The 57,671-nt window shown below is 73.0% G+C and carries 43 protein-coding genes, 2 pseudogenes and 1 riboswitch (1 of these 46 running past the window's edge); of the genes and pseudogenes, 18 read left to right on the plus strand and 27 right to left on the minus strand.

All coding sequences use genetic code 11. The features are described from left to right. Positions 1-328 precede the first annotated feature (328 nt). The 3 genes from KM933_RS29445 to KM933_RS29455 are packed head-to-tail and all read right to left on the minus strand — an operon-like array spanning position 329 to position 15,127. On the minus strand, positions 329-7,570 hold the full coding sequence (locus KM933_RS29445) for a non-ribosomal peptide synthetase (RefSeq protein WP_221357778.1): 7,242 nt from the start codon (positions 7,568-7,570) through the stop codon (positions 329-331). Continuing rightward, positions 7,567-14,109: a non-ribosomal peptide synthetase gene (locus KM933_RS29450; protein WP_221357780.1), complete on the minus strand. Its 6,543-nt coding sequence runs from the start codon at positions 14,107-14,109 to the stop codon at positions 7,567-7,569. The genes KM933_RS29445 and KM933_RS29450 overlap by 4 nt, the downstream gene beginning before the upstream one ends. Further along, positions 14,096-15,127 carry a TauD/TfdA family dioxygenase gene (locus KM933_RS29455; RefSeq protein ID WP_221357792.1) on the minus strand — a complete coding sequence of 344 codons (1,032 nt, stop codon included), beginning with the start codon at positions 15,125-15,127 and terminating at the stop codon, positions 14,096-14,098. The genes KM933_RS29450 and KM933_RS29455 overlap by 14 nt, the downstream gene beginning before the upstream one ends. A 191-nt stretch (positions 15,128-15,318) precedes the next feature. On the opposite strand from KM933_RS29455, the gene KM933_RS29460 reads away from it, so the two are divergent. From KM933_RS29460 to sbnB, 4 genes are all read left to right on the plus strand, one after another. Beyond that, entirely contained in the window at positions 15,319-15,537 is a 219-nt protein-coding gene (locus tag KM933_RS29460) for an MbtH family protein (RefSeq protein WP_221357793.1), read from the plus strand. A 33-nt stretch (positions 15,538-15,570) separates the two neighbouring features. Then, entirely contained in the window at positions 15,571-16,839 is a 1,269-nt protein-coding gene (locus KM933_RS29465; protein WP_221357795.1) for an MFS transporter, read from the plus strand. A gap of 155 nt (positions 16,840-16,994) precedes the next feature. Beyond that, positions 16,995-18,026 (plus strand): 2,3-diaminopropionate biosynthesis protein SbnA, encoded by a 1,032-nt coding sequence (sbnA, locus tag KM933_RS29470; protein ID WP_308013580.1) that lies wholly within the window; start codon positions 16,995-16,997, stop codon positions 18,024-18,026. Beyond that, on the plus strand, positions 18,020-19,033 hold the full coding sequence (sbnB, locus tag KM933_RS29475; protein WP_221357797.1) for a 2,3-diaminopropionate biosynthesis protein SbnB: 1,014 nt from the start codon (positions 18,020-18,022) through the stop codon (positions 19,031-19,033). Before sbnA ends, sbnB begins: the two co-directional genes overlap by 7 nt. Positions 19,034-19,202: 169 nt before the next feature. On the opposite strand, the gene KM933_RS29480 is transcribed toward sbnB, so the two are convergent. From KM933_RS29480 to KM933_RS40505, 12 genes and pseudogenes are all read right to left on the minus strand, one after another. Then, on the minus strand, positions 19,203-19,826 hold the full coding sequence (locus tag KM933_RS29480) for a TetR/AcrR family transcriptional regulator (protein ID WP_221357799.1): 624 nt from the start codon (positions 19,824-19,826) through the stop codon (positions 19,203-19,205). Between the two features lie 28 nt (positions 19,827-19,854). Beyond that, a complete protein-coding gene (locus KM933_RS29485) occupies positions 19,855-20,313 on the minus strand; it encodes an RrF2 family transcriptional regulator (RefSeq protein WP_221357801.1) in 459 nt (152 codons plus the stop codon). A gap of 49 nt (positions 20,314-20,362) precedes the next feature. Beyond that, a complete protein-coding gene (locus KM933_RS29490; RefSeq protein ID WP_221357803.1) occupies positions 20,363-21,595 on the minus strand; it encodes an acyl-CoA dehydrogenase family protein in 1,233 nt (410 codons plus the stop codon). Between the two features lie 312 nt (positions 21,596-21,907). Continuing rightward, the gene (locus KM933_RS29495; protein ID WP_221357813.1) at positions 21,908-23,068 is read right to left on the minus strand and encodes an LLM class flavin-dependent oxidoreductase; all 1,161 of its coding nucleotides are present in this window, start codon (positions 23,066-23,068) and stop codon (positions 21,908-21,910) included. Positions 23,069-23,123: 55 nt separating this feature from the next. Then, positions 23,124-23,720 (minus strand): annotated as a pseudogene (locus KM933_RS29500) (acyl-CoA dehydrogenase family protein); the annotation flags it as partial. Between the two features lie 152 nt (positions 23,721-23,872). Continuing rightward, positions 23,873-25,021: an LLM class flavin-dependent oxidoreductase gene (locus tag KM933_RS29505; protein WP_221357814.1), complete on the minus strand. Its 1,149-nt coding sequence runs from the start codon at positions 25,019-25,021 to the stop codon at positions 23,873-23,875. A gap of 243 nt (positions 25,022-25,264) precedes the next feature. After that, positions 25,265-26,632, minus strand: coding sequence for an NtaA/DmoA family FMN-dependent monooxygenase (locus KM933_RS29510; protein ID WP_221357816.1), 1,368 nt, complete (start codon positions 26,630-26,632; stop codon positions 25,265-25,267). A gap of 25 nt (positions 26,633-26,657) precedes the next feature. Continuing rightward, entirely contained in the window at positions 26,658-27,869 is a 1,212-nt protein-coding gene (locus KM933_RS29515; protein ID WP_308013581.1) for an LLM class flavin-dependent oxidoreductase, read from the minus strand. Between the two features lie 177 nt (positions 27,870-28,046). Then, a pseudogene (locus KM933_RS40720) lies at positions 28,047-28,244 on the minus strand (GNAT family N-acetyltransferase); the annotation flags it as partial. 159 nt (positions 28,245-28,403) lie between these two features. Then, the gene (locus tag KM933_RS29520; RefSeq protein ID WP_221357820.1) at positions 28,404-28,553 is read right to left on the minus strand and encodes a hypothetical protein; all 150 of its coding nucleotides are present in this window, start codon (positions 28,551-28,553) and stop codon (positions 28,404-28,406) included. Between the two features lie 30 nt (positions 28,554-28,583). Beyond that, positions 28,584-28,694, minus strand: a riboswitch (SAM riboswitch). A gap of 65 nt (positions 28,695-28,759) precedes the next feature. After that, the gene (locus tag KM933_RS29525; RefSeq protein ID WP_221357821.1) at positions 28,760-29,623 is read right to left on the minus strand and encodes a glutathione S-transferase C-terminal domain-containing protein; all 864 of its coding nucleotides are present in this window, start codon (positions 29,621-29,623) and stop codon (positions 28,760-28,762) included. Between the two features lie 147 nt (positions 29,624-29,770). Continuing rightward, positions 29,771-29,851 carry a putative leader peptide gene (locus KM933_RS40505; RefSeq protein WP_347355174.1) on the minus strand — a complete coding sequence of 27 codons (81 nt, stop codon included), beginning with the start codon at positions 29,849-29,851 and terminating at the stop codon, positions 29,771-29,773. A 321-nt stretch (positions 29,852-30,172) separates the two neighbouring features. Here KM933_RS40505 and KM933_RS29530 point away from each other — a divergent pair, with 321 nt between their 5' ends. The 5 genes from KM933_RS29530 (at position 30,173) to KM933_RS29550 (ending at position 35,407) form a co-directional block, all read left to right on the plus strand. After that, entirely contained in the window at positions 30,173-30,457 is a 285-nt protein-coding gene (locus KM933_RS29530) for a putative quinol monooxygenase (RefSeq protein ID WP_221357822.1), read from the plus strand. Between the two features lie 316 nt (positions 30,458-30,773). Next, positions 30,774-30,863, plus strand: coding sequence for a K(+)-transporting ATPase subunit F (gene kdpF, locus KM933_RS29535; RefSeq protein WP_221357823.1), 90 nt, complete (start codon positions 30,774-30,776; stop codon positions 30,861-30,863). Positions 30,864-30,895: 32 nt separating this feature from the next. After that, complete coding sequence (gene kdpA, locus KM933_RS29540; protein ID WP_221357876.1) at positions 30,896-32,560, plus strand: potassium-transporting ATPase subunit KdpA; 1,665 nt, start codon at positions 30,896-30,898, stop codon at positions 32,558-32,560. Next, positions 32,557-34,692: a potassium-transporting ATPase subunit KdpB gene (kdpB, locus tag KM933_RS29545; RefSeq protein WP_221357824.1), complete on the plus strand. Its 2,136-nt coding sequence runs from the start codon at positions 32,557-32,559 to the stop codon at positions 34,690-34,692. The genes kdpA and kdpB overlap by 4 nt, the downstream gene beginning before the upstream one ends. A gap of 4 nt (positions 34,693-34,696) precedes the next feature. Next, positions 34,697-35,407 carry a potassium-transporting ATPase subunit C gene (locus KM933_RS29550; protein WP_221357825.1) on the plus strand — a complete coding sequence of 237 codons (711 nt, stop codon included), beginning with the start codon at positions 34,697-34,699 and terminating at the stop codon, positions 35,405-35,407. A gap of 73 nt (positions 35,408-35,480) precedes the next feature. On the opposite strand, the gene aztD is transcribed toward KM933_RS29550, so the two are convergent. The 4 genes from aztD to aztB all read right to left on the minus strand — a co-directional run bounded on the left by aztD (position 35,481) and on the right by aztB (position 39,923). After that, positions 35,481-36,692 carry a zinc metallochaperone AztD gene (gene aztD / locus KM933_RS29555; protein ID WP_221357826.1) on the minus strand — a complete coding sequence of 404 codons (1,212 nt, stop codon included), beginning with the start codon at positions 36,690-36,692 and terminating at the stop codon, positions 35,481-35,483. An 87-nt stretch (positions 36,693-36,779) separates the two neighbouring features. After that, positions 36,780-37,757, minus strand: coding sequence for a zinc ABC transporter substrate-binding protein AztC (gene aztC / locus KM933_RS29560; RefSeq protein WP_221357827.1), 978 nt, complete (start codon positions 37,755-37,757; stop codon positions 36,780-36,782). After that, positions 37,754-39,022 (minus strand): hypothetical protein, encoded by a 1,269-nt coding sequence (locus KM933_RS29565; protein WP_221357834.1) that lies wholly within the window; start codon positions 39,020-39,022, stop codon positions 37,754-37,756. Before KM933_RS29565 ends, aztC begins: the two co-directional genes overlap by 4 nt. Before the next feature lie 37 nt (positions 39,023-39,059). After that, positions 39,060-39,923, minus strand: a complete 864-nt coding sequence (gene aztB / locus KM933_RS29570) for a zinc ABC transporter permease AztB (RefSeq protein ID WP_221357836.1) — start codon at positions 39,921-39,923, stop codon at positions 39,060-39,062. Positions 39,924-39,938: 15 nt separating this feature from the next. On the opposite strand from aztB, the gene aztA reads away from it, so the two are divergent. Together aztA and KM933_RS29580 are read left to right on the plus strand one after the other, a co-directional pair. Continuing rightward, positions 39,939-40,682 carry a zinc ABC transporter ATP-binding protein AztA gene (gene aztA, locus KM933_RS29575; protein WP_221357838.1) on the plus strand — a complete coding sequence of 248 codons (744 nt, stop codon included), beginning with the start codon at positions 39,939-39,941 and terminating at the stop codon, positions 40,680-40,682. A gap of 182 nt (positions 40,683-40,864) precedes the next feature. Continuing rightward, positions 40,865-41,416: a GNAT family N-acetyltransferase gene (locus tag KM933_RS29580; RefSeq protein WP_430727385.1), complete on the plus strand. Its 552-nt coding sequence runs from the start codon at positions 40,865-40,867 to the stop codon at positions 41,414-41,416. A gap of 41 nt (positions 41,417-41,457) precedes the next feature. On the opposite strand, the gene KM933_RS29585 is transcribed toward KM933_RS29580, so the two are convergent. From KM933_RS29585 to KM933_RS29600, 4 genes are all read right to left on the minus strand, one after another. Continuing rightward, a complete protein-coding gene (locus tag KM933_RS29585) occupies positions 41,458-42,225 on the minus strand; it encodes a class I SAM-dependent methyltransferase (RefSeq protein WP_221357842.1) in 768 nt (255 codons plus the stop codon). 79 nt (positions 42,226-42,304) lie between these two features. After that, the gene (locus KM933_RS29590; RefSeq protein WP_221357844.1) at positions 42,305-43,513 is read right to left on the minus strand and encodes an aminotransferase class V-fold PLP-dependent enzyme; all 1,209 of its coding nucleotides are present in this window, start codon (positions 43,511-43,513) and stop codon (positions 42,305-42,307) included. A gap of 3 nt (positions 43,514-43,516) precedes the next feature. Further along, positions 43,517-44,854, minus strand: a complete 1,338-nt coding sequence (locus KM933_RS29595; protein ID WP_221357846.1) for a pyridoxal-phosphate dependent enzyme — start codon at positions 44,852-44,854, stop codon at positions 43,517-43,519. Then, positions 44,851-46,323 (minus strand): Y4yA family PLP-dependent enzyme, encoded by a 1,473-nt coding sequence (locus KM933_RS29600; RefSeq protein WP_221357878.1) that lies wholly within the window; start codon positions 46,321-46,323, stop codon positions 44,851-44,853. The genes KM933_RS29595 and KM933_RS29600 overlap by 4 nt, the downstream gene beginning before the upstream one ends. Positions 46,324-46,854: 531 nt before the next feature. Between KM933_RS29600 and KM933_RS29605 the strand changes: the two genes are divergently transcribed. From KM933_RS29605 to KM933_RS29620, 4 genes are all read left to right on the plus strand, one after another. Beyond that, positions 46,855-48,837, plus strand: a complete 1,983-nt coding sequence (locus tag KM933_RS29605) for a heavy metal translocating P-type ATPase (protein ID WP_221357848.1) — start codon at positions 46,855-46,857, stop codon at positions 48,835-48,837. 80 nt (positions 48,838-48,917) lie between these two features. Further along, positions 48,918-49,259, plus strand: coding sequence for a (2Fe-2S) ferredoxin domain-containing protein (locus KM933_RS29610; RefSeq protein WP_221357884.1), 342 nt, complete (start codon positions 48,918-48,920; stop codon positions 49,257-49,259). Positions 49,260-49,554: 295 nt separating this feature from the next. Continuing rightward, entirely contained in the window at positions 49,555-49,983 is a 429-nt protein-coding gene (locus KM933_RS29615; RefSeq protein ID WP_221357850.1) for a hypothetical protein, read from the plus strand. 46 nt (positions 49,984-50,029) lie between these two features. Continuing rightward, a complete protein-coding gene (locus tag KM933_RS29620) occupies positions 50,030-50,548 on the plus strand; it encodes a hypothetical protein (protein WP_221357852.1) in 519 nt (172 codons plus the stop codon). A 97-nt stretch (positions 50,549-50,645) separates the two neighbouring features. On the opposite strand, the gene KM933_RS29625 is transcribed toward KM933_RS29620, so the two are convergent. The 4 genes from KM933_RS29625 to KM933_RS29640 all read right to left on the minus strand — a co-directional run bounded on the left by KM933_RS29625 (position 50,646) and on the right by KM933_RS29640 (position 55,680). After that, a complete protein-coding gene (locus KM933_RS29625) occupies positions 50,646-52,148 on the minus strand; it encodes an amidase (protein WP_221357854.1) in 1,503 nt (500 codons plus the stop codon). Next, complete coding sequence (locus KM933_RS29630) at positions 52,148-52,357, minus strand: hypothetical protein (RefSeq protein ID WP_221357856.1); 210 nt, start codon at positions 52,355-52,357, stop codon at positions 52,148-52,150. Before KM933_RS29630 ends, KM933_RS29625 begins: the two co-directional genes overlap by 1 nt. A gap of 230 nt (positions 52,358-52,587) precedes the next feature. Then, positions 52,588-54,438, minus strand: a complete 1,851-nt coding sequence (gene asnB, locus KM933_RS29635) for an asparagine synthase (glutamine-hydrolyzing) (RefSeq protein ID WP_221357859.1) — start codon at positions 54,436-54,438, stop codon at positions 52,588-52,590. A 111-nt stretch (positions 54,439-54,549) separates the two neighbouring features. After that, on the minus strand, positions 54,550-55,680 hold the full coding sequence (locus tag KM933_RS29640; RefSeq protein ID WP_308013582.1) for an MFS transporter: 1,131 nt from the start codon (positions 55,678-55,680) through the stop codon (positions 54,550-54,552). Between KM933_RS29640 and KM933_RS39780 the strand changes: the two genes are divergently transcribed. The 3 genes from KM933_RS39780 to KM933_RS29650 form a co-directional block, all read left to right on the plus strand. After that, positions 55,568-55,795, plus strand: coding sequence for a hypothetical protein (locus KM933_RS39780; protein WP_260334353.1), 228 nt, complete (start codon positions 55,568-55,570; stop codon positions 55,793-55,795). The two genes, KM933_RS29640 and KM933_RS39780, sit on opposite strands and share 113 nt — an antisense overlap. Before the next feature lie 299 nt (positions 55,796-56,094). After that, positions 56,095-57,048, plus strand: a complete 954-nt coding sequence (locus KM933_RS29645) for a GlxA family transcriptional regulator (RefSeq protein ID WP_221357862.1) — start codon at positions 56,095-56,097, stop codon at positions 57,046-57,048. Between the two features lie 128 nt (positions 57,049-57,176). Next, positions 57,177-57,671, plus strand: partial view of a thioesterase family protein gene (locus KM933_RS29650; RefSeq protein WP_221357864.1) — the 5' portion only. 318 nt of this gene lie beyond the right edge of the window; the window shows 495 of its 813 coding nt (coding positions 1-495); the start codon lies at positions 57,177-57,179; its stop codon lies beyond the right edge, outside the window.

A 57,671-nucleotide genomic window follows, 5' to 3' on the forward strand; every position in this document is an offset into this window, starting at 1 on the left:
CCCGGCCGGGCCGGGCTCCCTCACCGGGAGCCCGGCCCGGCCGCGTGCGCGCGCCGGGCGGGGCCGGAGCGGCGGTCCGGGCAGGGCCGGAACGGGGCCGGAGCGGCGGTCCGGGCGAGGCCGGAACGGGGCCGGGGCGCCCATGGCCCCCGGCGGTCCGGTGGACGCCGGGGGCCGTGCCGTGGGGACGGCGGCCCGCCCTGTCACCCACCGGGTCGTCGGCACGGGGCCGCCGCCCGGAGCCGGCCCCGCCGGGCCCGGCGCACACGACGGGAGGGCGGGGACGCCCGACGCGTCCCCGCCCTCCCGTCCGTCCGGCCCGCGGCGGTCAGCCGGCGCCCTCCGCTCCCCCGCGGTCGAGGATGCCGGTGAGGGTCTCGGCGAGCCGGCCGAGGTGGGGCGGCTTCAGCACGCCGAAGTGGTCACCGGGCATCCGGTGCAGCGTCACCTCCCCGGTCAGCTCGCGCCAGCGGGCGAGGTAGTCGGGGAACGGCTGCCCGGAGGCCACCTCGTGCCTGCCGTCCGCCAGCTCGTCGCTGGCGATCAGGTGCAGCCGGCCCGGGTAGGGGCGGTGCCGGTAGGTCAGGCACATCTCCATGACCTCCCGCCACATCTTCGCCGAGGGCAGCCAGACCTCGCCCGCGCCGTGCTCGGGCAGCGTGATCCCGACCTCCGGGTCGACGTCGTCCACCAGGTGTTCGAGCAGCGCCAGGGCCTCGGCCCGCAGCGCGGAGGTGTCCTGCCCGGGCGGCGCGGCGGCCAGCTCCGTCAGCTTCACCACGCAGCTCTCGATCAGCCCGTACTCCCGCCACAGCCCGATCCGCTCGTGGTTGTCCAGTCCCGGGTCGAGCAGGATGAACGTGACCTCCTCGCCCTCGGCCGTGAGCCGGTGCGCCATCTCACTGGCGATACCGCTGCCGCCGCACCAGCCGAACAGCCGGTACGGACCGTGCGGCACCTCGGCCCGCAGCTCGGCCAGATAGCGCTCCGCCATCTCCTGCGTCGAGGGGACGGGGCCGTGCTCGGCCTGCAGGCCGGGCCAGCCGAAGGCGGCGACCGGCTGGTCGGGGTCGAGGTACGGCACCAGCGGGCGGTACCAGTGGGCGCTGCCGCCCCCGGGGTGCACGCAGAACAGCGGCGGCCTGGTGCCCTCGCGCCGCAGCCACACCAGGGAGCGGGCCGCCGGTGCGCCGTCCCCGGCGGCCGCGGCGAGCCCGGCCACGGTGGGGTGCTCCAGGAACGAGCGGACGGTCAGCTCGATGCCGTGCCGCTCGCGCAGCAGGGCGACGATGCGCAGGACGGCCAGCGAGTGCCCGCCGAGGACGTGGAAGTCGTCGTCGGCACCGACCCGCTCCACACCGAGCACCTCGCCCCAGACCTCGGCCACGGCCCGCTCGGCGGGCGTGCGCGGGGCGGTGAAGGCCGATGCCGCGGCGGGCGCGGCGGGTGCGGGCAGCGCGGCCCGGTCGATCTTCCCGTTGGCGGTGAGCGGGAGGGCGCCCAGCTCCACCCAGGCGCCGGGCACCAGGTAGTCGGGCACCCGCCGCCGGAGCTGCGCGCGCAGCTCCGTGACGTCCAGCGGGCCCTGTCCGGGGTGAAGGACGACGTAGCCGGTCAGTCGCTTGTGGCCGTCCGGTCCCGGGTGCACGGCGGCGGCCGCCGCCCGGACGGCCGGCAGGTCGCCGAGCGCGCCCTCCACCTCGGCGAGCTCGACCCGGTGGCCGCGGATCTTCACCTGGCCGTCGCGCCGGCCGATGAAGGACAGCGTGCCGTCGGGGTCGCGGCGGGTGAGGTCGCCGGTGCGGTACAGGCGCGCCCCGGGGACGGTCCCGGACGGGTCGGGCACGAAGCGGTCCGCGGTCAGGTCGGGGCGGCCCAGGTAGCCGCGGGCGAGTCCGGGTCCGCCGACCAGGAGTTCGCCGGTCACCCCGGCCGGCACCGGGTCGAGGTCCTCGTCGACGACCAGGACCCGGGTGTCGGTGACCGGGGTGCCGATCGGCACGCCGCGGTCGGCGTCCGCGCCGGTCACCCCGCGCAGCGCGGTGCTGAAGGTGGTGCACTCCGTGGGGCCGTAGCCGTTGGTCAGCGCCACGCCGTGGGCCAGGGCGGTGCGTACGTGCGAGGGCGGGAGCACGTCGCCACCGGCGAGCACCTGCCGCACCTCGGCCAGCAGCTCCGGGCGGGTCTCCACCACGTGCTGGAACAGGCCCGCGGTGAGCCAGAGCAGCGTCACGCCGTGCCGGCGGACCACCTCGGCGAGTTCGTCGGCCGTGGTCGCCCCGGGCGGGCAGACGGCGAGCCGGGCGCCGTTGGCCAGCGCTCCCCACACCTCCAGGGTGGACGCGTCGAAGGCGAGCGGCGCGTGCAGCAGCAGCACCTGGTCCCGGTCGAGGTCGGCGTAGTTCGGGTCGTGCACCAGCCGGACGATCGCGCGGTGCGTGATCTGCACGCCCTTGGGCCGGCCGGTGGAGCCCGAGGTGTAGGTGACGTAGGCCAGGTTGTCGGGGACCGTGCCCGCCTCGACGGGGGTCGACGGCAGCGGGTCGAGGACGGCCGACTCCGCGTCCAGGGGGACGCTGCGCAGACCGGCGAAGGCGGCCAGGCGGGCGGTGTCCTGCGGGCGGCACAGGACCACCCGGGCACGGACGTCGTCCAGGACGTGGCCGAGGCGTGCGTCCGGGTGGCGGGGGTCGAGGGGCACGTAGTACCCGCCCGCCTTGAGGACGCCGAGCATGGCCACGACCGCCTCGATGCCGCGGTCCAGGCAGAGGGCGACCGGCTGCTCGGGACCGATGCCGAGTCCGCGCAGCAGATGGGCCAGCCGGTTGGTGCGGGCGTCCAGTTCGCGGTAGGTGAGCCGGCGTCGCCCGTCCTCCAGCGCGACGGCCCCGGGGCGGGCGCGGGCGGCGAGCAGGTCGGGCACGCAGACCTCGGGCAGCGGCCGGGTGGCGGCCGGTGTCCGGTCCGTCCGCTCCGTCCGGTCCAGGCCGGGGGCGCGGAAGGCGCGGGGGTCCGCGTCGGCGTCGTCGGCCATCGCGGTGAGGACGTCCAGGAAGGCGTCGCCGATCGCCGCCAGCCGCTCCTCGCCGGCCCAGCCGGGCCAGCAGGACATCCGCAGCTCGCCGGGGAAGGTCCACACGTCGAGGGTGAACTCGTTCGGGCTGTGGTCGTCGACCGTGCCGATGTCCGCGCGCTGCCCGTCGAGCACGTGGAAGTCCAGGTAGGCGAAGACCACCTCGACGAGCGGTTCGCCGCCGCCCCAGGCGCGCTGCATCGCGGGCAGCGGATAGCGCCGGTGCGGCCACAGGGCCAGTTCCTCGGCGAACACCGAGCGCACCAGCTCGCGCCAGCTCGGCGCCCGCAGGTCCACGGCGAACGGCACCGTGTTGAGGTACATGCCGCGCACCCGGTCGCCGCCCGGCAGTTCGGGCCGGCCGTTGGTGACGGCGCCGGCGAGGAACCGGTGCTGGCCGCTGATCAGGCCGAGCACCTTCAGGTGGGCGGTGTACAGGACGCTCTTGAGCGAGGTCCCGGTGTCGGCGGCCAGCCGGCGCAGCCGCGGCTCCAGGTGCGCCCAGGGCAGCCGCACCTCGGGGGCCGGCGCGTCCGCCGCGGCCGGGGCGCTGTCGGCGGGCAGCCGCAGCCGCTCGTGGCCGGTGATCCGCTCCCGCCAGAACTCCCGGTCCGCCGGTGAGGCCAGGGCCTGCTTCTCCAGCCGGACGAAGTCCGCGTAGCGGACCCGCGGCGCGGCCGCGGACGGGGCCGCGGTGCCCCGGGACAGCTCCCGGTAGGCGGCCCGCAGTTCGCCGATGACCGAGTGGTGGCTCCAGCCGTCCAGGACGGCATGGCACTCGACGTGCGTCAGCAGCCACTCCCGGTCGCCGATCAGGTGGGCGTGGTGGCGCAGCAGCGGGGCGCGGCCGACGTCGATCGGGGAGCGCCGGGCGGCGGCGCGGAAGTCCCGTACCCGGGCCCGCTGTTCCTCGGGCGGCAGGCCCCGCAGGTCGGTGACGCCGCACTCCACCTCCAGGCCGTCCGCGGGGTGCACGAGCTGGAGGGGTTCGGAGTGGCCGGTGAGGTCGAAGGAGGTGCGGAGGATCTCGTGCCGCCCGACCACCAGGCGGACCGCGCCGGTGAACGCCTCGGCGGAGAACGGGCCGTCGTCCAGGATCTGGAAGGTGCTGACGTTCTGGTAGGTGTTGCGCCCGGGGTCGGCGAGCATCTCGTAGACCATGCCCGCCTGGACCTGGCCCATGGGGTAGGCGTCGACCAGTCCTTCCGGGAGCCGCTCCCGGTCCTCCGGGGCCAGCAGTTCGAAGCGGCCGGTCAGGGTGGTCTCCTGCGGCTCCGCCGCGGGCCGGGCGGCCGCCAGCGGGGCCAGTTCGGCGACGGTCTGGCGGGTGAAGACGTCCTGCACGGTGAGGGCCAGTCCCCGCTCGCGCAGGGCCCCGACGGCCCGGATGGCGCGCATGGAGTCCCCGCCGAGCTGGAAGAAGCCGTCGTGCACCCCGACCCTGTCGACGCCGAGGGCCGCGGCGAAGGCGTCCGCGAGGGTCCGTTCGATCTCCGTGCCCGGGGCGGTGAACGCGCCGGCCAGGCCGGCGCGCGTGCGGTCGGGCGCGGGCAGCGCCGTGCGGTCGGTCTTGCCGCTGGGCGTCAGGGGCAGCTCCTCCAGCAGGGTCCAGTGCACGGGCCGCATGTGCTCCGGCAGGCGCTCGCGCAGGTGCTCGCGGGCCGCCTCGACGTCGGCCGAGGGCGGCACCAGGTATCCCACGAGCTGCTCGTCGTGCACGGCGACGGCCGCGGCCGTGACGCCGGGGACCCCGGCCAGGACCGCCTCGATCTCACCGGGCTCGACCCGCTGGCCGCGGATCTTCACCTGGTGGTCGAGCCGGCCGAGGTACTCGATCGTGCCGTCGGCGCGGTAGCGGGCCAGGTCGCCGGTACGGTACAGGCGCCCGCCGGGTTCGGCGGCGAAGGGGTCGGGCACGAAGCGGTCGGCGGTGAGCGCCGGGCGGTCCAGGTAGCCGCGGGCGAGCTGGACGCCGCCGAGCAGGAGTTCGCCCGGCACCCCGATCGGCACCGGCCGCAGGGAGGCGTCCAGGATGTAGGTGCGGGTGTTGGCGACCGGGCGGCCGATGGTGACGGGACGGCCGGGCTCGCACCGGATCGCGGTGACGTCCACGGCGGCCTCGGTCGGGCCGTACAGGTTGTGCAGTTCGCAGCCGATCCGCTCGTGCACGGCGGTGACCAGGTCGGCGGTCAGGGCCTCGCCGCTGCACACCATGCGGCGCAGCGAGGGCAGCCGGGGCAGCGGCTCGGCGAGGAAGGCCCGCAGCATCGACGGCACGAAGTGGACGGTGGTGATCGCCTCGGTGCCGATCAGGCCGGCCAGGTAGGCCGGGTCCCGGTGGCCGCCGGGGCGGGCGAGCACCAGCGTCGCGCCGGTGATCAGCGGCCAGAAGAACTCCCACACCGAGACGTCGAAGCCGTAGGGGGTCTTCTGCAGCACCCGGTCGTCCGCGCCGAGTCCGTGGGCCTCCTGCATCCAGTGCAGCCGGTTGACGACGGCCCGGTGCTCGACCAGGACGCCCTTGGGGCGGCCGGTGGAGCCCGATGTGTAGATCAGGTACGCCGGGTGCCCGGGGGCCGCCGCGGTGAGCGGCCCGGGGTCGGCGTCGCGGGGGATGTCGCCGGTGATGTCGACCAGGTGCGGCGCGCCGCCGTGCACCAGCGGGGCGAGCCCGGGGTCGGTGATCACGGCCCGGGCGCCGGAGTCCGCCAGCATGAAGGCGAGCCGGTCGGCCGGGTAGTCCGGGTCGAGCGGCAGGTAGGCGCCGCCGGCCTTGAGCACCGCCAGCAGCGCCACCACGAGGCCGGGGCCCCGGTGCAGGCACACGCCGGCCACGGACTCGGGTCCGACGCCGAGGGTGCGCAGGTGGCGGGCGAGCCGGTCGGCCCGGTCGGCCAGGTCGCGGTAGCTGAGGCCGGCGCCCTCGAAGCGCACCGCCTCGGCGTCGGGGGTGCGGGCGGCCTGGGCCTCGAACAGCTGCGGGAGGGTGCCGGCCGGGTAGGGCCGGGTGGTCGCGTTCCACTCGGTGAGCTGGCGTTCGCGCTCCGCCGCGGGCAGGATCTCCAGTTCGTCCACCGGGGTGCCGGGCGCGGCGGTCGCGCTCTCCAGCAGGCGGGCGAACTGGGCGGCGAAGCGCTCGGCCGTCGCCGGGTCGAACAGCGCGGAGGCGTAGTTGACGCCGCCGGACAGCGAGCCGTCCGGCTGCCGGGCGAGGCCCACGGTGAGGTCGAACTTGGCGGTGCTCTCGCCGACCGGCAGCCGCTCCACCGTCAGCGGGCCCATCGCCGCCGGCGCCGGAGCACCGGCCTCGTCCTGCCACAGCAGCATGGAGGAGAACAGCGGTGTGCGGGACGGGTCCCGCTCCGGTGCCAGTTCCTCGACCAGCCGCTCGAAGGGCAGCTCCTGGTGGGCGTAGGCGTCGAGGGCGCGTTCGCGGACCTGCCGCACCAGGTCCGCGAACGACGGCTCCCCGGACAGGTCGACCCGTACCACCAGCGTGTTGAGGAAGAGACCGACCAGGTCCTCCAGCTGCGCGCGGTCGCGTCCTGCCACCGGGAAGCCCACGGCGACGTCGCGCCGGCCGCTCCAGCGGCCGAGCAGGACGGCGTGCGCGGCCAGCAGGACCATGAAGGGGGTGGCGCCGTGCTCGCGGGCGAGCGCCGTCAGCCGCCGGGCGGTGCCGGCCGGCACGGCGAGCGGCGCCAGTCCGCCCGCCGGGTCGCGTACGGCGGGACGGGGGCGGTCGGTGGGCAGCTCCAGGGGCGCCAGCCCGGCCAGCCGCTCGCGCCAGTGGTCCAGCGGGCGGCGCAGCGCGTCGCCGGAGAGCCGTTCGCGCTGCCACAGCGCGAAGTCGGCGTACTGGAGGGGCTCTTCCCGGAGGGGTTCTTCCGGCGAGCGGACCGGCCGTCCGGCGACCGCGTCCGCGTAGCGTCCGGTGAGCTCGCGGACCAGGACGTCCTCGGACCGCCCGTCGCAGGCGATGTGGTGGACGGTGAGCAGCAGGACGTGTTCCCGCGGTGCCCGCCGGGCCAGTACGGCGGAGAACACCGGCCCCTCGGCGAGGTCGACCGGCCGGCGCGCGCCGGTGGCCAGGGCGGCGATCCGGGCGTCCGCGGCCGCCCGGTCGAGCGCGCCGAGGTCTTCTTCGTCGAGGGGGACGCTCCCGGGTTCGTCGACGAGCTGCACGGGTTCGCCGTCGGCCACCGGGTAGCGGGTGCGCAGCACCTCGTGCCGGTGGAGGACGCCGTCCAGCGCGGTGCGCAGCGCGGCCCGGTCGAGCGGGCCGCGCAGCCCGAGCGCCACGGTCATCAGGTACTCGGTGCCGCCGGGCCGGAGCCGGTCGAGGATCCACAGGCGGCGCTGGGCGAAGGAGAGCGGCAGCGGGCCGCCGCGCGGCGCGCGGGCGATGCCCTGCGCCGGGGCGGGGGCGGTCCGTCCGGCGAGGCGGCGGCGCAGCAGCTCCTGCCTCAGTTCCGCGCGGTCCCTGGTGTCGGTCATCGCAGACCTTCCTCGGCGAGCAGACCCGCCACTTCTCGGTCGGAGAGGGCCGCGACGTCGGCCTCCACGGCCTCGGTCACCGCCTCGGAGAGCCGGGCCACGGTGGTGGCCTCGAACAGCAGGCGCAGGGGCAGTTCGACGGCGAACGTCTCGCGGAGCCCGGCGAGCACCCGGGTGGCCAGCAGCGAGTGCCCGCCCAGGGCGAAGAAGTCGTCGTGGACGCCGACCCGCTCCAGGCCCAGGACCTCGGACCAGATCGCGGCGACCGCCTCCTCGGCGGGGTCGCGCGGCGCGAGGTGTTCGCGGGCGCCGCCGGCCGGGGCGGCCGAGGCGTCCGGCAGGGCCTTGCGGTCGATCTTCTTGCTGGCCGTCAGCGGGAACGCGTCGAGCGGCACCCACACCGAGGGGATCATGTACTCGGGCAGGAGCGCGCCCAGGTGCCCGCGCAGCTCGGCCACGTCGGGCACCGTGCTGCCGGGACGTGCCACCAGGTAGGCGGCGAGGCGGCGTTCGCCGGGGGCCGTCGCCGGGGCGGTGACCACCGCCTCCTGGAGGGCGGGGTGCCGGGCGAGCGCCGCCTCGATCTCACCGAGTTCGATGCGCAGGCCGCGGATCTTGACCTGGTGGTCGATCCGGCCGAGGAACTCGATGGTGCCGTCCGGCCGGTGGCGGGTGAGGTCGCCGGTGCGGTACAGGCGCTCGCCCGGCCCGGTGGCGAAGGGGTCGGGCACGAAGCGGTCGGCGGTGAGCTCCGGCCGCCGATGGTAGCCGCGGGCCAGCCGGGCACCGCCGAGGTACAGCTCGCCGGGGACCCCGACGGGGACGGGCCGCAGGTCCGCGTCCAGGATGTGGGCGCGGGTGCCGGGGACGGGCCGGCCCAGGGGCAGGGCGCCGGCCGCGTCGCCTCGCGCGGGCGCCTCGGGGACGGGGTGCAGCAGGCAGGTGACGGTGGCCTCGGTCGGCCCGTAGTTGCACAGGAAGCGGGCGGGCAGGCCGGTTTCGGCCCAGCGCCGCGCGTCCAGGCCGGTGACGACGTCGCTGCCGACGTTCATCAGCTTCAGGGATTTCAGCAGGGGCAGGTCGGGCGACTCCAGGACGGCCCGGTAGTAGGAGGGGGTGATCTCCAGGACGGTGACGCCGTGCTCGGCGAGCCGGGCGGGCAGTTCGTCCGGGGTCCAGAACACCGGGTCGGCGACGACGACGGTGGCGCCGGCCACCAGGGTCGCCGCGATCTGGTCCATCGCCACGTCGAAGGTGAGGGCGGACAGCAGGGCCACCCGTTCGCCGGGGACGATCCCGTACGCGTCGGCGATCACCCGGCAGTGGTGGGCGTAGGAACGGTGCTCGATCATCACGCCCTTGGGGCGGCCGGTCGAGCCGGAGGTGTAGATGACGTAGGCGAGGTTGCGCGGCCGGACCGGGGCGGGCGCCGAACCCGCGGGTGCGGTGTCCGGTCCGGCCTGGGCGTCGGTGTCGGCTCCGTCGTGGGCATCGGTGGAGGCGTCGGCGTCGGCCAGGACCGTCCGGTGGGCGCCGGGCAGCCGGCCGGCGAAGGCGCGGGTGGTGACCACCAGCTCCGGGCCGGCGTCGGCGAGCATGAGGTCCAGCCGTTCGGCGGGGTGCCCGGGGTCGAACGGCACGTACACGCCGCCGGCCTTCAGTACGGCGAGCAGGACCACCACGGCCTCGACGCCGCGCTCCAGGCAGGAGCCGACGACCGTCTCGGCGGTGACCCCCAGGGAGCGCAGACGGGCGGCGAACCGGTCGGAGCGCGCGTCGAGTTCGGCGTAGCTGAGCTGCCGGTCGCCGAAGACCACGGCGATCGCGTCCGGGTCCCGCCGCACCTGCCGGGCGAACAGTTCCGGTACGCAGAGCCCGTGCTCCTCGGCCGGGTCGAGCAGGGCGGTCCGTCCGGACCCGGGGTCGGCCCAGGCAGTGAGGGCGCGGTGCCGCTCGTCCCCGGTGAGCATGTCGAGGTCGCCGATCCGCGCGCCGGGGGTGGCCGTGGCGCTGCCGATCAGGGTCAGGTAGTGACCCGCCATCCGCTCGACGGTCTCCCGGTCGAAGAGCGCGGTGGCGTACTCGAACCAGCAGTACATGCGTCCGCCGCGTTCCTTGACGGTCACGGTGAGGTCGAACTTGGCGCTCTCCAGGCCGGCGCGGACCGGCTCGACGGCGACCGGGCCGAGCCGGTCGGGGACCCCCGCCAGGTGCTGGTGCTCGAACATGATCTGGAACAGCGGGTTGCGGGAGAGGTCCCGCTCCGGCTGGAGGGCGTCGACCAGGTGCTCGAACGGCACGTCCTGGTGGGCGAAGGCGTCGAGGACCGTACCGCGGACCTGGTCGAGGAGTTCGCCGAAGCGCGGGTCGCCGCCGAGGTCGCTGCGGATCACCAGGTTGTTGGTGAAGAAGCCGACCAGGTCCTCCGTCTCCTGGCGGGTCCGTCCGGCGACCGGGGTCCCCACCGCGAGGTCGTCGCGGCCGGTCCAGCGCCGCAGCAGCACCTGGAAGACGGCGAGCATCACCATGAACGGGGTCGCGCCGTGCCGGCCGGCCAGCTCGGTGACGGCCCGGGCCGTCTCCGGCGCCACCTCGACGACGACGTTGTCGCCGCGGGCGTCGCGGACCGCGGAGCGGACCCGGTCGGTGGGCAGCTCGACGGGGGTGAGACCGGCCAGGCGGTCGCGCCAGTGGGCGAGCTGGCCGTCCAGCCGGCCGGCCCGCTGCTGTTCGCGCTGCCACACGGCGAAGTCGGCGTAGTGCACCGGCTGCGGGGTGTGCGGCGACGGCTCGCCCGCGGCGAGGGCCCGGTAGGCCAGGTCCAGGTCGCGCAGGTAGACGTTGGTCGACCAGGCGTCGAAGGCGATGTGGTGCAGGGTCAGGACGAGGAGGTGCTCCTCGGGGGCGGTGCGGATCAGGGTCGCCCGCAGCGGGTGCCCGTGCGCGAGGTCGAAGGGCCGGCGGGCCAGCTCGTCGACCAGGGCGCGGGCCCGGCCCTCGGCGCCGGGGGCGTCCGCCAGGTCGGTCAGGGTGAAGTCCACCGGCCCGGCGGGGTCGACGACCTGGACGGGCTCGCCGCCCTCGGCGCGGTACCGGGTGCGCAGTACCTCGTGCCGTTCGGACAGCGCGTCCAGCGCGTGGCGCAGCGCCAGGACGTCGAGCGGCCCGGTGAGCCGCAGCGCCAGCGGGACGACGTACTCGTGGGTGCCGGGCTCCAGTTGGTCGAGGAACCACATCCGCTGCTGGCCGAACGAGAGCGGCAGCGGGCGGTCGCGGCCCGCCGGCCGGACGGCGTCCGGGTCGGTGTCCGGACCGGTGTCAGGGGCGGGTCCGGCGCCGGTGATCCGGGCGGCCAGCGCGGCCACCGTCCGCGCCTGGAACAGCTCGCCGACGGTCAGTTCGCCGCCGAAGGCGCGGCGCAGCCGCAGCACGAGTCTGATCGCGAGCAGGGAGTGGCCGCCCAGCAGGAAGAAGTCGTCGTGCGCGCCGACCTGTTCGACGCCGAGGATCTCGGCCATCAGCGCGGCGACGGTCTCCTCGGCGGCGGTGCGCGGGGCCTGCCGGGCCGTCGTGGCGGGCGGCTCCGCCTCGCCGGCGGCCGGCAGCCGGCGGCGGTCCACCTTTCCGTTCGGCGTGAGCGGCAGCTCGGCGAGCGCCACGAACGCGGACGGCCGCATGGCCTCCGGCAGGGCGGCGGACAGGTGGTCGCGCAGCGCCCGCGGATCGATCCGCTCCCCCGCGACCGGGACCGCGTACGCGGTCAGCCGCGCGTCGCCCTCCTCCGAGCGGTGCACGGCCACCGCGGCGGCGGCCACCGACGGGTGGGCCGCCAGCAGGACCTCGATCTCGCCGGGCTCGATCCGCACGCCGCCGATCTTGACCTGGTCGTCGGCGCGTCCGACGTACTCCAGCGCGCCGTCCGCGCGGCGGCGTACCAGGTCCCCGGTGCGGTACCGGCGCGCGCCGGGCACGGTCGCGTCCGGGTCGGGCACAAACCGGTCCGCGGTGAGGTCGCCCCGGTTCGCGTACCCGCGGGCGAGTCCGAGGCCGCCGACGTACAGCTCGCCGGTCACCCCGACGGGCACCTGCCGGCCCTCGGCGTCCACCACGTAGGTGCGCACGTTGGGCAGCGGCCGGCCGATCGGCACCAGGTCGCCGGGCTCGTCGGGGTCGAAGGGCCAGGCGGTGGAGTCCACGGCGCACTCGGTGGGGCCGTAGGTGTTGACCACCTCGGCGCCGAGCGCCCGGCGCAGCCGGCCGGCCAGTCCGGCGGACAGCGGTTCGCCCGCCGAGCACAGCAGGCGCAGCGAGGCGCAGTCGGCCAGGTCCGGTTCCTCCAGCAGCAGGCGCAGCATCGAGGGCACGCCCTGGAGCACGGTCACCCGGTGGTCGATCACGGCGCGGACCATCACCGCCGGGTCGCGGTGGGCGTCCGGCGGACCGGTCACCACCGTGGCCCCGCACACCAGCGGGGAGAGGAACTCCCACAGGGCGGCGTCGAAGCCGATGGTGGTCCGCTGCAGCACCCGGTCGCCGGGGCCCAGGCCGAAGCGCTCCACCGCCCACAGCACGCGGTTGCGGATCGCGGCCTCCGGTACGACGACGCCCTTGGGCCGGCCGGTCGAACCGGAGGTGTACATCACGTACGCGGCCCGGGTCCCGTCCGCGTCCGCCGGTTCTGGGGCCGGAGCCTCCCCGCCCTCTCCCGGAGCCTCCCCGCGGCCTCCCGAGACCTCTCCCGGGTCCCCTCCCGAAGCCTCTTCCGGCCGTACGGCGTCGAGCACGAGCGTGTTCGGGTGGGCCGGCAGCCGTCCGGCGAGTGCCTCCTCGGTGACCAGCAGGGTCACGCCGGCGTCGGTGATCAGGTGGGCCAGCCGGTCCGCCGGGTGTTCCGGGGCCAGCGGCACGTACACCCCGCCCGCGGTGAGCACCGCGAGGACGGTGGCGACCAGGTCGGTGCCGCGGTGCAGGGCGACGCCCACCGCGCTCTCCGGGCCGACGCCGCGCGAGCGCAGCACCCCGGCCAGCCGCCGCACCCGGCCGGCGAGTTCGGCGTAGCCGGTCCGGTGGGCGCCGGACACCACGGCGACCGCGTCGGGGGTGGCCAGGGCCTGGGCGAGGAACAGCTCGGCGAGCGACTGCCGCGGGCGCCCGGCCGCGGTGTCGTTCCACCGTCCGAAGGCCGCGAGGTCCGCGGCGGGGACGGTCTCCAGCGCGTGCACGGGGGTGTCCGGGTCCTCGATGATGCCCGTGAGCAGCCGCAGCAGGCTCGCCGCCATCCGCTCGATCCGGGCGCGGTCGAACAGCGCGGTGGGGAAGATCAGCCGGGCCGCCAGCGAGCCGTCGGGGAGTTCGGACAGGTGCAGCGACAGGTCGAAGGCGGAGTGGTCGCTGCCCGGCTCGACCTTCGTGACGTCGAGTCCCGGCAGCCGCAGCGGGCGGCGCTCGGCGTTGTGCAGCGCGAAGCCGACCTGGAACACCGGGTTGCGCGAGGGGTCCCGCTCGGGCGCGAGGTCGGCCACCACCCAGCCGAACGGCACGTCCTGGTGCTCGTAGGCGTCCAGGGTGGTCTCCCGCACCCGCGCCAGCAGGTCGGGGAAGGAGCAGCGGCCGGACAGGTCGGTGCGCAGCACCACGGTGTTGAGGAACAGGCCGACCAGCGGCTCCAGTTCGACCTCGCCGCGGCCCGAGACGGACACGCCGACCGCCACGTCGCCGCGGCCGGACCAGCGCGCGAGCAGCAGCTGGAACGCGGCCAGGTGCACCATGAAGGGGGTCGCGCCCGCGTCCCGTCCGAGGACCGCCAGCCGCCCGGCCAGCTCCGCCGGCACGGTGAACGGGACGCTGTCGCCGGCCGGGTCCCAGTGCTCCGGGCGCCGGCGGTCGGCGGGCAGCTCCAGCGGCTCCAGGCCCGCCAGCCGCTCCCGCCAGTAGCCGCGCCGCCGCTCGGCGCGCGCGGGCGCCGCCGCCCAGGTGTCGCGCTGCCACTGCGCGAAGTCGGCGTACTGCACCGGTACCGGTTCCAGGGGCGAGGGCCGGCCGGCCGCGAACGCGGTGTACAGCTCGTGCAGTTCCCGGGCGAGGATGCCCCACGACCAGCCGTCGAAGGCGATGTGATGGGCCGTCACCAGCAGGGCGGCGTCGTCCTCGGCGAACCGGACCAGGGTCAGCCGCCAGGGCGCCCGCCGGCGCAGGTCGATCGGTGTGCGCAGTTCTGCCGCGTGCAGTTCCCGCACGCGTGCCTCCCGGTCCTCCGGGGCCGTGCCGGTGAGGTCCACCCGGGCCGGCCGTACGGGCCCGGGCTCGTCCACGAACTGCGCGCCGACACCCTCGGCGGTGCCGTAGCGGGTGCGCAGCACCTCGTGCCGCGCCGAGATCTCGGTGAACGCCGCCTCCAGCACCCGTGTGTCGAGGGGGCCGCGGATGCGGAACGCCTCGCACATCAGGTACTCGGTGGAGGCGCCGGAGCGGAGCTGGTCCAGGAACCACAGCTGTTCCTGGGCGAACGAGAGCGGCAGGCCGCTGTCACCGGCGGGCATCGGGCACCTCCGCGGACGAGGCGGCGCGCACGGCCGCCGAGTGGGGCTCGGCCATCGCGACCGCGATCCGGCGCGGCCCGGTGAACGGCTCGCGGGCGTGCGCCGACAGCATGTTGTCCACGAGGAGGACGTCGTCCCGCTGCCAGTCGAAGCGCCGCTGCCGGGCGCGGTAGCAGGACCGCAGGTGGGCGACGACCTCGTCGGGCACCGGTCGGCCGTCGCCGTAGTAGGTGTTGGTCGGCAGCCGCTCGTCGTCGTACATCTCACGCAGGGCGCCGCACATCTCCTCGCCCAGCGTGGTGACGTGGAAGAAGGTGAGGTGGTTGAACCAGACCGTCTCCCCGGTCACCGGGTGGCGGTGCACCGCCCGGCGGCGCGCGCGGGTCCGCAGACCGTCCGCGGTCCACTCGGTCCCGACGCCGTTGCGGGCGCAGTACGCGTCGACCTCGGCGCGGTCGTCCGTGCCGAACGCCTGCTGCCAGGGCACGCCGAAGCCGTCGGAGAAGTTGCGCACCACCATCCAGCCCCGGGCCTCGAACTCCTCCCGGACGGACGGGTCGATCTCCTGGTACACCCGGCGGGTGTCGGCCAGCGGCGTGGCGCCCAGGGTGTCCGGCGGCCGTACGCAGTGGAAGAACAGCGTCATCGGCCAGTCCGCCTGGTAGGAGTTCTCGTTGTGGAGGAAGATCTCCTCGTCCGGCGGATAGTCGGTCGAGGTGTAGACCTGCCCCTTGATGGTGCTGCGCGGCGAGGACCGCTCCGCGTAGGACAGCGGCGCGCCGGACACCGTCCGCACCGCGGCCTCGAAGCCGTCCACGCCGCCGACGTCGAACCCGCGCAGCAGGACCGCGCCGTGTTCGAGCAGCCGGGCGCGGACGAGCGGCCGGGCGGCCGGCAGGTAGGCGGACAGGGGCGTGCCGGGGGATTCGGCCGACAGCGTCAGGGGCAGGGCGGAACTCGCGTCGCGCTCCCGGGCGCGGTCGGCCGGCGCGGTCCGGATGGAGGGGGTCGCAGTCATGCGCCTCAGCGTCGCCGCCGGGCCGCCGCCGCTCCGAGAGAACAACCGGCAGTCACGTCGGCAGCGTCGGCGCCGCGGTGACTGCGCCTCCTTCTCTGGGGTCCGCGGGGGCGGTTGCGGCAGGCTCGTCGGCGCCGTCACCGGTCACGTGGGGTTCGTGACGCGGCAGTTCATCCGAGGGAGGGCCCGCCGTGGCCGAGGAAGACATCGACGAGCGTACGTACCGCGTCGTCCTCAACGACGAGGAGCAGTACTCCGTCTGGCTCGCCGACCGCGAGCTGCCGCCGGGCTGGCACGCCGAGGGCACCGAGGGCACCCGGGCCGAGTGCCTGGCCCACATCGGCACCGTCTGGACCGACATGCGGCCGCTGAGCCTGCGCCGGCAGATGGAGCGGACTGCGCACGCCTAGGGCCTGTCCGGACTTGGAGGCTGGGAGCCAGAGATGACGAGCCCCGACACGAGGGCGCCTGCGGACCCGCCGGACGCGGTCGCCGCCGATCAGGTGGTCCCGCTGCACCGCAACCGCGACTTCCTGCTGCTGTGGAGCGGCTCGGCGGTCTCGCAACTCGGGACCACGGCCACCACCATCGCCTACCCGCTGCTGGTGCTGGCCCTCACCGGCTCGCCGTTCGCCGCCGGACTGGCCGGATTCGTGACCCTGCTGCCCGCCCTGCTCCTGCCGCTGCCGGCCGGCGCCCTGGTGGACCGCTGGCCGCGCCGGCGGCTGATGATCTGGTGCGACGCGCTGCGCGCGCTGGGCGCGGCGGTCATCGCGACCGCCGCCGCCCTGGACGTCCTGAACCTGACGCTGGTGCTGGCGGTGGGCTTCGCGGAGGGCGCGCTCACGGTGTTCCACGGGCTCGCCGCGCACGCGGCGGTCCCGAACGTCGTACCGCGGAGCCAGCTCTCCCTGGCCCTGTCCCGCAACGAGGCGCGGGGGCGGGCCGCCGTGATGCTCGGGACACCGCTGGGCGGTGTGCTGTTCGGCGTCGGCCGGGCCGTCCCGTTCCTGGCCGACGCGCTGAGCTACCTGGTCTCGCTGACCGCGCTGCTGTTCATCCGCAAGGAGTTCGAAGCCGAGCGGTCCGAGCGCGCAGGCCGTATGGGCGAGCAGGTCCGCGAGGGTCTGGGGTGGCTCTGGCACCAGCCCTTCCTGCGCACCGCCGCCCTGCTGGTGGCCGGCAGCAACCTGATGTTCCGGGCGCTGTTCCTGGTCGCCATCGTGCTGGCCACCGACGTCGGCGCGTCCTCGGCCGGGGTGGGTCTGATGGTCGGCGTCGCGGGGGCCGGAGGCGTGCTCGGCTCGCTGTCGGCGCCGTGGTTCGCCCGCCGCCTCGGACTGGGCGCCCTGGTGATCGGGGCGAACTGGACGTGGGCGGTGCTGATGGCCGTCATCGCCCTCAGCCGCGACCCGTACACGCTCACCGCCGCCTACGCCGCGATGTGGTTCGTCGGGCCGCTGTGGAACGTGGCGATCGGCAGCCACCAGCTCGTCGTCACCCCGGACCGGCTGCGCGGCCGGGTGCTCGCGGCGATGAGCACGCTGTCCAACGGGGTGCTGCCGATCGGCTCGCTGCTGGGCGGTCTGCTGCTCGACTCGGCCGGCGCGCGGTCCGCCGCGCTGGTCCTGGCGGGCTGGATGGTGCTGATCGCCGGCGCCGCCTCCCTCGCCCGCTCCGTACGCGCCGCACCCGGCGCGCCGGAGCACTGACCCGCCGGGCCCCGGCCCGGCCACGGCTCGCCGCCCGTGCCGGACCCGGCCGGGCGACGGCCGCCGCACCACCCCCGTTCCAGTGCTGACAGGAGGAACCAGCGTGCTCCGCACCCTGCTCGGGCCGCGCCCCGATCCGACCGGGCGAGGCCACCGTGCCGGAACCTGACGACGGGCCCGCCGGCGTTCTCGGCGCGATCGGCGGCACCCCGCTGGTCGAACTCGCCAAGCTCGCTCCCGGGCGGCATTTCACCACCTACGCCAAGCTGGAGGCGTTCAACCCCGGCGGCAGCATGAAGGACCGCTCGGCCCTGGAGATGCTGCGCGGGCTGATCCGCGGCGGCACCCTCGTACCCGGCCGCTCGGTCGTCGTCGAGTCGAGCTCCGGCAACCTCGGCATCGGACTCGCCCAGGTCTGCGCCTACTACGGGCTCCGGTTCATCTGCGTGGTGGACCCCCGCACCAACCGGCAGAACATCGCCGTCATGCGGGCCCTGGGCGCGGAGGTCGAGGAGGTGAGCGAGTGCGACCCGGCGACCGGCGAGTACCTGCCCGTCCGGATCCGCCGCATCGCCACGCTGGTCGCCCGCATCCCCGGCGCCTACTGGCCCAACCAGTACGCCAACCCCCTCAACCCCCGGGCGCACCGGCAGACGATGCGCGAGATCCTGGAGGCCGTGCCGGGCGGGGTCGACTACCTGTTCTGCGCGACGGGTTCCTGCGGCACGCTGCGCGGCTGCGCTGAGTACGTCCGCGACCGGCGGCTGCCGGTGACCGTGGTCGCGGTGGACGCCCGCGGGAGCGCCATCTTCGGCGGCGTGCCGATGCCGCGGCTGATCCCGGGCCACGGCGCGGCCGTACGGCCGGCGCTCTACCGTGACGGACTCGCCGACGAGGTCGTCCATGTGACGGACCTGGACTGCGTGGTCGGCTGCCGGCGGCTCGCCGCCCGGGAGGCCGTCCTGGCGGGCGGCTCCTCCGGGGCCCTGGTGGCGGCGGTGGAGCAACTGGCCGACCGCATCCCGGCGGGCGCGCGCTGCGCGATGGTCCTGCCCGACCGCGGCGAGCGCTACCTCGACACGATCTACGACGACGCATGGGTCACCCGCCACTTCGGCGACGTGTCCCACCTGTGGAAGGAGACGAAGTTGGCGACGAATTCGGCGACGAAGGGGGCATCGTGCTGATCCTGGGAGCCACGGAGGTCCACCAGGTCCTCGACGACGCCGAGGCCGAGGTCGTCGAGGCGGTGCGCCGCGCGTACCTGCTGCACGAACGGGGCCGTACGGCCCTGCCGCACTCGGTCTTCCTGCGCTTTCCCGACGATCCGCGCAACCGGATCATCGGACTGCCCGCCTACCTGGGTGAGGACGATCCGGTGGCGGGCATCAAGTGGATCGCCTCCTTCCCCGGCAACACCGCACACGGTCTGGAACGCGCCTCCGCCGCGATGATCCTCAACTCCATGGCCACCGGGCAGCCGCAGGCGCTGCTGGAGGGCTCGGTGATCTCGGCGCGGCGCACCGCGGCGAGCGCCGCCCTCGCGGCGGCGACGCTGGGCTCGTCCGTTCCCGAGACCGGGGTCTCCCTGATCGGCTGCGGCGTGATCGGCTTCGAGATCCTCACCTACCTCCGGGCCGTCCTGCCCGAGCTGGCCGAGGTCACCGTGTTCGACCTCGACAGCGCCCGGGCGGAGGCGTTCGCCGCCCGCTGCCGGGCCCGCTGGCCCGGGCTGAGGACCGGGGTCGCCCCCGACTCCGGGGAGGCGCTCCGCGCCCACCGGCTGGTCTGCCTGGCGACCACCGCCGCCGCCCCGCACCTGACCACCGACGCCTGCCGGCCGGGCACCCTGGTCCTGCACGTGTCCCTGCGCGACCTGACACCCGGCAGCATCCTCGGCGCCGTCAACGTGGTCGACGACGCGGACCACGTGTGCCGCGAGGAGACCTCCCTGCACCTGGCCGAACGGCTCGTCGGCCACCGGGACTTCATCGCCACCTCGCTCGGCGCCGTGCTGGACGCCGGACGGCCCCACCACCGCGCCGAGGACCGCGTCACCGTCTTCTCCCCGTTCGGCCTGGGCATCCTCGACCTCACCCTCGCCGGCCTGGTCCGCCGCCGGGCCGAGTCCCTGGCCCTCGGCACCCGGGTGCCGGACTTCCTGCCGGCCCCCGCGGGCGCCGCGGTGGGCTGAGCGGCGCCGGGGGCAGGGCCCGGCGGCCGGGTGGTGCCCGAAGCGCGGACGGGCGCCGCCTGCGTGCGGCGGCTCCCGCGCGGCGCCCGCGTCAGGCGGGCCCTTCGTCCGGCGGCGTTCGCGGCGGGCATCCGGCGGTCCGGCGGCGGCTGGCGCCGTCCGGTGCCCGTCACCGCCCCTCGAAGGGGCGCACCGGTCCCACCGTGACACCGAGCAGCCGCCAGCCCGCCAGCGCCCGGCGCTCGCGTTCCTCACGAGTGGGGCCGGTGACGGCCCCGGAGACCATGGCGACGGCGAGCATGAGGTCGTCCGGAGCGTCCGGAGCGCCCAGCCGGTGCCCCTCGGGCAGGCATCCGCGCACGGCGCGTTCGACTCTGCCGGACAGCTCGCGGGCGCGCACCTGGGCACGGAAGCGGCCGCTCGCCCCGTCGGCGTGCAGGAAGCCGATGAAGGCCGCCGACTGCGTCAGGTGCCAGGTCACCACCCCCAGGACCCCGGCGAGGGTCGCGCCCTCGGCGGCGGCCGCCTGCTCGACCTGGCGTACGTTCTCCCCCAGGACCGCGGCCGCGATGTCGTCCCGGTCGGGGAAGTGCCGGTACAGCACGCCCTGCCCGACGCCGGCCCGGCGCGCGATCCTGGACAGGGGAGCGTCCAGGCCGTCCGCCGCGTAGACCTCCCGGGCCGCGGCGACCAGGGCGGCCCGGTTGCCGGCGGCGGCCTTCGGCCCCCGGTTCGCGGGCCGGGCCTCGTCCACCGCGGGCCTGGCTTCGTCCACCGCGGGCTGCTGGATCATCCGGCCAGCGTAACGGCGGGGGAGGCGGTCAGGGGTTCGTCCATGCCTCGGGGTCCGCCGCGAGGCTCAGGACGTCGTCGGGCAGTCTGGCCGCGGCCACGTGGGCCAGGGTGACCTCGCCGAGGATCTTGCGGACGTTGGCGCGCACGGCGATCCACAACGGCAGCAGGGGCTCCGCGGGACCGCGGTAGGAGAGCTCGGGCGGGCGCACCCCCCGCACGGACACCAGGGGGCCGTCCGCCACCCGGATGACCTCCGCGATGGCGATCGAGTCGGCCGGGCGGGCGAGCCGATAGCCGCCCTTCCCGCCCCGCTGGCTGACCACGAGACCGCCCCGGCGCAGGTCGCCGAGGATGCCCTCCAGGAATTTGTGCGGGATGCCCTGTGCCGCGGCGATCGCCTCGGCCTTGAGCGAGACCTCGTCCCCTGCCGCGGCCAGCTCCAGTGCCGCCCGCACCGCGTAGTCCGCTCGCGCCGAGATCCGCATGCCGCGATTATTCCTCACTGCCGTGTCCGCCCGTCACCGGCTTGCGCCGTCAGGCGGGAAGGGTGAAGGGCGGGTGTGCGCCGTTGAGGAAGTAGTCCCCGATCTCGCGCAGCCGGTGGGCGGCCGGTTCGCGCAGGGTGTGGGTCCGGGCGTTGCGCCAGAAGCGGTCGAAGCCGTGCCGCGTGGAAGCGGCGTCGGCGCCGGCGACCTCCAGGGCACGGGTGGTGATCTCCTGCGCGGCCCGGGAGGCCGCGGCCTCGGTCACGCTCGCGAGGACGGCGATCTCCGCGCACTCCTCGTCGTCGAGGTCCTCGCCCCGCGCGAGGCCGCGCAGCAGGGCGTCCACCGCCTGGTCGGCGAGGGCGGACGCGGCACGTGCGACGACGGCGAGTTCGCCGTACACGGTCAGCGCGTACGGCTCCTGCGGCGCCCCGCCCGGCCAGGGCTGGGGCGAGAAGGGCTGCCAGGGCGACCGCACGGCCCTTCCGTGCTCGTGGACCTCGGCCAGCAGTCCCTCGGCGATGCCCAGACAGAGCTGGGCGGAGACCAGACGCGCGGTCGGTACGGCGAGGGAGGCGAAGGGGGACAGGACGCCCTCGTCCGGCGAGAGCGAGCCGAACACGTCGTCCGCCGCGACCGGCACGGAGTCGAACTCCACGGCGCCACCGGCTGCCAGCCGCTGGCCGAAGGTGTCCCCGCCGCCGCTCACGACACCGGGGCGGGTGGGGTCGACGAGGACGGCCAGCGGCTCGCCGGTGCCGTATCCGGCGGCCCGGACGACCAGCCGGTCGGCGACCCCGACGCCGGTGGCGTACCTCTGGTAGCCGTTCAGCAGGCAGCCGTTCGCCGCGGGGGTCAGGATGAGTGGCGGTTCGTGCGAGGCGATACCGCCTCCCCAGCACCACCGCCCCCGCGCCGACTCCCGCTCGATCCGGGCGGCATGTGCGGGGCCGGCGAAGAAGCGAGGACTGAAGGACAGGAAGTAGTGGTGGCCCAGCAGGTGGCCGATGGCGCCGTCGGCCGCGGCGACGGTCCGGACGACCGCGTAGACCGTACGCCAGTCCGCGCCCCCTCCCCCGTGCTCGGCCGGTACCAGCAGGGTCAGCAGCCCGGACTCGCGCAGCCGTTCGACCTCGTCGAGCGGTGTCCTGCCGGCCTGCTCGCGCTCGGCCGCGTCCGTCGACAGGTCCTCCGCCATCTCACGGGCTATGTGCAGCCAGTCGACCCGCCCGGCTTCGGTGTCGGTCACCTCGTCGGTCACCTCGTCGGCCGCCACCGTCATGTCCGGACCCGTTTCATGCTGCGACCGCGGCTGTCGCTGCACCTCAGTGCTGTGGTCATGGCGTCTTCCTTCAGGGGGCCGAGGACGACGCGGCGCCCGGCGAGGCGGCGTGGGGGGCACAGCGGTGCGCGGTGACGCGTCGGCTTCATCATCCTCACCCTCCTCTCGGGCCACCGTCAACATTTCCCTAGTAATCCGATAGGAAAACCAGGGGCACGGACACGCTCCGGCTGATTCGCGCCCCTGAACGGCGGATTCGCGATGCGGGCGGCCGGGAGCCCACGGCGGCTGCGCGGCTCCGGGACGCCGTGGTCATCGCGGGTCCCCGGCGCCGGCGAAGGGCACCTGGGACGAGGGGGCGGTCTGCTGTCCGTACGGGTGTCGCCACAGGCCCCGCGCCCGAAGTCTCGGCAGGACGCCCTCGCCGAACCAGTACGCCTCCTCCAGGTGCGGATAGCCGGAGAGCACGAACTCGTCGATGCCGAGGGCGTGGTATTCCTCGATCCGCCCGGCGACCTCCTCGTGGCTGCCGACCAGGGCGGTGCCCGCGCCACCGCGCACCAGGCCGATGCCCGCCCACAGGTTGGGGTGGATCTCCAGGCGGTCGCGGCTGCCGCCGCCGTGCAGGGCGAGCATGCGCTGCTGGCCCTCGGACTCGCTGCGGGCCAGACCCGCCTGGACGGCCTCGACCGCCGCCGGGTCGAAGCCGTCCAGGAGCCGGTTCGCCTCGGCCCAGGCCTGCTCGGCGGTGTCGCGGGTGATGACGTGCAGACGGACGCCGAAGCGGACGGCACGGCCCTCCTCGCCGGCCAGCGCCCGGATCCAGGCGGTCTTCTCCGCGACGGCGGCGGGCGGCTCGCCCCAGGTGAGATAGACGTCGGCATGCTTGGCGGCGACCTCCCCCGCGGCCGGCGAGGAGCCCCCGAAGTACACCTCGGGGACCGGGTCGGGCACCCGTGCGAGCTTCGCGTCCTCGACATGGAGGTGCTCGCCGCGCAGATCGACGGTCCTGCCCTCCCACAGCCCCCGTACGATCTCCAGGAACTCGCCGGTCCGGCGGTAGCGGGCGTCCTTGTCGAGGAAGTCGCCGTAGGCGCGCTGCTCGTGGCTCTCGCCGCCGGTGACGACGTTGAGCAGGAGCCGTCCGCCGCTCTGCCGCTGGAAGGTGGAGGCCATCTGCGCGGCGAGGGTCGGGGAGACGAAGCCGGGGCGGAAGGCGACCAGGAACTTCAGGCGCTCGGTGTGCCGGCTGACCATCGCGGTGGTCAGCCAGGCGTCCTCGCACCAGGCCCCCGTCGGCGTGAGCGCGCCGGCGAAGCCCAGGTCCTCGGCGGCGCGGGCGATCTGGCTCAGGTAGGCGACCGTCGGCGGCCGGTCGCGCCCGGACTGCGTGGCAGGGGTGCCGTGGCCGCCGCCGACGACATGCCGGCTGTCTCCGTTGGTCGGCAGGAACCAGTGGAAGGTGAGGGACACGCGGGGCTCCGATCAGGGATGTTCGGCAGTGTTCGCAGGCGTTCGGCAGCGTTCGTCAGAGGAGGCCGTGCCGGGGCGGCCTGGTGCCGTTCAGGACGTGGCGGCCGATGTGCTGGACCTTCCAGCGGGCCGGGTCGTGCAGGGTGTGGGTGCGCGCGTCGCGCCAGTGGCGGTGCAGGCCCAGGGCGTCGAGCGCGGAGCGGGTGCCGCAGACCTCGAAGAGGGCACTGGCGACCTCCACGGCGGCCTCCCCCGCCGTCACCTTGGCCGCGGCCACCGCGATCGACGCCTCGGCGGCCGAGTCGTCGGTCAGGTCGGCGCGGGCGGCGTCCACGGACCTCGCCGCGGCTGCGAGCAGCGCGTCGGCGGCCCGTACCCGGATCGCCAGTTCGCCGAACCGCTGGATCAGCAACGGGTCCTCGGCAGCGGTCCCGTGCCCCTCGTCGACGCTCTCGAACCAGGGGCGGCTCTTCGTACGGACGAACTCCGCCGCCTCGGTCAGCGCCCCGGCGGTGATCCCGGCGTCGATGGCGGCGTGCGGCACGACCCGGTCGGCGGGGACGGGCGCCGACTCCAGGCGGACGGTTCCGCCGGCGGTGGTGCGCTGCCCCGTCCCGTCCCAGTCGTCGACGACCGTGAGGCCGGGCGCGTCGCGCTGGCGCGGCAGCCGGGCGGTGCGTGAGGTGGCGGAGGGGCTTCCGGAGACGGACAGGACGGTGGCCATGGGAGGACCTTTCGGTTCGTCGGTTCGTGTGCGGGCGGTCGGGCGTGGGCGGTGCCGGGCCGGTGCCGGGACGCCGGGCGTCAGCTCGGCCGGCGGGCGTGACCCCGCCGGCGCCATTCCTCCGCGAGCAGTTCGTACGAGCGGACCCGGTCCGTGTGGTCATGGGTGATCGTCGTGATGAGCAGCTCGTCCGCGTCCGTGGCCTCCTGCAGTCGTTCCAGCTGGTCGGCCACCCGGTCCGGCGGGCCGACGAACTGCGTGTCGAGGCGGTCCTGGACGAGGGCGCGGTCCTCGTCCGTCCACGGGTGGGCACGCGCCTCCTCCGGCGTCGGGAACTCGATGGCGCCCTCGGCGGTACGGATGCTGCGCACCCACGGGCCGTAGCCGGTGGCGAGTTCGCGGGCCGTCGCGTCGTCCTCGGCGACGACGACGTCCGCCGAGACGCTGACGTAGGGCTTGCCGAGGAACTCGGAGGGCTGGAAGAAGGACCGGTAGCCCTCCACGGCCTCCAGGACCGTGGCCGGGCTGACGTGGTAGTTCGCCGCGAACCGCAGGCCGTTGCGGCCCGCGGCCGAGGCGCTCTGACCGCCGCTGCTGCCCAGGATCCACACCTCGACGTCGGCCCCCTCCCCCGGTACGACATGTGCCTCGACGCCCTCCGGGGAGCGGTAGGTGCCGGCCAGCAGGGCGAGGATGTCGTCGATCTGCCCGGCGTAGTCCTGCGACTCGGCGCCCGGCAGCAGGAGCAGCTTGCGCTGCAGCGCGATGCGGGGCGAGCCGAGCAGGTGCTCGAAGGAGAAGCGGGGCGGGATCAGCAGGCCGTTCGGGGTGCGGCCGTCGACGACCGGGGCCGCCGTCGGCGGCGGTCCGGCCGGCTGTCCCGGCGGGCGGCCGGCCGAACGGCCCAGGCCCAGGTCGAAGCGGCCGGGGTGCAGGGCGTCGAGCAGGCCGAACTCCTCCACCGTGGACAGCGCCGTGCGGTGCCCGAGCTGCACGGCCCCGGAACCGAGCCGGATGGTGGAGGTGGCGGACGCGGTCAGGGCCAGGACGACGGCGGGTGACGTGCCGGCCACGCCGGGGTTGAGGTGGTGCTCGGCGAACCAGTGGCGGGCGTACCCGAGGCGCTCCGCCTGCCGGGCGAGGTCGATGGAGTTGTGCAGGGCGTCGGCCGCCGTCGAGCCGGACGGGATCGGGACCAGGTCGAGGATGCCGAGGGGGATGTCGGACACGGGCGGACTCCTGGGTGATCGGTGATGCCGGAAGCGCGGGGCCCCGGGCGGACGGCGGGCCCGGGATCCCCCGACGCGGCACGGGGGCGGCCACGGACCGGGTCGGCCCGGGAACGGCACGGGGCCGGGACTCCGACGGTCCGCCCGCGCCGGCGTACGGGTGGTGGGGCGCGGTGTGCCCGGACCGTCCGTGGTGGCGGTGCACGGTGCCGGCGACCTGCCGCGGGCCGCCGGTCGGGGCTCTCACGACGCCGCCCGCCGGTCGTCCGGGCAGGAGAGGTTCAGGTGGTGGCGGAGGGTCGGGCCCTCGTACTCGGTGCGGAAGACGCCCCGCTCCTGGAGCAGCGGGACGACCTTGTCGGCGAAGCCGTCGAGACCGGTGGGGGTGAGGTGCGGGACGAGGATGAAGCCGTCGGCGGCGTCGGCCTGGACGTACTCGTCGATGGTCCTGGCGATGGTCTCCGGGGAGCCGACGAAGTTCTGGCGGTTGCCGGTGTGGATGACGAGGTCGCGGATGGACCAGTTGTTGGCGGCGGCCAGTTCGCGCCATTCGCGGGCGGTGGCGATCGGGTCGCGGTACATGCGGACCTGGGCGCGGCCCTTGGAGATGTGGTCGTCGCCGACGTCCGGGTCGATGTCGGGCAGCGGGCCCTCGGGGTCGTAGGAGGACAGGTCCCGGTTCCAGACGAACTCCAGGTGCCTGAGGGCGGTGGCGCCGCTGACCTGCCGGCGGCGCACCTCCCCGGCGAGTTCCTCGGCCTCGGCGTCCGTGTCGGCGAGGGCGAAGGTGGCGGCGGGCAGGATGAGCAGCTGGTCGTGGCGGCGGCCGTACCTGGCGAGGCGCTTCTTGACGTCGGCGTGGAAGGCCCGGCCGCCCTCCAGGGTGGCGTGGCGGCTGAAGACGGCGTCGGCGGAGGAGGCGGCGAACTCGCGGCCCTCCTCGGAGTCGCCGGCCTGGAAGATCACCGGGCGGCCCTGCGGGGAGCGCGGGACGTCGAACTGCCCGTGGATGTCGAAGTGGTGGCCCTGGTGGACGAAGGAACCGGCCTTCGCGTCGCGCAGGAAGACGCCCGTGGCCCGGTCGGCGACGATCTCGTCGCCGTGCCAGGAGTCGAAGAGCTCGTTCGCGGTGGCCAGGAACTCCTTGGCGCGGGAGTAGCGCTCCTCCTGCGGGAGGAAGCCGCCGCGGCGGAAGTTCTCGCCGGTGAAGGCGTCCCAGGAGGTGACGACGTTCCAGGCGGAGCGGCCGCCGGAGAGGTGGTCGAGACTGGCGAACTGGCGGGCCACCTCGTAGGGCTCGTTGAAGGTGGAGTTGATGGTGCCGGCCAGGCCGAGGTGCTCGGTGACGGCGGCGAGGGCGGCGAGGACCGTGAAGGTGTCGGGGCGGCCGACCACGTCCAGGTCGTAGATCCGGCCGCCCTGTTCGCGCAGGCGCAGTCCCTCGGCGAGGAACAGGAAGTCGAACCTGGCGCGTTCGGCGGTCCGTGCGAAGTGCGCGAAGGAGCTGAACTCGATGTGGCTGCCGGCTTCCGGGTCGCTCCACACGGTGGTGTTGTTGACGCCCGGGAAGTGCGCGGCCAGATGGATCTGCTTCAGCGGTTTGCCGGTCATGTCGGTGCGGTCCTTCCGGGCGGGCTCAGGCGGTGGCGGCGTAGCGGCCGGCGAGGCGGGCGAGGCCCAGCAGGCCGCGCAGGGTCCCGGCCTCGTAGGCGGTGCGGAACAGGCCCCGGCGCTGGAGTTCGGGGACCAGGCCCCGGGTGACGGCGGGCAGGTCGTGTCCGGCGACGGCCGGCCGCAGCCGGAAGCCGGTCAGCCCTTCCTCCGCCAGCTCCTGCAACAGGTCCGCGAGTCGGGCGGGCGTACCGGCGAAGATGCGGGCGTCGCTCTCGTACGGCTCCCCCGCGAGGGCGTCGAGACGGCCGCGGCGGTCCTCGGCGGCGGCCTGGTCGTCGTCGAGGAGGACCACCAGGTCGCCGAAGACGTGCAGGGGTTCACCGGCGCGTCCGGCCGCCTCCTGCTCGGCGCGGATCTCGGCGACGATCGCGCGGGCCTGGCCGGCGTCGTGCGGAGTGACGTAGCCGACGTCGGCCTGGCGGGCCACCAGCCGGTACGGCACGGTCCGGTGGGCGAGAGCGGTGACCGGCGGCTGGCCCTGCGGCGGGCGCGGGGTGATCGAGGGGCCCTTGACGCTGAAGTACCTGCCCTCGAAGTCGATGTGATGCAGTTTGTCGCGGTCGACGAAGCGGCCGGTGGCGACGTCCCGGATCTCCGCGTCGTCCTCCCAGCTGTCCCAGAGCCGGCGCACCACCTCGACGTGGTCGGCGGCCTCGTCGAAGAGGTCGGCCAGCCGCTCCTGACCGGCCGGGGTCCGCAACTCCGCCGGGCCGAGCGGCGGGAAGGTGCGGCGGCCGAAGTGGGCGGCCTCGTGCGGTCGGGGCGAGACCTGCACGCGCAGGCCCGCGCGGCCGGTGCTGACGTAGTCGAGGGTGGCGATCGCCTTGGAGACGTGGAACGGCTCCGTGTGGGTCGCGATCACCGTCGGGACCAGGCCGATGTGCCGGGTGAGGGGTGCGACGCGGGAGGCGGTCAGGACGGCGTCGAGCCGGCCGCGGACCTGGTCGGTGCGGCCGTCGGGTTCGCCGGGGCGGGAGGACTGCAGGGCGAGTCCGTCCTCCAGGGTGACGAAGTCGAGCAGACCGCGTTCGGCCTCGGCGACCAGGTCGGCCCAGTAGCCGGCGGTGAGCAGGTCCCGGGGACGGGCGACCTGCTCACGCCAGGAGGCGGGGTGCCAGCCGGTGCCGTCGAGGGCGACGGCCAGGTGCAGACGGGAAGCGGGGTTCGAGGACACGGGTGCCTTCCTGGAAGTCGGTCCTGAGGGTCGGTGCGTGGCCGGGAGCGGGGACGGACGGCACTGCCATGCCGTTTCTTCCGGAGCGGCGGCCCCGGTGTGCCGGACGAGCGGGAAGACGGTACGGCGGCGCAGGGTGAAGCCGATCGCCCCGTACAGCCGGATCGCGTTCACGTTGCCGGCCGCGGCGTGCAGGAAGGGGCGTTCGCCGCGCTCCTCGACACCGGCGGCGACCGCACGGACCAGACGGGTGGCCGGACCCCGGCCGCGGTGGCGGTCCAGCGCCCCGGCCGCCGGGGCGGCACAACTCGCTGGGTGGTAAAGGTTTTTGACGGTTCGTCGGTGGTCGGTGCCTCGGGAAGGGGATGGTGGCACCAGGGGGTTCGCTCATGGTGGGCTCCGGCTGGGTGGGTACACCCCAGGAGCGCGGCGGCATACGGGGGCGCACACGACGGCGGGGTACCGGGGGCTGGGGGACGACGGCACACCGCACGGGCGGTGTTCGTCAGGGGGTGCGAGGGCTGCGGGGAGGTGTCAGCCCCGGCAGCGGGCACGGCCCGGTGCGGTACACAGTGCGCTGTTCACGCGGAGCAGATCGACGGCGCGGTCGGCGGCGAGCAGGTTCACGTACGGCCGTACGCAGCCCTGGGAGCGGCGTGCGGCCGTCCTGGGAGCTGCGTACATGGCGTCACCGTCACCGTTCCGGCCCTGTGGGCCTCGCGCTCACCGAAGGACGTCTTCGGTCCGGTCGTCACCTGGGGCACCCCACCGTGGTGCGAGGGTTGCCGGTCAGCCAGCCAGGGCTTGTCGCTGACGCTCATGACCATTCTGGGCGGTAGCCAATACAACCACCCGGACGGATGTCAACGCCGGTCCACCAGGTGGAACGGCTAACGGGCCGAGTGCGCCGCCCAGTCCAGGATCTGGACGGCCGCTCCGGCGGCCTCCAGGCCGTGGCAGCGGGCGCGGTGACGGCGTGCGATGCCGTCGAGGTCGAGGGGGCCGCCGAAGGCGGGGTGGACGGCCAGGCGGCGGGCGTAGGCCCACAGGGCCGGGTGGTCCGCGATGCGCTGGACCGCGGCGGCGTCGAGGTGGTTGCGGTGGACGGTGTCGAGCTGGACCAGGGCGACCCACAGCTCGACGTCGGCGGCGGTGATCCCGTCGCGGATCAGGTACGCGCGCCCTGCGAGCCGGCGTTCCAGGGCGCCGAGCGTCTCCAGCAGCGTGGTCAGGGCGGTGTCGCGTCCCGTCGGCTCGCCGCCGGCCGACCCGGCGCGCTGCGCGGCCCGCTCGATGCCCTGCGCGCACATCCGCTCGACCGTCCCGGTCTCCGGCTCCGCGCCGCACGGGTAGAGCGGGGGGCGGTCACCGGCGAACCGGCGGTCGAGGTCGCGCATGATGTCCGGGGCGTGGGTGCTGACGATCCGTCCGGACCAGCCGTCGCTGAACACCGGCGCGACGGCCGGGCCGGTGTACCGGTGGGCACTGGCCTCGTACAGCGGCCGCAGGGCCGAGTGGCCGCCCCCGGGGCTGTCGGGGACGGCCGGCAGGAAGGTGACCGGACAGACGGTGTCCAGGCCGAGCAGGCCGTGGGTGACGGCGATGCGCAGGCCGTCGGGACAGGCGGTCGACAGATGGAGGCGGTAGCGGCCCGGAACGGCGTAGTGGCCGCTGCGCGCGTCCCGGCCTATACGGCCCCGGAAGGCGGGCGCGGGTCGGTCGGCGGCGTGGGCGGCCAGCGGTGTGACGGTCATGACTCTCCCCGGGGGCGGGCGCGGACGTACGCGCGGCGGAAGCGGCGTCGGGTGAGGGAGCGGGACTCATCCGCGCGCTCCGGAAGGCGTGGGCCCCGCTCGCGGGGCGCCGTCGGCGCGGGACGGAATGGGACGGGCGGGCGCGGCTCAGCCCTTGGGGCTGATCGCGCTGCAGACACGCAGCAGATCGATGTGACGGCGGGAGGTCAGGAGAGGCGAACGGCGCATGTGTGCGGTCACCGGCCCCGGACGCCTCACGCTTTCCCTACCTGTTCACTAGGATTCCCACAAGGAGTGTCGATCCGACCGGCACCGGCGTCAAGAGGGCCGTCCCGCATCGCGGACACCGGGCGTCGGCGGCCGGGGCGGCGTCCGGCGCCGTGCGCGGACTCTCCGCCCGTGGCGCATTTCAGTGGTGTCTCCTCGGCCCGCGGCCCGTGCGCCGATGAATGTCGTGGTCCGCTGCGGTCCATGTCCGCGGTGGCCGTGCGGGCAGTCGGCCACGCCGCACATCACCGTTGGGCGAACAGCCCCGAGGCGAGGAGAACCGTGATCATCATTGCCGGGAAGCTGTGGGTGGACGCCGCCGACCGCGACGCGTATCTGGCCGGATGCTCGGAGGTCGTCGAGCGGGCCCGTGCCGCCGCGGGCTGCCTCGATTTCGCCCTGTCGGCCGACTTGTCCGAGCCGGACCGGATCAACGTGTACGAGCGCTGGGAGACCGACGAGGCTCTCGCCCGCTTCCGTGAAGCGGGTCCGGACCCCCAGCAGGCGGCTCGCATCCGCGACGCGGAGGTGAGCAGGTACCGGATCTCCGGTGTCGAGTCCCCGTAGGTCGTACCCGCAGGCGGTACCCGCAGGCCATGGCTCCGCCCGTCACGGGCGGAGCCGGCTCCCGTTCCCACCGCCGGCGGCCCGCGCCGGGGCCCCGGTCCCTCGCGCCCGCCGTAAGGGATCCGTCAAGGACGGACGGGCCTGCGTATGGGAGGCGTCAACGGCGCTCGTATTCAGCCAAAGAGGCGGTTTCCTTCAGTCGTCCGTCGGAACCGAACCTCATCTAGGAGCTCACGATGGCCGATCTGGCCTTCGTCGTCACCACGATCGCGGTCTTCGCGCTGGTGGCCCTCGTCGCCAAGGGGGTGACGAAGCTGTGAGCGTCGAAAACATCGTCGGCCTGCTCGTGGCCGTCGCCCTGCTGGGTTATCTCGTCCTCGCCCTGATCTTCCCGGAGAGGTTCTGACCGTGACATCAGCGGCTACGGCGGCGGGCGACATAGGTCCCGTGCTCGCCGGCGTGCTCCAGTTCCTCGCCCTGGCGGCGGCGCTGGCTCTCGCTTACCGTCCCCTGGGCGACTACATGGCCCGGGTGTACTCCTCGGACAAGCATCTGCGCGTCGAGAGGTGGATCTACAAGGGCATCGGCGCCAACCCGAACACGCAGATGCGCTGGCCCGCGTACCTACGCGGCGTGCTCGCCTTCTCCGCGGTGAGCGTGCTCTTCCTGTACCTGCTCCAGCGGCTGCAGGGCGTCCTGCCCGGTTCGCTGGGCTTCTCCTCGATCGACCCGGACCAGGCGTTCAACACCGCGGCGTCCTTCGTCGCGAACACCAACTGGCAGTCGTACTACGGCGAACAGGCCATGGGCCACGTCGTGCAGACCGGCGGCCTCGCGGTGCAGAACTTCCTGTCGGCCGCGGTCGGTATCGCCGTCGCGGTGGCTCTCGTGCGGGGCTTCGCGCGCTCCCGCACCGGTGAACTCGGCAACTTCTGGGCCGACCTGGTGCGGGGCACCGTCCGCATCCTGCTGCCGATCTCGGTGCTCGCCGCGCTCGTGCTCGTCGCGTGCGGCGCCCTCCAGAACTTCTCCGGCATCCATGAGGTGGGCCAGTTCTCCGGCGGCTCGCAGCAGTGGAACGGCGGTGCGGTCGCCTCCCAGGAGGCCATCAAGGTGCTGGGCACCAACGGCGGCGGCTACTTCAACGCCAACTCCGCCCACCCCTTCGAGAACCCCAACGCGTTCTCGAACCTCTTCGAGATCTTCTTGATCCTGCTGATCCCGTTCTCGCTGACCCGCGCCTTCGGCCGCCTGGTCGGCAGCCTGCGGCAGGGGTACGCGATCCTCGCCACCATGGCCACCATCTGGGTGGGGTTCACGGCCCTGATGATGTGGACCGAGTTCGCCCACCACGGCCCGGCCTTCGAGGTCGCCGGCGGCGCGATGGAGGGCAAGGAGACCCGCTTCGGCGTCGCCGGCTCGTCGATCTTCGCGGTGGCGACGACGCTGACCTCGACCGGCGCGGTGAACTCCTTCCACTCCTCGTTCACCGGACTCGGCGGCGGCATCACCATGCTGGGCATGCAACTGGGTGAGATCGCGCCCGGCGGCACCGGCTCCGGCCTCTACGGCATGCTGATCATGGCGGTCATCGCGGTGTTCATCGCCGGGCTGATGGTCGGCCGCACCCCCGAGTACCTGGGCAAGAAGATCGGCACCCGGGAAATCAAGTTCGCGGCCTGCTACATCCTCATCACCCCGGCGCTCGTACTCGTCTTCACCGCTGCCGCGCTGGCCCTGCCCACGCCGGGCGACTCAATGACCAACAGCGGCGCGCACGGTTTCTCCGAGATCCTGTACGCCTATACGTCCGCCTCGAACAACAACGGTTCGGCCTTCGCGGGGCTGAACGCGGACACGCAGTGGTTCAACAGCACGCTGGGTCTCGCGATGCTGCTGGGCCGGTTCCTGCCCATGGTGTTCGTCCTGGCGCTGGCCGGCTCGCTCGCCGAGCAGAAGCCCGTGCCGGCCACCGCGGGCACCCTGCGCACCGAGAAACCCCTGTTCACGGGCCTGCTCGTGGGCGTGATCCTGATCATCACCGGTCTGACCTACTTCCCGGCGCTGGCGCTGGGCCCGCTGGCCGAGGGGCTGGCGTCATGACCACCCGCACAGAGAAGCAAGAGGACGCCGTGTCCACGACTACTCCCACCCGGGCTCCGCACAGCGACGTGCCCACGGGTCACAAGGACGAAAGCCGGGTCGGCGCCGGTCTCTTCGACCCGAAGCAGCTGGTCAAGTCGCTGCCGGACGCCTGCCGCAAGCTCGACCCGCGGGTGATGGTCAAGTCTCCCGTGATGTTCGTGGTGCTGGTCGGCTCGGTCCTGACGACCGTGTTCTCCTTCAGGGACCCGGGCGATTGGTTCGGCTGGGCCATCAGCGCCTGGCTCTGGCTGACCGTGGTCTTCGCCAACCTGGCCGAGGCGGTGGCGGAGGGCCGCGGCAAGGCGCAGGCGGACACCCTGCGCAAGGCCAAGACCGACACCGTCGCGCGCCGCCTGTCCAAGGACGGCACGTCCGAGGAGCCGGTGCCCGGTACCGAACTGCGCGTCGGCGACCTCGTGGTCTGCGAGGCCGGTGACATCATCCCCGGCGACGGTGACGTCGTCGAGGGCGTCGCGTCCGTGGACGAGTCGGCCATCACCGGTGAGTCGGCCCCCGTCATCCGTGAATCCGGCGGCGACCGCTCGGCCGTCACCGGCGGCACGAAGGTCCTCTCCGACCGGATCGTCGTCAAGATCACGACGAAGCCGGGCGAGACCTTCATCGACCGAATGATCGCCCTGGTCGAGGGCGCCGCGCGGCAGAAGACGCCCAACGAGATCGCACTGAACATCCTGCTCGCCTCGCTGACGGTCGTCTTCCTCCTCGCCGTGGCCACGCTGCCGCCGTCCGCGCACTACGCGGGCACGCACCTCACCATGGTCGTGCTGGTGGCACTGCTCGTCTGCCTGATCCCGACCACGATCGGCGCACTGCTCTCCGCGATCGGCATCGCGGGCATGGACCGGCTGGTGCAGCGCAACGTCCTCGCGATGTCCGGCCGGGCGGTCGAGGCCGCCGGTGACGTGTCGACCCTCCTGCTCGACAAGACCGGCACCATCACCCTCGGCAACCGGCAGGCCGCCGATTTCGTACCGGTCAGCGGGACGGCGGAGGCCGAGCTGGCGGATGCCGCCCAGCTCTCCTCGCTGTCCGACGAGACGCCCGAGGGGCGCTCCGTCGTCGTCCTGGCGAAGGAGAAGTACGGGCTGCGTGAGCGCACCCGGGGCGAACTCTCCGGCGCCGGGTGGATCACCTTCACCGCCCAGACCCGTATGTCGGGAGTGGACGTCGACGGGCGCAGGATCCGCAAGGGCGCGGCCGGTTCGGTCATCGCCTGGGTGAAGGAGCGGGGAGGCACGGTCTCCGACGACGCCGGCACCCTCGCCGACCGGATCTCCGAGGCCGGCGGGACCCCGCTGCTCGTGGCGGTCGAGGACACCCTCGGCGCCCGGGTGCTGGGTGTCATCCACCTCAAGGACGTCGTCAAGGACGGGATGCGCGAGCGGTTCGACGAACTGCGCCGCATGGGCATCAGGACCGTCATGATCACCGGCGACAACCCGCTGACCGCCAAGGCCATCGCGGACGAAGCAGGCGTCGACGACTTCCTCGCGGAGGCCACTCCCGAGGACAAGATGGCGCTCATCAAGCGCGAACAGGCGGGCGGCAAGCTCGTCGCGATGACGGGCGACGGTACGAACGACGCTCCGGCGCTGGCCCAGGCGGATGTGGGGGTGGCCATGAACACGGGCACCTCGGCCGCCAAGGAGGCCGGGAACATGGTCGACCTCGACTCGAACCCCACCAAGCTCATCGAGATCGTCGAGATCGGCAAACAGCTCCTGATCACCCGCGGTGCGCTGACGACGTTCTCCATCGCCAACGACGTCGCCAAGTACTTCGCGATCATCCCGGCGCTGTTCGCGGCGGTCTACCCGGGCCTGGACGAGCTCAACGTCATGCAGCTGTCCTCGCCCGACTCCGCGATCCTCTCCGCGGTCATCTTCAACGCGCTGATCATCATCGCCCTGGTGCCGCTCGCCCTGCGGGGCGTGCGGTACCGACCGCTGAGCGCGGACAGGCTGCTGCGGCGCAACCTCGGCGTCTACGGCCTGGGCGGACTGGCCGCACCCTTCATCGGCATCAAGATCATCGACCTGCTCATCTCCCTCATCCCCGGGATCGGCTGACGCCATGGACAACTCCGTCACGAACACCGCCCGGTTGCTCTGGGCAGGCCTGCGCACCCTCCTCGTCCTGACGGCGGTGACGGGCGTCCTCTACCCACTGGCCGTCACAGGCGTCGCCCAGGGGTTCTTCAACGACAAGGCGAACGGCTCCCGGATCAGGGTGGACGGCAGGGTCGTCGGCTCCTCGCTGATCGGCCAGGCGTACAACCTGCCGCTCGAAGAGGGCCAGGAGACCCCGGAACCGGACCTGAGGTGGTTCCAGGGGCGCCCGCAGAACGGCCTGGGCACCAACAGCGTCAACACCCGGTACGAGCTGATCCTGTCCGGCGCCACCAACCGCTCCGGTGACAACGGAGCCGTCGACGGCGCCTGCCCGAAGGACCCGGCGCAGGCGGAGGAGGCCACCCTCTGCCGGTGGGTCGTCGCCGCCAGGGCGGCCGTCGTCAAGGACAACTCGGTGAACGGCCACACCGTCGAGGAGGTGCCCGCCGACGCGGTCACCTCCTCCGGCTCCGGCCTCGACCCGCACATCTCACCGCAGTACGCCGGCATCCAGGTCCACCGGGTCGCCGAGCGGAACGGGCTGTCCGTCGACCAGGTCCAGGCACTGGTCGACGGACACACCGAGGGCCGTGTGCTCGGCTTCGTCGGAGAGCCCAGGGTCAACGTCCTCGAACTCAACATCGCCCTCGGGCAACTCGTGACGAGGAGCTGACGGCGTCACGTACACCGTGCGGGCGGCCCGGGTGCGGGTGCCCCGGGTGCCGGTGGTGGGTCACCAGGTGCTGTCAGTGGCCGGCGACGACACCGGACAGCTCGTTGGTGCCTTCCGGCAGGGTCGCCGAGGTGGTCTTCTCACCCGTTTCCAGATCGATGGCGTGCAGGACCTTCTCACTGGGCTCCGAGACGTACGCGGTGCCACCGCGGACGAAGAGGGTGGGGCGGGGCTGCTGCCAGTCCAGCGGCTCCTGCCACTTGCCCACGGCCGGGATCTTCTTCTCGACCTTGCCGCTGTTCTGGTCGATGACGTGGAGGGCGCCGTCGGTGCCCAGGACGAGCGCCTCGCCCTGCGGGCCGCGGCCCAGTGAGCGGAAGGAGTAGCTGGTGCCCAGGTCGACCAGGCGCAGCTTCTTCTTCTCGGTGTCGATGAGGGAGATGCGGGTGGGCCGCTCCAGCTCGGCCTCCTTGTCGGTCTTGTAGTCGCCCAGCAGGACCGGGGAGGTGTCGCTGCCGGCCTGGTTGCCGATGCGGCCGTAGTCGTCGGGGGCGTCTATCTTGGTGAACTTGCCGTCCTGGTAGATCAGGATGCCGTCCTCGCAGCCGACGGCGACGGCCTCGTTCTTCGCGGCCGCCTCGCCGTGCACCCCGGGGCACTTCTCGTTGCGCGTGATTTCCTTGTTGTCCTTGTCCAGCACCAGCGCGCCGGTCCGCTTCTCCTCGGTGCCGAGCGTGCTGAGGAGTTCGCCGTTGGCGAGTTCGATGGCCACGCCGTGGTGGGCCTCGGCGGAGGCGTAGGTGCGTCCTTGCGGCTTCTTGCCGCTGCTCAGGTCGGCGGGGTCGAAGACGTTGACCTCTCCGGTGCCGTCGGTGAAGAGCACCGTCTTTCCCGCGTGGCGCACGACGTGGCCGGGCTTGGCGCCCTTGTACTCGATGTCGGTGAGGTTCTGCCCGGTGGCGTCCAGGACACGGAAGCCGCTGTCCGTGGAGAGGACCACGTGGTCCTCGTCGCCCGCGGGGTTGACCCGGTTGAAGCCGGACATCTTGATGGTCCTGGTCACCTTCAGGCTCTCGCCGTCCAGGATGTACAGGCCGCCGTCGAAGGTGGCGACCAGCGGATTCTCGACCGCGGCGGCGGGTGCCGCGCTCGTGGTGCCCTCGGCCTCGGCCTTGGCGTCGGAGGAGGAAGAGGAGCCGTCCCCTCCGCAGGCGGTCAGGACCGTGGACACCGCCAGGGCCAGTGCGGTCCCGGTGAGGGCTCTGTCACGGGTCGTCTTGTTCATCGGTGTGTTCCTTTCCGGGCCGCCCGGTGGCGGCAGTGGTGGGTGACGGTTGCGGTCCGTCGTCCGGTGTGTGGCAATGAGGGGGGATCAGCCGGCGGTCAGGCCGTCGGTCATGGCGGTGGTGTTGGCGCGCATCATCCGCAGGTAGGTGTCGGCGCCGTCGCCCCTCGCCGTCAGCGACTCCGAGTAGAGCTCGACGACCCGCACCCGGTCGTCCAGTTCCGTGCGCAGGACCTCGGCGAGTTTCGTGGGCTGGGAGGAGTCGGCGAACACGGTGCGGACTCCGGCCTCGTCCATCGCCCTGGTGAGGGAGAGCAGGTCGGAGGAGCTGGGTGAGGCCAACGTGGTGCCGCTGGGGATCACAGCGCCTATCACCTCGAAGCCGAAGCGGTCGGCGAGGTAGCCGAAGACGTGGTGGTTGGTCACCAGGGAGCGCCTGTCCCCGGGAATCCGGTCGAAGGACTTCTGCATCCAGGAGGTCAGCTCGCCGAGCTGCTTCCCGTAGCGGTCGGCGTTGGCGCGTATCGCGCCGTCGTCCACGCCGTCGACGTGCTCGATCACCTGGTCCGCCATCAGGCCGGTGATCTTGCGCACCCGGTCGGGGTCGGTCCAGAAGTGCGGGTCGGGCTGCCCCTCCCCCTCCTCGGGGCCGCCGTCACCGGCGGTACGGAAGGTGAGCGGGTCGGCCGCCTCACCGGCGGCGAAGGTGGCGACGCCGGACTCGCGGGCGGCTTCCACGTGCCGCAGGACGTTCTCCTCCAGCCCCAGACCGTTGAAGACGACCAGGTCGGCGTTCTCCAGCCCGGCGGCCTGCACCGCCGACAACCCGAAGGAGTGCGGGTCGGCGTTGGGTTTCATCAGGACGGTGACGTCGGCTTCGTCACCGACGATCTCCCGGGTGATGTCGCCGAGGATGTTGGTCGTGACGACGATGCTGGGCCGGTCCTCACCGGTGGTGCAGGCGGAGGCCGCAGCAACCGTGAGGAGGGCGAGCAGGCCCATGCCCAGAGCGCGCAGCCGTGCCGCGGCCGTCCTCGCCCGCCGTTCCACCGCGGTCCGGCTCATCGGCCGGTCTCCGCCATGAGGACCGGCTCGATGTCCAGGTCGAAGGTGCGTGCGATGCGCAGGTCGTCGTTGTAGTCGATCTCGAACACCCTTTTGCCTTGGGGGTCGTTGACGTAGGCGCGGCTGCGATCGACCTCGATCACCGGGGCACTGCCGTCGGTGCCGGCCGGCGCTTCACCGGTGAGGAGCCTCTTGGTGCGCGTGAGGTGCTCGCCGGTGGCGATGTCGTAGCCGTGGAGTGAGCCGTCCCTCTCCAGGACGAGCAGCGCGGCGCCCTCCCCCGCGGTGTTGGCGGCGACGACGGGTCCGGTGTCCACGCGGGTCCACACCCGGTCCGTGACGTCCAGGACCCATACGGCGTCGTTCCCGGCCGCCGCGGTGAGGGTGTCACTGCCGGGCCGCTGCCTGAAGGCGGTGGCCCGCTCCTCCGGCGGGACGTCCCCGTCGTAGGGGATGGCCTCGGCGGTGAAGACGCCGTCCTCGTGGCTGACGAGCAGGGCGCCGTCGGCGCAGCCCAGCACGACACCGCGCCGGGTGACGGCGTCGCCCCGCGGCTCGTCGCACTCCGCGTCCGGGGCGGCCACGCGCTCGCCCTTGCGGTCGAGCACGACGAGTTTCGTCGTGCCGCCCTCGTCCGCGAAGGCCAGCAGGTGCTCCTCGTACGGTATGACGGCGCCGGTGTAGGTGCCGGCCGGCGTCCGGGAGGACGCGATCTCGCCCTTCTCCAGCTTGCCGCGGTCGTACAGGACGGTCCGCCCGTCGTCGGTCACCGCGGTCACGACGCGGTCGCTGCGCACCTGTGCCCGGTCACCCGCGGGAAGCTCGCCGACGTTCCGTATCGCCGCGCTGTAGTAGTGGACGTGGTCCCCGTGGTCCACCATCCAGGCGCCGCTGTCGAGGACGTGCGTGCCGCCGGGCGTGTGGAGGTAGCCGAACCTGCCGTCCGTGCCCAGCCGGACGGCACCCTCCGTCCGGGCGATCCTGTGTGTCTTGCCGGTGATGAGGTCGAGGACCCGGCTCCCACCGCTGCCGGGGTCGTTCAGGAGCAGGCGGGACTGCTGTTCGGCGGCCTCGCGTGCTCCCTCCACGTACCCGTGCGGAGCGGCGGACGAGGAAGTCGCGGCGGACCGGGAGTCGCCGGCGTTGCCCTTGCCCTTGTTGTCATCGTTGTCATCATTCATCTGCCCCGCGCAGCCCGTGGCGAGCAGAGTGGTGAGTACGAGTGCGGCCGAAGCCCACGAAGTAACGTTCCTGCGGACAGTCATGACGATCGGCTCAGATCTCTTTCGGTTGGCTTCGGGTTCAGTTGACTTCGAGGGCCGGCTTCGGGGGTGCGGGGGCGGCGCGCGGCCGGCGGTGACGCAGGCCGGAGGCCACGTGCGAGAGGAAGAAGAGGCTCACCGCGAGGGCCGAGACGGTCGCGCCGGCGGCGGTGCCCAGGTGCCAGGACAGCAGCAGGCCGCCGAAGGTGGCGGCGGCGCCGAGGAGCGCGGCGAGGGCCATCACCCCGCGGACGCCGCGCGCCCACGGCAGGGCCGCCGCCGGCGGGGCGATGAGCAGGCCGAGGACCAGCAGCGTTCCCACGATGTGGAACGAGGCGACGATCGCCAGACCGAGCAGGCCCAGCAGGACGGCGTGGGCCAGGCGCGGACGCAGTCCCAGGGTCTGGGCCTTGCGTGGGTCGAACGCCAGCGCCAGGAACGCGCGGTGGCCGAGGACCGATACCACCAGCGCCGCGCACAGCGCCGCCGCCAGCAGGAAAAGGTCCTGCTCCCGGACGGCGAGGACGTCGCCGAACAGGAAGCCGGTCAGGTCCACCGCGAAGGACTGCGAACGCGACACGATGATCACGCCGAGCGAGAGCATGCCGACGAAGAGCAGCCCGATGCCGGTGTCCTGCGACAGCCTCGGCGTACGTCCGAGTGCGGTGACGCCCGCCGTCATGACGGCGGCGCTGGCCACCGCGCCCACGAACAGGTTCCCGCCGAACAGCGCGGCCAGCGCGACCCCCGGCAGCAGACCGTGGGACATGGCGTCGCCGAGGAAGGCCATCCCCCTCAGCACCACCCAGGTGCCCGCCAGCGCGCAGATCGCGGACACGAGGATCCCGCCCCACAGGGCCCGCTGCACGAAAGTCACCTCGAACGGGGCTGTCAACCATTCCATGCCGGGGACACTACAATGGAAACCATGTTCAAAAAACCCGACCGCTCGTCCGCCCCGCCCCCGAAGCGGACCTCTCGCGTCCGCTTCACCGACCTGTGCGCCGGCTATCCGGGACGCCCCGTTCTGTGGCAACTCAGCGCCGAAATACCGGGGTTGGCGATGACAGTGCTCGTCGGGCCGAACGGCAGCGGCAAGTCGACACTGCTCGGCGTCGTCGCCGGTGTGATCCATCCGACATCCGGCGAGCTGCACCGCGACGGAGATCTGCCGCCCGCCTTCGTACCGCAGCGCGGAGCCGTCGGTGACACCCTGCCGCTCACCGTCCGGCAGACCGTGGAGATGGGGCGCTGGGGCGAGCGCGGACCGTGGCGGCGGCTGACCCGCCGGGACCACGCGACCGTGGAGGCCGCACTCGACCGGCTCGGCATGGGCGACCTCGCCTCACGCCAGCTGGGAGAGCTGTCGGGCGGACAACGCCAACGCGCCCTGATCGCGCAGGGGCTGGCGCAGGGGTCGGACCTGCTGCTCCTCGACGAACCGACCACCGGGCTGGACCCGGAGGCCAGGGAACGGATCGGGACCCTGCTGGCGGCACTCGTCGCCGACGGTGTCACCGTTGTCCAGGCCACCCACGACCTGGAGGTCGCCCGCACCGCGGACGCCTGCCTCCTGCTCCAGGACGGCCGCCTCACGGGGCAGGGGCATCCCGACCAGGTCCTCTCCGCGTCGGCGCTGACCCGCATCTGGCAGACCCTCTAGACCACCGGGCCGTCGCAGACCGCGCCCTTCCGCCCCGGACGGCTCCGGGACGTCGTCACCGAAGGTCTCGACAGCGGCGCGTACGGGCGCGTCCCCGTCCCCCGCGGCCCCTCGGCTCCTGTGCCGATGCGGCGCCACGGCAGCGGGTGCCGTGGCAGCCTTTCCCTGTGACATCACTCGAGGTGGCCGCTCCCGCCTTCACCCAGTTCACCCGCCCGTCCGAACTGACCGGCTCCCCGAGACGGGAACTGACGGCCTGCTGGGCGGCGTCGATCAACGCCGGTGGGGCGGTCCTTCCGCCGGACTGTCCCCTGCCGCCCGTGACACCGGCCGACCTCGAAGGCGCCGTGGTCCGCATCGCGGACGGTCTGGCGCCCGAGCACAGCAGACTGCTCGTGGCCACGCTCGACGGCGTACTCGCGGGCTGGCTGGTCGTCCGCCGTGAGGCGCACCCGCTGGAGAGCCACTGCGGCGTGGTGAACCACGTGCAGACACAGGTCCACCTCCGGAACCTGGGCATCGGTGCCGCCCTGATGCGCCGTGCCCACCGCATCGCACGGGACGAGATGGGCCTCGAACGCCTCAAGCTCACGGTGAGAGCGGGGCTGGGACTGGAACACTTCTACCGTAAGGCCGGATGGGCGGAGGTGGGCCGGTGGCCGGGCGCGCTGCGCCTGGCGCCCGGGGACGACCGTGACGAGATCCTCATGAGCCTCGCGCTGCGAGTGCTGTGACCTCACGCGCCGGCGGACCTCGCGGACCCCACAGGGACGCGTCAGCTCTTCAGGGCCACCAGTACGCAGCTGTCCCCGACCTGCCACACCGGTGTGACATGGCCGAACCCCGCCTCGTGGAGCAGCCGGGTGTGCTGGGCCACGGAGAGGTGCCGGTTGCCGTCGCCCGAGGACGGGCGGCTCCTCTCGCGCTGCTCGAACAGGTCGGTCAGCTCGGGGTCGGCGGCCACGGCCCGCCACCATGACTCCCAGTCCTCGTCCCCGGGCCTGTGCGCGGCGGTCCGCTCGACCCGGCGGCGTCCCACATGGGCGGTCAGATCCGAGCAGGGCGATCCGTCCGGAGGGAAGTGGTCCCCGTTGATCAGCGCGCCGCCCGGACGCAGGAGGGCGGCCAGAGCACGGTACGTGCCCAGCAGGACGGGTGCGGGGAGGTAGTGCAGTGCCGTCGTGGAGACGGCGACGTCCACCCTGCGGTCCAGCTTCAGCGCATCCGTCCAGCCGTCCTCGCCGATCACCGCGTCCACGTACCGGGCCGCATCCGAATGGTGGGTGCGGCCCAGCTCCAGCAGGACGGGATCCATGTCGACGGCGACGATCTCCGCGCCGGGCAGGCGCCGGGCGAGCCGGGCGGACAGGGAGCCGGGACCGCAGCCCAGGTCGAGCAGGAGCGGCCGGTCACGACCGGCGCACAGATGTTCCGTCGCGTCGGCGATCACCGCGAACCGCTCCTCGCGGTCCACCGCGTAGCGCTGTTGCTGCCTCTCCCAACGCTCCACCCAGTTCCTTGCCGTTCCCATACTCACGCCCATCCGGCCGTGCCACCTCATCCGTCTCTCGCCTGTCGCGACTACGGAGCAATCTACAGGTGGAAACGATTATCAATAGCCTTCATTCCAGTGAGCCGAGAACGGCGAGCAGACGATCGATCTCCTCGTCGGTGTTGTAGACGTGCAGGCTGACCCGCACGGATCCGCTCCTCTCGTCGGCACCGGCCTGGCAGAGGCTGTCGGCCCGGACCATGAAGCCGTGGCTGTAGAGGATGAAGCCCAGGTCGTCGGAGGGGATGCCGCGGTGCCGGAAGGTGACGATGCCGTGCCGCCGCTGAGCCGTGGGCAGCTCGCTGTCCGAGGCGAGACTGGCGGGACAGCCGAGCACGTCGTAGGACTCCAGGCGGTGCAGCCGGTCGGTCAGGCGGGTGGCCAGCCGGGTGAGGTGACGGGCGATCCGTTCCGGGCCGGCCTCGTCCAGCCAGTCGAGTGCCGCCAGGAGCGACACGATGCCCACGGTGTTGGGGGTACCCCGCCACCCCTCGGGCCGCAGCGCCGGCCCCCGGGTGTTGCGTGCCCATACCGCTCCCGTGCCGGGCAGGGCCATCGCCTTGTGCCCGGAGAAGACGAGGAAGTCGACGTCGAGAGCCGGGTCACCGACGTCGACGGGGAGGTGGCCGACGCTCTGGGCGGCGTCCAGGCAGATCGGCACACCGGGGCCGACGGCGGCGCGCAGCCGGTGCACGTTCATGTCGCCGCCGTAGACGTGGTGGACGTGGGTCGCCGCGACGAACCGGGTGCGGGGGCCGATCATCCCGGCGAGGGCCCGGTGGTCGTAGTCACCGGAGGACTCCTGGCGGGGAAGGGCCCGCACCCGCACGTCGGCACCGCGCTCGGCCAGCAGGCGACGGGCTTCGAGCCAGGGTTCCAGGTTGGCCCGGTGGTCGGCGAACGGGACGAGGATCTCGTCGCCGTCGGCGAGGTACGGCACGAGCCAGTCGCGGGCGACGGTACGCAGGCCCTCGGTGGTACCGCTGGTGAAATGGACGGTGGAGCGGTCCGGGTGCAGGTCGCCCAGGAACTCCTTGACCCGTTCGCGGGCCCGTTCCACCAGTTCAGTGGTGCGGTTGGCCCAGGGATAGGTACCACGGCCCGCGTTGGCGTTGGACGTGGTGAGGTAGGTCTCGACGGCGTCGAGGACGGCCCGCGGTTTCTGCGAGGTCGCCGCGCTGTCCAGGTACGCCAGGTCGGGATGGGCGGTGACGATCGGGAACTGCGCCCTCAGGGCCCGCTGCCAGGAACCGGCCTCGGCAAAGGTCTCCTCAAGCATGGTTCACTCCCTCACCAGCGGTGCGCCGGCGTCCCGCCACGCCACGATCCCGCCCGCCAGGCTCCTGACGTCCGGGTGGCCCATGCGGGACAGCAGCGCGGCGTAGCGCAGGGACTTCTCCCCCACCGGGCAGGCGAGCAGCACCGGGGTGCGTTTGCTGAACGGCAGTCCCGGCCGGACCAGTTCCTCGAAGAGCTCGTCGACGATGTTGACCGAGCCCTCGATGTGCAGGGCCGCGTAGGCGTGCGGACCGCGAAGGTCCACCACCAGCGGGCGGGGCTCCCCCTGCGCGATCCAGCGCCGTGCGTCGTCGACGCCGACCGCACGGCCTTGCGCCCTGATCTCCTCGTCGCCGAGCGCCGACGGGGAGTGCCCCCGCCGCGCCCTGCCCAGGAGCTCCGGACGGCGTTGGCGTACGTAGCTCAGGTAGCTCTCGGCCCGGTCGCACACGATGAAGACGGCGGTCCGGCGACCGCCGGTGCCGTCCAGTTCGGCGTCGACGGACGCCAGATGGCGTACGGCTCCCTGGTAGGCGGCGCCGCCGGTCGGGCCCGACAGCAGTCCGCAGCGGCGGATCAGGGTGAGCATCCCGTCGATGGCCTCCTGCGAGGTGACCGGGGCGAGGGAGTCGTAGGTCGCCGGGTCGAACAGACCGACCTGGTGGACCTCGTCGATGGTGCGGATGCCGGGAATGAAGTCGGACTTGTCGGCGACCAGTCCGAGGACACGTACCCCGGCGTCGTGCTCGCGCAGGACGCGGGCGACACCGGTGGAGGAACCGGCCGTACCGACGCAGGCCACGAACCAGTCCGGCGCCCGCCCGTCGAGGTCCTTGACTATCTCGGGCCCGGTCCCGGCCGCGTGTGCCTCGACGTTGCGCGGGTTGAAGTACTGGTCGGTGTGCAGATGGGTGCTGCCGGGTTCGGAGAGCGCCTGGTGGAAACGGGTGAGCGGGTCGTCCGTGTCGGTGGGATCGAGACACTCGCTCCGTCCGGGCAGCTCCTCGATCTCGGCGCCGAGGAGCAGGAGCAGTTCCTTGATCTCGGGTACGCGCATCCGGTTGGTGACGCTCTTGAACTTCAGCCCGTGCATCCCGGCCAGCAGGGCCAGGGCCTTGGCCGTGTTGCCGCTGGAGAGCTCCACGACCGTCCCCCCGCCGCCGGCCTCGTTCTCCAGGTGCGGGCGGGCCATGTGCCAGGCCGGCCGGTCCTTGACGGACCCGAACGGGTTGAGCATCTCCAGTTTGGCGTAGAGGTCGATGTTGCGCAGACCGTGTACGGACGGGTCGATGCGGACCAGCGGCGTGTTGCCGATGGCCTCGGTGATGCTGTCATACCTCATGCCGGTACTCCCTGCAGACGTGTGAGCGGCCAGTAGTCCTCGTCCGGGCACCAGTGCCAGGTCCCGTCCTCCTCCGTGACCGCGACCGTCCGCGCCGACGGCTGGCGTTGCGCGTGGTGGGCGTGGAAGTCCATGACGTATCCGGCGGTGTTGGCGAAGGCCATCAGGTCCCCCACCCGGGGCAGGCGGGGGAGGAACACCAGCCGGCGGGTGATCAGATCGGCCTCCAGGCAGAGGTTGCCGACGATGTGGACCCCGACCGGTCCGTCGTGCGCCGCCTCGTGCGCGGGGCCGCCACGCGGCAGCAGCACGGGGTCGACCAGGACCCCGTGCTCCTCCAGGCTCACGTCTCCGGCGTTCATGCCGAGCCTCACCAGGTACCGGTCGGCTCCGCCGCCCAGGGGTCGCACCTCCAGCACCCGCGCCAGCGACAGACCGCACTGGTCGACGAGGGCACGGCCGGGTTCGACGTACAGGTCGTGGAGGTGTTCCAGGAGCAGAGTGGCCGGTGCGCGGCCGAGGACGGGGGCGGGACGGGAGAGGAGTTCGTCGAGGTAGCCGGGTCCGGCGACGGGGCGGTGGGCGGGGTAGAGGGCGGCGGCACCGCGTACCGTGCCGGCCTCGTTGCGCAGACCGTAGCCATGCCCGCCCCAGGTCAGGGGCGGGCGGGTGCCGAGGACCGCCTCGCTCAACGCGGTGGTCCAGCGCTCCCACTCGCCGGCGTCCTCGACGTAGCCGGTCCCGAAGCCGCCGCCGATGTCCACCACGCGCGGCGCGAGGCCCCGTGCGCGGCACTCGTCCATGAGCAGCACACAGCGCTCCAGGGCCCGGCCCTTCTCCTCCAACCCGGTGGTGTCCAGGTGATAGGCCAGGCCGACCAGGTCGACGCTGTCCGCATGCCGTTCCAGCGCCGCCCACACCTCGTCCGTCCCGGCGACCGGCGTTCCGAACCGGCTGCGGCGCGACAGCATCCGGGTGCCCGCGCCTCCGGTTCCGTCCTGCGACTCGAACCCGGACAGCCGCACCAGCACGTCCGCCCTGCGCAGGCCGTACTCCCGTACCAGACCGGCCAGTTGTTCCAGCTCGGCGACCGAGTCGACGTTCACCGTCGCGCCCACCCGGGCGGCCAGCCAGAGGAACTCCCGGTCTTTCGGGCCGGTGGCCATCACCCGGTCCCCGGTGAAGCCGCAGCCCAGCGCGTGCCGCAGTTCTCCCAGGGAGGCCACGTCGACGCCGACGGCGGCCGGGTCGCAGGCCGCGAGCCTGCGCACCAGGCTGCTGGAACGATTCGCCTTGTGGGCGAAGTACACCCTTCCGGCGAGGTGGTGACGCCGGTAGACGGCGCCGAAGCGTTCCGCGTTCTCGGCGACGACCTCGGGAAGCAGCACGTTCAGCGGCGATCCCAGCGCGTCGACCAGGGAGTGCAGGAACGGCGCGTCCCCCAGCAGCGAGGCGAGCGGTGGTTCCACCCGCGGCCTCAAGAACAAGGGCGCGTCCCTCACGAAGTACCTCCCACGTCAGTCGATCACCGCGTCGTCGTCCCGATGATCAGTACGTGACAATCGTTTCCAACTGCATGCGCCGCTAAGCCTCTTCCTTCCTGCGCGGCCGCCCTGCCCCGCACCGCCCGGGCCGGACCGGCGCCCGTGGCCGGGACAGCACGGGGAACAGCGACTGCGGATTCCCGCCTCCCGGCGCGTTCCGCAGACGGCCCTTCCTGCCGCCGGGGACTCCGTGGCGCCGGCGGCAGCATCGAAACGTGGCAGTGGTCCTTCCGTCGGCCGCCCCGGCGTCGTCCGCCGCACCGCGACCGACCGTCGCGAAGGTTCTATGCCCAGACCCGTGCCCCAGTACCACCGCCCGGCGTGCCACGGGCAACGGAGAACGGCCGCGACCGGCCGGGCGTGCGTGCGTGCGGGAATGAACACATGAATATTTGTTCAGCTGTTCCTGTACGGTGGTGGGCCGGAACCCCCGTCCCCACCGAAGGCACCCCTCTCATGACTTCCACGCCGACCGCCCCCGGACCACCGGAACAGCGCACCGCAGGGTCCCCGCCGCGCCGGCGCACCCGGGTCCTGGCCCTGTCCGAGGCCCGCTGGGCGCTCGCGGCCCTGGTCCTGTTCCTGCTGGCCCTTCCGCTGCATCTGCTCGGCGCCCCGGTGTGGCTGTGGGGACCGCTGTACGCCGCCGTCTACGTCACCGGCGGCTGGGAGCCGGGCCGGGAGGGCCTGGAGGCCCTGAAGGACAAGACCCTGGACGTGGACCTGCTGATGGTGGTCGCCGCGCTCGGCGCCGCCGCCGTCGGCCAGGTCCTGGACGGCGCGCTGCTGATCGTCATCTTCGCCACCTCCGGCGCCCTGGAGGCGGTGGCGACCGCCCGGACGGCCGACTCGGTGCGCGGCCTGCTCGACCTCGCACCCTCCACCGCGACCCGGCTGCTGCCCGACGGCGGCGAGGAGGGCGTACCGGCCGCAGAACTGGCGGTCGGGGACGTGATCCTGGTCAGGCCGGGCGAGCGGATCGGCGCGGACGGCCGGGTCACGGCCGGCGCGAGTGAGGTCGACCAGGCCACCATCACCGGCGAACCGCTGCCGGTCGTCAAGGACGCGGGCGACGAGGTGTTCGCCGGCACGGTGAACGGCACCGGGGCCCTGCGGGTACGGGTGGAGCGGAATCCGTCGGACTCGGTGATCGCACGGATCGTGAGGATGGTCGAGGAAGCCTCCCGGACCAAGGCACCGACCCAGCTGTTCATCGAGAAGATCGAGCAGCGCTACTCGATCGGTATGGTCGCCGCCACCCTGGCGGTCTTCGCCGTCCCGCTGCTCCTCGGTGACGACCTGCGGTCGGCGCTGCTCCGCGCGATGACCTTCATGATCGTGGCGTCACCGTGCGCGGTGGTGCTGTCCACGATGCCACCGCTGCTGTCGGCCATGGCCAACGCCGGCCGCCACGGCGTACTCGCCAAGTCCGCGGTCGTCATGGAACGCCTAGGCCAGATCGACACCGTCGCCCTGGACAAGACCGGCACCCTCACCGAGGGCACCCCGCGTGTCACCGACATCCGCCCGCTGACCGGCGGCGACCTGGGTGGCGACCTGGGGAAGGACGGACTGCTGGCCCTGGCCGCCGCCGCCGAGCGCCCGAGCGAACACCCCCTAGCCCGTGCCCTCGTCGACGCCGCCCGGGAAGGCCACCTCACGCTCGCCGACGCGGACGGCTTCAGCTCGACGCCGGGGCGGGGCGTCACCGCCGTCGTCGGGGGCCGCACCGTCCAGGTCGGCTCCCCCGCCCGCCTCCTGACCGCCGACGCGGACGAGGCGCACGCCGCGGTGCAGGAACTGGAGAACGCCGGACGCACCACGGTGGTGGTCCTGGTCGACGGAGAACCGGCCGGGGTGCTGGGCCTCACCGACCGGCTGCGCCCCGACGCGGCCGCCACCGTCGCCGCGCTGACCGCCCTGACCGGCCGCACCCCGACCCTGCTGACCGGCGACAACCGACGCGCCGCGCAGCACCTGGCCGCCGAGGCGGGCATCACCGACGTCCGCGCCGGACTGCTGCCCGAGGACAAGGTGGCCGCCGTCCGCGCATGGGAGCGGGAGGGGCGCCGGGTCCTGGTAGTCGGTGACGGCGTGAACGACGCCCCGGCCCTGGCCGCCGCGCACACCGGCATCGCCATGGGCGGAGCCGGCTCCGACCTCGCCCTGGAATCCGCCGACGCCGTCGTGGTCCGCGACGAACTCGCCGCCATCCCCGCCGTCGTACGCCTGTCCCGCACCGCCCGGCGCCTGGTGATCCAGAACCTCGTCGTCGCCGGGGCGTTCATCGCCGTACTGGTGGCCTGGGACCTGACCGGTACGCTGCCGCTGCCGCTCGGGGTCGCCGGCCACGAGGGCTCCACCGTCATCGTCGGCCTCAACGGCCTGCGCCTGCTGCGCGAAGCCGTCTGGACCGACTCCAGGAAGGACGCCACGTGAGCAAGGGCTCCCGCCGTACCGCCGCTGCCGCATCCGCCGCGTCCGCCGCGTCCCCGCGGGCGGAGCGCTGCACCGTCACCGTGTGCCGGGGATGTTGCTGCGGCACGCCGAAGGTCCCCGGCCTCGACCATGCGGCCCAGCTGCGCGACCTGCGCCAGGCACTCGACGGCAGGGCGGCCGTCCGCGTCACCGACTGCCTGGACGCCTGCGAGCACGCCAACGTCGTGGTCGTCCAGCCCTCCCCCGCCGGCCGCGCGGCGGGCGGGCGGCCCGTGTGGCTCGGCCTGGTCAACGATCCGGACGCCACCGCCGACATCACCTCCTGGATCGAACAGGGCGGGCCGGGTCTCGCGGACCCGCCCGGCGTGCTCGACCTGTACGGCTTCACCCCGTCCCGACGGGTGCGGGGACAGGTGGGCTGACCCGGATCTTCGCGCGACGACCACTGCGTCGGGGCTCATGGCCGGCATCCGGTCCGGTCGAATCCGGTTGGACCAAGGGGCCTGTTATTACCACCGCGATGATGTCCGCCCCTCGCACATGCCATGACATGGGCATGGGCATGGGCGCACCCGAGGCCACGGCGTACACCTCAGGTTTACGAACCACATACCGCGTTGGTCTGATGAGATGTCTTCTCCTTTGCCATAGCCTGCATTCACTTCGGTACGCCGGGAACTCACGGCACCCGACTCGATGTCACCCAGGGGGAAACGCATGCGAGGTTTACTCAAGTCCGCTGTCCGCACGGCCGGAGTCACCGTTGCGGGGGCGGCCGTGCTGGTCGGATTCGCCGGACCGGGACACGCAGCAGGCGGGTATTACAAGGCATCCACCAAGGACGGCTGCGCGGATATGCGGGGGCATTACCACTACGACTATGTCGCCCACCGCCAGGGCAGGGCCACCTACAACACGCGCTGGGACTTCCGGATCGACGCCTACCCCAGCAGCTGCGGCTGGTTCCGGTCGTTCGCGCCGTACGCCACATACAGCAAGTGGACGGGAACCAAGTGGGACTACTCCCGCACCAGCAAGTACACCCGGATCGAGAAGGCGGGCACGGGCCGCAATGTGGCCGACGTGATGATCTACCTCTGTGAGGTCGGGAAGCCGAGCACCTGCGGAAGGATCCACGGAGCCTAGCGGGAGACCGTGGACACGGCAGCGAGGACGTGAGCGGGGGAATGTGATGCGCAAGCACAGGCACGCGACGAGGAACCTGATCCGTGGTGTCCTCGCACTGGGACTGTCGGCCGTGGCCGCCACGAGTACCGGCGGCTCCGCGTCGGCAGCGGACTACGGCGGTTCGCGAAGTTTCGACATCTCGGTGCCGGGAGCACGGTACAAGGGGGTCGTCAACTGGAAGGCGACCGATCTGGAACCTCCGTCGACCTTCGCCGAAATCGTCGATGCCCAAGTGAGCGACACCGCGCCGGACGACTATCGGGCCGTGGCATATGTTCACTACGAAGTGGTGGCCTACGAGTACGTGTGCAACGCGGACGACTGGTGCGCCTGGAGGGACGGCGAGCGCACCGTTCACGCGAAGAGGTTTTTGGGGACCGCAACGCCCAATGGCGATACCGGTCCCGCAAATTGGTCGTACGACGCGTTCCAGGGACGCGTGGAGAACGTGTGGGTCGGTGTGTGCACCGAGCAGTGGCGTACGGACCCCGACACGACGATCCGGTGCAGCGGGTGGAAATAGCCCCCGGAGGGGAGACGCTTCCGTCTCTGCCGCGGCAAGCCGTCACCGGCGGTCCTCCCGCGCACCGCATCCACTGCACCCACCGCCTGCCCGGCACCTATCGCGCCGTCGCCGGCCCCGTCCCGCCCGGGACCGGGTCCGTCGCGTGGGCGTCGCGGCGGTGGGGCGCCGGGGGCTCGAACGGTGGACGGTTCAACGGCGGTGTCCGGCGCCGGGCGCTCGCGGCCGGGCCGTTGCCGTGGGCGGCCTCGTAGGTCTCCCCCACGCGGAGCAGTTCGGGTTCGGTCAGTCGGTTCCCGATGAGCTGCAGGCCGATGGGCAGGCCGCCGGTGTCCTCCCCGACGGGAAGGGTCAGGGCGGGGAGTCCTGTGATGTTGGCCGCCGCCGTGAGCCGCAGGAGGCTGTCGGTGATGTCCTCCGTGAACCCGTCGTCCCACCGCACCGCGGTCCAGGAGCGCGGGAGTGCGGTGGAGGCGACCGTCGGTGTCGCGAGTACGTCGATCGTGGTGAACATCTCCTGCCACGACCGGCTGATGAGGGTGCGGCAGCGCTGGGCTCTCAGGTAGTCGTCGGCCGTGATCAGCCGTCCGGCCTCCAGGAGGGTCCGCAGGTCGTCGCCGAAGAGTTCGGGGTGGTGGCGCAGGTGGTCCCCGTGGACCGCGGACGCCTCGGTGGCCACGTGTGCCCACAGGGTCGGTATCAGGTACCGGGTGAGGGGAGGGTCCACCTCGACCGCTGTCGCCCCGAGTTCGACGAGCCGGTCCGTCGCCTGCCCGACCGCGTACGCCACCTGCGGCGCCACGTGGTCGAGGAAATAGGTCCGGGGGACGCCGATCCTCACCCCCCGCAGGTCTCCGGGGTGTCCGCCGGGGTGGGGGGCGTGGGGGGAGACGATACCGGCGGTGTCCCGCGGGTCCCGGCCCGCGATGGCGTGGAGGACGAGAGCGGTGTCCCGCACACTGCGGGTGAGAGGGCCGACATGGTCCATGGACCACGACAGAGGGGTCACACCGAAGCGGGAGACGAGGCCGTAGGTGGGTTTGAGACCCACGAGTCCGTTGAAGGAGGCGGGGACGCGGATGGAACCGGCGGTGTCGGTGCCGAGGGCGAAGGTGGCCGAGCCGACGGCGACGGCAGCGGCCGACCCGCCGCTGGAACCGCCGACGATCCTGTCGCCCGACCACGGATTGACGGTCTGGGGTGTGACGAGGCCGTAGGCGAACTCGTGCGTCTGGGTCTTGCCCACCAGAACGGCGCCGGCTGCCGTGAGACGGTCCATGACCGCGCTGTCCTCGGCGGGGACGCGGTCGGCCCAGACCCGGGAGCTGGCCGTGGTGAGGATGCCCGACGTGTCGATGTTGTCCTTGAGCGCGAAGGGGATGCCGTGCAGCGGGCCGCGGGAACGCCCTGCCATCACGTCCCGCTCGGCCTGCGCGGCCTTCGCCCGCGCGGTTTCGGCCGTGCGGGTCACATAGGCGTTGAGTGCGTCCTCGGTCTCCGCCGCTCGCTGCAGGACGGAATCGACCAGTTCGACCGGGGAGAGCTCCTTCGCCGCGATCGCGTCGGCCGCGGCGGCGACGCCGAGTTCGTACGGTCGCATCAGAGGGATCTCCGGACACCGGTCGGTGCACCCGTCGGTGAGTGTCCGGTGACGAGGAAGACCGGCGCCGGCGGGATGCCGGTGAGGTCGAGGTCGTCCAGGATTGCGATGGTCCGGACGATGCGGTCCGCGAGTTCCTCGGCTTCGGGGCGCCGTGCGCTCGTGCGGACCGGCCGGTCACGGGATTCCGCCGGGTTGCCGGTGGTCATGTCCTTCACTTCTCGTGCGGGCGACGGCATGGGGCCTGTCCTCTCGGGAACCTGCGCGGGGAGGACGCCGACGGCGTGGCCGGGGGCCACGCCGTCGCGTGGGACGCGCGACTGCCGACGCGGTCCGTGGGTGCCCGACATCCCCGCGACGGGGGATGGATGCGCAGGGATGTCGGGCGGTCTCGGGGTGTTCGGGAGCGGAGTGCGGCTGCCGTCCGGCGGTGGGCCGGCTACACGTCGAGAGTGACGTCGTAGGACTCGAGCCAGGCGTTGAGCGAGAGGGGGACTTCGAGGTCGATCCGGGTGATCTGCGTGCTCTCGGTACTGACGGGCCGGGTGAGGCGGTCCTGGACACGGCCGAGGTCGAGCAGGGGGAGGATGGGTGCCTTTCCGCCGGAGACGACTTCGGCGAACCGGTCGCGCAGTTTCTTCTCGTACCCGGAGTCCTGGGTGCTGGGGTAGGGCGCCTTGACCCGTTCCACGATGGACTGCGGGAGCACGTTGCGCGTCGCGGCGCGGAGCAGGCTCTTCTCACGTCCGTCGAACGTCTTCATCGACCAGGGGGCGTTGAAGACGTACTCCACGAGCCGGTGGTCGCAGAAGGGGACCCGGACCTCCAGGCCCACGGCCATGCTCATGCGGTCCTTGCGGTCCAGGAGGGTGTTCACGAAGCGGGTGAGGTTGAGGTAGGTGAGTTCCCTCATCCGCTTCTCCAGTCCGCTCTCGCCCGGGAGCACGGGTGTCTCGGCGATCGCGTCGTGGTAGCTGTCGCTGCGGCGGCCCGGCAGGTCGAGGCGGGTGAGGAGGCGGTTGTCGAAGAGGGGGGTGCCGTCGTAGAAGGGCCCGGGTGTGCTGGTGAGCCAGGGGAAGGTCTCGGCGGTGAGCACCTCGGGGTCGTGGAACCAGCTGTAGCCGCCGAAGAGTTCGTCCGCCGACTCCCCGGAGAGGGCGACGGTCGATCGCCGGCGAACCGCCTGGAAGAGGAGGTAGAGGGAAGGCCACAGGTCCCCGTACCAGACGGGCGGCAGGTCGGTGGCCGCCAGGACGGCGGCCCGGACCTCCGAGCTGCTGAGGTCGTCGCTGTCGAGGAGGATCTCCTTGTGGTCCGCCTCGACCAGTTCGGCCAGGTCGCGCACGAAGGGGGCGTCCGGAGTGCTGCGCAGCGGGTCGGGAACGAAGTTCTCGGCGGCTCCGACGAAGTCGACGGAGAAGGACCGGACGGGGCCGGCTCCCTGGTTCCTGAGCGCTTTGGCGGCGAGTGCGGTGACGGCCGAGGAGTCCAGGCCCCCGGAGAGGAGGCTGCACAGGGGGACGTCGGAGATGAGCTGCCGGGAGACGATGTCCTCGAGGAGCTCGCGCACGGTGATGATGGTCTGGTCCAGGGAGTCTGTGTGTTCCCTGGCTTCCAGCGCCCAGTACCGGTGCTTGGTCAGTCCCTGGCGGCGCACGCGGACCAGGTGGCCGGGGCGGACCTCGAACATGCCGGTGAAGACGGCGTGTTCCGGGGTTTTGACCATGTCGAGTATTTCGCTGAGGCCATCGGCGTTCACCCGGCGGGGAACCTCCGGGTTGGCGAGGATCGCCTTGGGTTCCGAGCCGAAGAGGACACCGTGGGGGGTGGGGAAGTAATAGAGCGGCTTGACACCCATGCGGTCGCGGACCAGGAGCAATTCTTCCTTGCGGGTGTCCCAGATGGCGAAGGCGAACATGCCGTTCAGCTTGGTCACGAAGTCCGCGCCCCATTGCAGGTAGGCGCGCAGGACCACCTCGGTGTCGCTCCGGGTGAGGAACCGGTGGCCGCGGGACACGAGGTCGGAGCGCAGCTCGCGGTAGTTGTAGATCTCACCGCTGAAGGTCAGGACGGCCAGGGTGCGGCCGTCCTCCTCGGCGAGCATGGGCTGCTTGCCGCCTTCGAGGTCGATCACGGACAGCCGGCGATGGCCGATGGCGGCATGGGGGTCGGTCCACAGTCCGCCGGCGTCCGGGCCGCGGCAGGACATGGTCCGGGTCATCGCGTCCGCCGTGGCGCGCTCACGGGTCAGATCACGTTCGAAATCCACCCATCCGGCGATTCCGCACATGTACGTTGTCCTCTCGATATGTGGTGGAGCCCGGGGATCCGGGATCGGCCGTCCCGGAGCGGCGCTCCGGGACGTGCCAGAGGGTTCGCAGAGGTGCTCGGCCCGCATGGGTCAGGTGGTGTCCGGCCCTGCCGGTCGTCGGGCGTGATGGACCCAGACGGCCACGACCATGAGCGCGGCGGTCATACCGCCGAGAGTCATGACCGTCGAGGGTGAGCTGCCGTCGACGACGAATCCGCCGGCCAGGGCGCCGAGGGAGATCGTGGCCTGGAAGGAGGCGGTGAACATGACGGAAGCGGCCTCGGGCGTGTCGGGGTTCGCCTTGTTGAACCAGGTCTGGGAGGAGACGGGGACCGCCCCGTACGCCACGCCCCAGACGACGAGAAGAGCGATGGCTCCGGCTTTCCACTGGCCGAGAACGGGGAGCAGCAGGGTGGCGGCCGCGATCATGCCGGCGGCGGCGCCGAAGGTGGCCCGCGGATGGCGTACCACCAGGGAGCCGCCCAGGAAATTGCCGAGGATGCCCGCCGCGCCGTAGATGAGCAGGAAGACGGTGACGAGCTCGGCGCTGACGTCCGTGACCTGCTCCAGGAACGGCGTGACGTAGGTGTAGGTCCCGAAGTGCGCCAGCACGACCAGAACCGTCAGGAGCAGCGCGAAGCGGGTGGCGCCGCTGTCGAGCATGGTGCGCAGCACGGTCAGGCGGGTCGTCCGGCGGGGTGGCAGCGGTGGCATGACGATCAGCAGCATGACCAGGACGGCGGCGGTGAGGACGCCCATGGCCACGAACGCGGTGCGCCATCCGGCCAGGTCCCCGATGAACGTGCCGGCCGGCACGCCGAGCACCGAGCCCAGGGGCACGGCGGAGAAGATCACCGCTGTCGCGCGGCCGACGGACTCGGCGGGCACCAGACGTTCGGCCAGCGAGGCGCCGATGGACCAGAAGCCTCCGATGACGATGCCGACGATGACGCGGGACACCAGGACGAGCCAGTAGTCGGGTGCCACCGCCGCCAGGAAGTTCGCTCCGGCGAGCAGGACCATGAAGACGCACAGCATCAGGCGGCGGTCGATGCGCGCGGTCGCCACGGTGACGACAGGTGCGGCGATCGCGGCGAGGAAGCCGGGCATGGTCATCATCAGTCCGGCCATGCCGTCGGAGATGGTGAAGCTGGCACCGATCCTGGTGAGAAGTCCGATCGGAAGGATTTCCGTGGTGACGATCGAGAAAATGCCCAGCATCACCGCGACGACGGCCAACCACCCGATCACCGGGGACCGGGTCGGTAAATCGTCCCCGCCAGGATGGTGCGTGGTGGCGGTGGTGGATGAAGCCATGGTTTCCGTCCTGTCATGAGTGTGCTGTTGCGCGATCATTTCACCAGGTGGATCCGAGAGAGAGCTGGCAGATATCCGACATCACTGCGCCGGGTAAGGGTTCGGCCGCAGTTCCGCGGATGAGTGCGTCTGCCGTCGCCGCAGGTCACAGCTTCGGACGGGAATTCCTGAACGTCGTCCCCCGGTCGGGCAGGCCGTACGAGACTTGGGCAAGTCCTCTTCGGGGTCCGGACCGTGAAGGGGTGGGTCACCGTACTCACACACGACTTCGGCAAGATTCCGTTGACCGGGGCGAATACGCGGGTGACGGTGTGATCCATGCCGATATCTGTGGCTCTGCTTTTCTCCTCAACGTTTTCCGGACTCGACACTTCAGCGGCACGTGAGGTTTTCGGTGTCGACCGGTCCTGTCTGGCCGACCCGTGGTACGAATTGGCCGCGTGGGCCCCGGAAGACGCCCCGAGCTGCGACGCCTGCCGTGTCGGGCGGCTCTGGAGCGCGGACCGGCTGCCCGAGGCGCACACCATCGTCGTGCCGGCCTGGCCGGATGCGCATCAGGCCCCGCCCGCCGCCCTGGTGCAGGCGATCCGGGAGGCCCACGGCGCGGGGACCCGTGTGGTCGCCACCTCGACCGGGGTCTTCCTGCTCGCGGCGGCCGGGCTGCTGGACGGCCGGCGGGCGAGCGTGCACTGGGCGCACGCCGACGTCCTGGCCGCCCGGTACCCGCGGGTGGAACTGGATCCGGCCGCGCGGTACGTGGACGACGGCGACCTCCTCACCTCCGTGGGAGGCGCCGCCAGTCTCGACCTGTTCCTCCATGTGGTGCGGCTCGATCACGGTGCCGCCGTCGCCGAGGCGCTGGCCCGTCGTCTGGTCGTCCCCTTCACGGACCCGGTGTCCCTCTCCCCCGCCGTCCCCGAGTCGGAGAGCGACCAGGTTCTCGCGGACATCCTGCCCTGGGTGACGGAGCATCTGGAGCGTCAGCTGACCGTGGAGGACATGGCACAGCGGGCCAGTGTCAGCCGTCGCACGCTGACTCGCCATTTCCGCTCGCGTACGGGGATGGCGCCGTTGCAGTGGCTCCTGTCGCAGCGGGTGCACCAGGCACAACGCCTGCTGGAGACGACGGCCATGAGTGTCGAGCAGATCGCGGCGCAGACCGGGATGGGAACCAGTGCGACGCTGCGCCGGCATTTCAGCCGCACCACGGGCCTGCCGCCGGACGCCTACCGGCGATGGTTCCGCGCGAGGGACGCGGGCAGGGCTCCTTAGCGGATCAGGCCGCACGCAGGGGGCGGGGAGGCGGCGTGCGGAGTGACGTCATGCCCCGCCGTGCGCCGTCGGTGGACGGTGCCGTACCGCCCGACGCCCGATGTCCAGACACTGGAAGGAAACATGTGATGGTGACGGACCGTTCCGCCCCGGCCGATCTGCCGGAGGCTTTCTACTACAGGCTGGGCCACGGCCGTTTCGAGAGCACCACGGCCACGGCGGGCCCGTGGAGTCCGAAGTGGCAGCACGGCGGGCCGCCGTCGGCGCTGCTGGGCCGGGCGATGGAGGCACACGAACCGCGCGAGGGTTTCCGCCTCACCCGCGTGACCGTGGAACTGCCCCGCCCGGTTCCCGTGGCCGCGCTGAAGGTCTCGGTGCGGACCCTGCATTCGAGCCGGCGCGTCGAACTGCTGGAGGGCGAGATCAGCACGGACGACGGTCCGGTGATGCTGGCCAGGGCCTGGCGGATGGCGGTCGGTCCGGCCGACACGCCCTCCTTGCGGATCGGGGGGCAGCCTCCGCGGCTGCCCGGGGCCCAGGCGCCGCACACCATGGCGGACGCGCATCTCGGCGGTTACATCGCGGCCATGGAGTGGCGTTTCGAACCGGGCGGGGGTTTCGAC

The sequence above is a fragment of the Streptomyces beigongshangae genome (assembly GCF_019710745.1).
Classification (GTDB): Bacteria; Actinomycetota; Actinomycetes; order Streptomycetales; family Streptomycetaceae; genus Streptomyces; species Streptomyces beigongshangae.

Bases quoted from the DNA above. Each gene is read 5' to 3' on its own strand.
- KM933_RS29490 (WP_221357803.1), bottom strand. From the start codon at position 21,595: ATGACGGTGGCGGCCGACGAGGTGACCGACGAGGTGACCGACACCGAA.
- KM933_RS29445 (WP_221357778.1), bottom strand. From the start codon at position 7,570: ATGACCGACACCAGGGACCGCGCGGAACTGAGGCAGGAGCTGCTGCGC.
- KM933_RS40505 (WP_347355174.1), bottom strand. From the start codon at position 29,851: ATGCGCCGTTCGCCTCTCCTGACCTCCCGCCGTCACATCGATCTGCTG.
- aztD (WP_221357826.1), bottom strand. From the start codon at position 36,692: ATGAACAAGACGACCCGTGACAGAGCCCTCACCGGGACCGCACTGGCC.
- KM933_RS29565 (WP_221357834.1), bottom strand. From the start codon at position 39,022: ATGACTGTCCGCAGGAACGTTACTTCGTGGGCTTCGGCCGCACTCGTA.
- kdpB (WP_221357824.1), top strand. From the start codon at position 32,557: ATGACCACCCGCACAGAGAAGCAAGAGGACGCCGTGTCCACGACTACT.
- KM933_RS39780 (WP_260334353.1), top strand. From the start codon at position 55,568: ATGGTCATCATCAGTCCGGCCATGCCGTCGGAGATGGTGAAGCTGGCA.
- KM933_RS29525 (WP_221357821.1), bottom strand. From the start codon at position 29,623: ATGACCGTCACACCGCTGGCCGCCCACGCCGCCGACCGACCCGCGCCC.
- KM933_RS29450 (WP_221357780.1), bottom strand. From the start codon at position 14,109: ATGCCCGCCGGTGACAGCGGCCTGCCGCTCTCGTTCGCCCAGGAACAG.
- aztC (WP_221357827.1), bottom strand. From the start codon at position 37,757: ATGAGCCGGACCGCGGTGGAACGGCGGGCGAGGACGGCCGCGGCACGG.
- aztB (WP_221357836.1), bottom strand. From the start codon at position 39,923: ATGGAATGGTTGACAGCCCCGTTCGAGGTGACTTTCGTGCAGCGGGCC.
- KM933_RS29605 (WP_221357848.1), top strand. From the start codon at position 46,855: ATGACTTCCACGCCGACCGCCCCCGGACCACCGGAACAGCGCACCGCA.
- KM933_RS29630 (WP_221357856.1), bottom strand. From the start codon at position 52,357: ATGACCACCGGCAACCCGGCGGAATCCCGTGACCGGCCGGTCCGCACG.
- KM933_RS29595 (WP_221357846.1), bottom strand. From the start codon at position 44,854: ATGAGGTATGACAGCATCACCGAGGCCATCGGCAACACGCCGCTGGTC.
- asnB (WP_221357859.1), bottom strand. From the start codon at position 54,438: ATGTGCGGAATCGCCGGATGGGTGGATTTCGAACGTGATCTGACCCGT.
- KM933_RS29485 (WP_221357801.1), bottom strand. From the start codon at position 20,313: ATGCGGATCTCGGCGCGAGCGGACTACGCGGTGCGGGCGGCACTGGAG.
- KM933_RS29615 (WP_221357850.1), top strand. From the start codon at position 49,555: ATGCGAGGTTTACTCAAGTCCGCTGTCCGCACGGCCGGAGTCACCGTT.
- KM933_RS29520 (WP_221357820.1), bottom strand. From the start codon at position 28,553: ATGTACGCAGCTCCCAGGACGGCCGCACGCCGCTCCCAGGGCTGCGTA.
- KM933_RS29585 (WP_221357842.1), bottom strand. From the start codon at position 42,225: ATGGGCGTGAGTATGGGAACGGCAAGGAACTGGGTGGAGCGTTGGGAG.
- aztA (WP_221357838.1), top strand. From the start codon at position 39,939: ATGGAAACCATGTTCAAAAAACCCGACCGCTCGTCCGCCCCGCCCCCG.
- KM933_RS29640 (WP_308013582.1), bottom strand. From the start codon at position 55,680: ATGCTGGGCATTTTCTCGATCGTCACCACGGAAATCCTTCCGATCGGA.
- KM933_RS29645 (WP_221357862.1), top strand. From the start codon at position 56,095: ATGCCGATATCTGTGGCTCTGCTTTTCTCCTCAACGTTTTCCGGACTC.
- KM933_RS29455 (WP_221357792.1), bottom strand. From the start codon at position 15,127: ATGACTGCGACCCCCTCCATCCGGACCGCGCCGGCCGACCGCGCCCGG.
- KM933_RS29550 (WP_221357825.1), top strand. From the start codon at position 34,697: ATGGACAACTCCGTCACGAACACCGCCCGGTTGCTCTGGGCAGGCCTG.
- KM933_RS29625 (WP_221357854.1), bottom strand. From the start codon at position 52,148: ATGCGACCGTACGAACTCGGCGTCGCCGCCGCGGCCGACGCGATCGCG.
- KM933_RS29480 (WP_221357799.1), bottom strand. From the start codon at position 19,826: ATGATCCAGCAGCCCGCGGTGGACGAAGCCAGGCCCGCGGTGGACGAG.
- KM933_RS29620 (WP_221357852.1), top strand. From the start codon at position 50,030: ATGCGCAAGCACAGGCACGCGACGAGGAACCTGATCCGTGGTGTCCTC.
- KM933_RS29465 (WP_221357795.1), top strand. From the start codon at position 15,571: ATGACGAGCCCCGACACGAGGGCGCCTGCGGACCCGCCGGACGCGGTC.
- KM933_RS29590 (WP_221357844.1), bottom strand. From the start codon at position 43,513: ATGCTTGAGGAGACCTTTGCCGAGGCCGGTTCCTGGCAGCGGGCCCTG.
- KM933_RS29510 (WP_221357816.1), bottom strand. From the start codon at position 26,632: ATGACCGGCAAACCGCTGAAGCAGATCCATCTGGCCGCGCACTTCCCG.